48 protein-coding genes and 1 pseudogene (1 of these 49 only partly in view) are annotated in these 57,108 nt (G+C 68.8%); 27 read left to right on the top strand and 22 right to left on the bottom strand.

Annotated features, from left to right (window positions below):
* The 3 genes from BM066_RS17505 to BM066_RS17495 all read left to right on the top strand — a co-directional run.
* On the top strand, window positions 1-1,211 hold the 3' portion of the coding sequence (locus BM066_RS17505) for an alkaline phosphatase D family protein (protein WP_018061795.1). It extends 421 nt beyond the left edge of the window; only the last 1,211 of its 1,632 coding nucleotides appear in the window; the start codon falls outside the window, past its left edge; its stop codon occupies window positions 1,209-1,211.
* 116 nt (window positions 1,212-1,327) lie between these two features.
* On the top strand, window positions 1,328-2,194 hold the full coding sequence (locus tag BM066_RS17500) for a dienelactone hydrolase family protein (protein WP_018061794.1): 867 nt from the start codon (window positions 1,328-1,330) through the stop codon (window positions 2,192-2,194).
* Between the two features lie 102 nt (window positions 2,195-2,296).
* Window positions 2,297-3,538 (top strand): histidine-type phosphatase, encoded by a 1,242-nt coding sequence (locus BM066_RS17495; protein ID WP_018061793.1) that lies wholly within the window; start codon window positions 2,297-2,299, stop codon window positions 3,536-3,538.
* Between the two features lie 7 nt (window positions 3,539-3,545).
* Here BM066_RS17495 and BM066_RS17490 read toward each other — a convergent pair whose 3' ends face one another.
* Entirely contained in the window at window positions 3,546-4,472 is a 927-nt protein-coding gene (locus BM066_RS17490) for a LysR family transcriptional regulator (RefSeq protein WP_018061792.1), read from the bottom strand.
* Between the two features lie 100 nt (window positions 4,473-4,572).
* Here BM066_RS17490 and BM066_RS17485 point away from each other — a divergent pair, with 100 nt between their 5' ends.
* From BM066_RS17485 to BM066_RS17475, 3 genes are all read left to right on the top strand, one after another.
* Window positions 4,573-5,736, top strand: coding sequence for an MFS transporter (locus tag BM066_RS17485; protein ID WP_018061791.1), 1,164 nt, complete (start codon window positions 4,573-4,575; stop codon window positions 5,734-5,736).
* A 36-nt stretch (window positions 5,737-5,772) separates the two neighbouring features.
* On the top strand, window positions 5,773-6,807 hold the full coding sequence (locus BM066_RS17480) for an aldo/keto reductase (protein WP_018061790.1): 1,035 nt from the start codon (window positions 5,773-5,775) through the stop codon (window positions 6,805-6,807).
* Between the two features lie 199 nt (window positions 6,808-7,006).
* Window positions 7,007-8,605 (top strand): flavin monoamine oxidase family protein, encoded by a 1,599-nt coding sequence (locus tag BM066_RS17475; protein WP_018061789.1) that lies wholly within the window; start codon window positions 7,007-7,009, stop codon window positions 8,603-8,605.
* 15 nt (window positions 8,606-8,620) lie between these two features.
* Here the strand turns inward: BM066_RS17475 and BM066_RS17470 are convergent, their stop codons facing one another.
* The gene (locus BM066_RS17470) at window positions 8,621-9,844 is read right to left on the bottom strand and encodes an ROK family transcriptional regulator (RefSeq protein WP_018061788.1); all 1,224 of its coding nucleotides are present in this window, start codon (window positions 9,842-9,844) and stop codon (window positions 8,621-8,623) included.
* Window positions 9,845-10,026: 182 nt separating this feature from the next.
* Between BM066_RS17470 and BM066_RS17465 the strand changes: the two genes are divergently transcribed.
* The 6 genes from BM066_RS17465 (at window position 10,027) to ybaK (ending at window position 20,123) form a co-directional block, all read left to right on the top strand.
* Window positions 10,027-10,950, top strand: a complete 924-nt coding sequence (locus BM066_RS17465) for an ROK family protein (RefSeq protein ID WP_018061787.1) — start codon at window positions 10,027-10,029, stop codon at window positions 10,948-10,950.
* A 140-nt stretch (window positions 10,951-11,090) separates the two neighbouring features.
* Window positions 11,091-11,825, top strand: a complete 735-nt coding sequence (locus BM066_RS17460) for an SGNH/GDSL hydrolase family protein (RefSeq protein ID WP_049801074.1) — start codon at window positions 11,091-11,093, stop codon at window positions 11,823-11,825.
* A gap of 213 nt (window positions 11,826-12,038) precedes the next feature.
* Entirely contained in the window at window positions 12,039-14,984 is a 2,946-nt protein-coding gene (locus tag BM066_RS17455; protein ID WP_026176516.1) for a TonB-dependent receptor, read from the top strand.
* Between the two features lie 152 nt (window positions 14,985-15,136).
* On the top strand, window positions 15,137-16,642 hold the full coding sequence (locus BM066_RS17450) for a tryptophan halogenase family protein (RefSeq protein ID WP_089929715.1): 1,506 nt from the start codon (window positions 15,137-15,139) through the stop codon (window positions 16,640-16,642).
* Between the two features lie 377 nt (window positions 16,643-17,019).
* A complete protein-coding gene (locus tag BM066_RS17445) occupies window positions 17,020-19,521 on the top strand; it encodes a glycoside hydrolase family 3 protein (RefSeq protein ID WP_018061415.1) in 2,502 nt (833 codons plus the stop codon).
* Window positions 19,522-19,649: 128 nt separating this feature from the next.
* Entirely contained in the window at window positions 19,650-20,123 is a 474-nt protein-coding gene (gene ybaK, locus BM066_RS17440) for a Cys-tRNA(Pro) deacylase (protein ID WP_018061414.1), read from the top strand.
* Here ybaK and BM066_RS17435 read toward each other — a convergent pair.
* Complete coding sequence (locus tag BM066_RS17435) at window positions 20,115-21,071, bottom strand: bifunctional helix-turn-helix transcriptional regulator/GNAT family N-acetyltransferase (RefSeq protein WP_018061413.1); 957 nt, start codon at window positions 21,069-21,071, stop codon at window positions 20,115-20,117. The genes ybaK and BM066_RS17435 overlap by 9 nt on opposite strands.
* A gap of 378 nt (window positions 21,072-21,449) precedes the next feature.
* On the opposite strand from BM066_RS17435, the gene BM066_RS17430 reads away from it, so the two are divergent.
* Complete coding sequence (locus BM066_RS17430) at window positions 21,450-22,466, top strand: hypothetical protein (protein WP_018061412.1); 1,017 nt, start codon at window positions 21,450-21,452, stop codon at window positions 22,464-22,466.
* Between the two features lie 22 nt (window positions 22,467-22,488).
* Here BM066_RS17430 and BM066_RS17425 read toward each other — a convergent pair whose 3' ends face one another.
* A complete protein-coding gene (locus tag BM066_RS17425; protein ID WP_018061411.1) occupies window positions 22,489-23,181 on the bottom strand; it encodes a helix-turn-helix domain-containing protein in 693 nt (230 codons plus the stop codon).
* Between the two features lie 135 nt (window positions 23,182-23,316).
* On the opposite strand from BM066_RS17425, the gene BM066_RS17420 reads away from it, so the two are divergent.
* The gene (locus BM066_RS17420; protein WP_089929714.1) at window positions 23,317-25,164 is read left to right on the top strand and encodes an aspartyl protease family protein; all 1,848 of its coding nucleotides are present in this window, start codon (window positions 23,317-23,319) and stop codon (window positions 25,162-25,164) included.
* 190 nt (window positions 25,165-25,354) lie between these two features.
* On the opposite strand, the gene BM066_RS17415 is transcribed toward BM066_RS17420, so the two are convergent.
* The 6 genes from BM066_RS17415 to BM066_RS17390 form a co-directional block, all read right to left on the bottom strand.
* Window positions 25,355-27,625, bottom strand: coding sequence for a glycoside hydrolase family 95 protein (locus tag BM066_RS17415; protein ID WP_026176474.1), 2,271 nt, complete (start codon window positions 27,623-27,625; stop codon window positions 25,355-25,357).
* A 211-nt stretch (window positions 27,626-27,836) separates the two neighbouring features.
* Entirely contained in the window at window positions 27,837-30,347 is a 2,511-nt protein-coding gene (gene galA, locus BM066_RS17410; RefSeq protein ID WP_026176473.1) for a beta-galactosidase GalA, read from the bottom strand.
* 47 nt (window positions 30,348-30,394) lie between these two features.
* Window positions 30,395-30,808: a PDZ domain-containing protein gene (locus BM066_RS17405; protein WP_089929713.1), complete on the bottom strand. Its 414-nt coding sequence runs from the start codon at window positions 30,806-30,808 to the stop codon at window positions 30,395-30,397.
* 126 nt (window positions 30,809-30,934) lie between these two features.
* Complete coding sequence (locus BM066_RS17400; protein WP_049801056.1) at window positions 30,935-31,867, bottom strand: right-handed parallel beta-helix repeat-containing protein; 933 nt, start codon at window positions 31,865-31,867, stop codon at window positions 30,935-30,937.
* A 17-nt stretch (window positions 31,868-31,884) separates the two neighbouring features.
* Window positions 31,885-32,739 (bottom strand): hypothetical protein, encoded by an 855-nt coding sequence (locus BM066_RS17395; protein ID WP_049801055.1) that lies wholly within the window; start codon window positions 32,737-32,739, stop codon window positions 31,885-31,887.
* 417 nt (window positions 32,740-33,156) lie between these two features.
* Window positions 33,157-35,064 (bottom strand): alpha-L-fucosidase, encoded by a 1,908-nt coding sequence (locus BM066_RS17390; RefSeq protein WP_177218490.1) that lies wholly within the window; start codon window positions 35,062-35,064, stop codon window positions 33,157-33,159.
* A gap of 577 nt (window positions 35,065-35,641) precedes the next feature.
* Here BM066_RS17390 and BM066_RS17385 point away from each other — a divergent pair.
* Window positions 35,642-36,255, top strand: a pseudogene (locus BM066_RS17385) (type IV secretory system conjugative DNA transfer family protein); the annotation flags it as partial.
* Window positions 36,256-36,306: 51 nt separating this feature from the next.
* Window positions 36,307-36,537: a hypothetical protein gene (locus BM066_RS26050; RefSeq protein ID WP_143093755.1), complete on the top strand. Its 231-nt coding sequence runs from the start codon at window positions 36,307-36,309 to the stop codon at window positions 36,535-36,537.
* 68 nt (window positions 36,538-36,605) lie between these two features.
* Here the strand turns inward: BM066_RS26050 and gyrB are convergent, their stop codons facing one another.
* From gyrB to BM066_RS17370, 4 genes are all read right to left on the bottom strand, one after another.
* Window positions 36,606-39,026, bottom strand: a complete 2,421-nt coding sequence (gene gyrB, locus BM066_RS17380; protein ID WP_089929717.1) for a DNA topoisomerase (ATP-hydrolyzing) subunit B — start codon at window positions 39,024-39,026, stop codon at window positions 36,606-36,608.
* 56 nt (window positions 39,027-39,082) lie between these two features.
* The gene (gene recF, locus BM066_RS17375; RefSeq protein WP_089929711.1) at window positions 39,083-40,246 is read right to left on the bottom strand and encodes a DNA replication/repair protein RecF; all 1,164 of its coding nucleotides are present in this window, start codon (window positions 40,244-40,246) and stop codon (window positions 39,083-39,085) included.
* A 44-nt stretch (window positions 40,247-40,290) separates the two neighbouring features.
* Window positions 40,291-40,446, bottom strand: a complete 156-nt coding sequence (locus tag BM066_RS26530) for a hypothetical protein (protein ID WP_018060985.1) — start codon at window positions 40,444-40,446, stop codon at window positions 40,291-40,293.
* A gap of 97 nt (window positions 40,447-40,543) precedes the next feature.
* Complete coding sequence (locus BM066_RS17370) at window positions 40,544-40,918, bottom strand: VOC family protein (protein WP_089929710.1); 375 nt, start codon at window positions 40,916-40,918, stop codon at window positions 40,544-40,546.
* A 180-nt stretch (window positions 40,919-41,098) separates the two neighbouring features.
* Here BM066_RS17370 and BM066_RS27075 point away from each other — a divergent pair, with 180 nt between their 5' ends.
* Complete coding sequence (locus BM066_RS27075) at window positions 41,099-41,227, top strand: hypothetical protein (protein WP_255367635.1); 129 nt, start codon at window positions 41,099-41,101, stop codon at window positions 41,225-41,227.
* A 199-nt stretch (window positions 41,228-41,426) separates the two neighbouring features.
* On the opposite strand, the gene dnaN is transcribed toward BM066_RS27075, so the two are convergent.
* Both dnaN and msrA read right to left on the bottom strand, forming a co-directional pair.
* Window positions 41,427-42,545, bottom strand: coding sequence for a DNA polymerase III subunit beta (gene dnaN, locus BM066_RS17365; RefSeq protein ID WP_018061044.1), 1,119 nt, complete (start codon window positions 42,543-42,545; stop codon window positions 41,427-41,429).
* A gap of 161 nt (window positions 42,546-42,706) precedes the next feature.
* Window positions 42,707-43,225 carry a peptide-methionine (S)-S-oxide reductase MsrA gene (gene msrA, locus BM066_RS17360; protein WP_089929709.1) on the bottom strand — a complete coding sequence of 173 codons (519 nt, stop codon included), beginning with the start codon at window positions 43,223-43,225 and terminating at the stop codon, window positions 42,707-42,709.
* 96 nt (window positions 43,226-43,321) lie between these two features.
* Between msrA and BM066_RS17355 the strand changes: the two genes are divergently transcribed.
* Complete coding sequence (locus tag BM066_RS17355) at window positions 43,322-43,792, top strand: low molecular weight protein-tyrosine-phosphatase (RefSeq protein ID WP_255367634.1); 471 nt, start codon at window positions 43,322-43,324, stop codon at window positions 43,790-43,792.
* Between the two features lie 156 nt (window positions 43,793-43,948).
* On the opposite strand, the gene grpE is transcribed toward BM066_RS17355, so the two are convergent.
* Together grpE and hrcA are read right to left on the bottom strand one after the other, a co-directional pair.
* The gene (gene grpE / locus BM066_RS17350) at window positions 43,949-44,584 is read right to left on the bottom strand and encodes a nucleotide exchange factor GrpE (RefSeq protein WP_089929707.1); all 636 of its coding nucleotides are present in this window, start codon (window positions 44,582-44,584) and stop codon (window positions 43,949-43,951) included.
* A gap of 8 nt (window positions 44,585-44,592) precedes the next feature.
* Window positions 44,593-45,669 (bottom strand): heat-inducible transcriptional repressor HrcA, encoded by a 1,077-nt coding sequence (gene hrcA, locus BM066_RS17345; RefSeq protein ID WP_089929716.1) that lies wholly within the window; start codon window positions 45,667-45,669, stop codon window positions 44,593-44,595.
* A gap of 123 nt (window positions 45,670-45,792) precedes the next feature.
* Between hrcA and rph the strand changes: the two genes are divergently transcribed.
* A complete protein-coding gene (gene rph, locus BM066_RS17340) occupies window positions 45,793-46,512 on the top strand; it encodes a ribonuclease PH (protein WP_089929706.1) in 720 nt (239 codons plus the stop codon).
* A gap of 168 nt (window positions 46,513-46,680) precedes the next feature.
* On the opposite strand, the gene BM066_RS17335 is transcribed toward rph, so the two are convergent.
* The 3 genes from BM066_RS17335 to BM066_RS17325 form a co-directional block, all read right to left on the bottom strand.
* The gene (locus BM066_RS17335; protein WP_018061092.1) at window positions 46,681-46,911 is read right to left on the bottom strand and encodes a helix-turn-helix domain-containing protein; all 231 of its coding nucleotides are present in this window, start codon (window positions 46,909-46,911) and stop codon (window positions 46,681-46,683) included.
* A gap of 23 nt (window positions 46,912-46,934) precedes the next feature.
* Entirely contained in the window at window positions 46,935-47,468 is a 534-nt protein-coding gene (locus tag BM066_RS17330; RefSeq protein WP_089929705.1) for a DUF2975 domain-containing protein, read from the bottom strand.
* A 338-nt stretch (window positions 47,469-47,806) separates the two neighbouring features.
* Window positions 47,807-48,397: a glutathione S-transferase N-terminal domain-containing protein gene (locus BM066_RS17325; RefSeq protein WP_089929704.1), complete on the bottom strand. Its 591-nt coding sequence runs from the start codon at window positions 48,395-48,397 to the stop codon at window positions 47,807-47,809.
* Between the two features lie 27 nt (window positions 48,398-48,424).
* Here BM066_RS17325 and rdgB point away from each other — a divergent pair, with 27 nt between their 5' ends.
* From rdgB to BM066_RS17300, 5 genes are all read left to right on the top strand, one after another.
* Complete coding sequence (rdgB, locus tag BM066_RS17320) at window positions 48,425-49,030, top strand: RdgB/HAM1 family non-canonical purine NTP pyrophosphatase (RefSeq protein ID WP_089929703.1); 606 nt, start codon at window positions 48,425-48,427, stop codon at window positions 49,028-49,030.
* 137 nt (window positions 49,031-49,167) lie between these two features.
* Window positions 49,168-50,331, top strand: coding sequence for a radical SAM family heme chaperone HemW (hemW, locus tag BM066_RS17315; protein WP_255367633.1), 1,164 nt, complete (start codon window positions 49,168-49,170; stop codon window positions 50,329-50,331).
* A gap of 57 nt (window positions 50,332-50,388) precedes the next feature.
* On the top strand, window positions 50,389-51,258 hold the full coding sequence (rsmI, locus tag BM066_RS17310; protein WP_089929701.1) for a 16S rRNA (cytidine(1402)-2'-O)-methyltransferase: 870 nt from the start codon (window positions 50,389-50,391) through the stop codon (window positions 51,256-51,258).
* Window positions 51,255-51,698, top strand: a complete 444-nt coding sequence (locus tag BM066_RS17305) for a YraN family protein (protein WP_089929700.1) — start codon at window positions 51,255-51,257, stop codon at window positions 51,696-51,698. The genes rsmI and BM066_RS17305 overlap by 4 nt, the downstream gene beginning before the upstream one ends.
* Complete coding sequence (locus BM066_RS17300; protein ID WP_089929699.1) at window positions 51,695-52,510, top strand: SirB1 family protein; 816 nt, start codon at window positions 51,695-51,697, stop codon at window positions 52,508-52,510. Before BM066_RS17305 ends, BM066_RS17300 begins: the two co-directional genes overlap by 4 nt.
* A gap of 34 nt (window positions 52,511-52,544) precedes the next feature.
* Here BM066_RS17300 and BM066_RS17295 read toward each other — a convergent pair whose 3' ends face one another.
* A complete protein-coding gene (locus BM066_RS17295; RefSeq protein WP_255367632.1) occupies window positions 52,545-53,006 on the bottom strand; it encodes a MarR family winged helix-turn-helix transcriptional regulator in 462 nt (153 codons plus the stop codon).
* A gap of 173 nt (window positions 53,007-53,179) precedes the next feature.
* Here BM066_RS17295 and BM066_RS17290 point away from each other — a divergent pair, with 173 nt between their 5' ends.
* The 3 genes from BM066_RS17290 (at window position 53,180) to BM066_RS17280 (ending at window position 56,472) form a co-directional block, all read left to right on the top strand.
* A complete protein-coding gene (locus BM066_RS17290; RefSeq protein WP_089929697.1) occupies window positions 53,180-53,755 on the top strand; it encodes a hypothetical protein in 576 nt (191 codons plus the stop codon).
* An 89-nt stretch (window positions 53,756-53,844) separates the two neighbouring features.
* Window positions 53,845-54,792 carry a glutathione synthase gene (gene gshB, locus BM066_RS17285; protein ID WP_089929696.1) on the top strand — a complete coding sequence of 316 codons (948 nt, stop codon included), beginning with the start codon at window positions 53,845-53,847 and terminating at the stop codon, window positions 54,790-54,792.
* A gap of 129 nt (window positions 54,793-54,921) precedes the next feature.
* Window positions 54,922-56,472, top strand: a complete 1,551-nt coding sequence (locus tag BM066_RS17280) for a YifB family Mg chelatase-like AAA ATPase (RefSeq protein ID WP_089929695.1) — start codon at window positions 54,922-54,924, stop codon at window positions 56,470-56,472.
* Window positions 56,473-57,108 lie beyond the last annotated feature (636 nt).

Raw genomic sequence — 57,108 nt, 5'->3', positions numbered from 1 at the left:
GACTGGGCGTGTTCTCCTGTTCGAACCTGCCGGTCGGTTGGTTCAACGCCTACGGCCACGCGGCCGCGCGGCCCGACCTGGACCTGTGGCTGCACACCGGCGACTACATCTACGAATACGGCCCCGCCTCGATCCACGAGGGCGACTGGGCGGCCGGACGGTCGCTGGAGCCGGCGAACGAGATCCTGACCATCGCCGACTATCGCCTACGCTACGCCTGCTACCGCGCCGACCCCGACCTGCAGCGGCTGCACCAGATGGCCCCGATGGTCGCCTTTTGGGACGATCACGAGTCCGCCAACGACAGCTGGGAAGGCGGCGCGCAGAACCATCAGCCGGCGGTCGAAGGCGACTGGAACCTGCGCCGCGCCGCCGCCATGCAGGTCTATCGCGAGTGGATGCCGGTCTCGGACGAGCCCTGGAAGGCCTATCCGATCGGCGCGCTGGCCACGCTCTACCGCACCGAATCGCGCCTGCTGGGCCGCACCCGGCCGGCGGACATCGGGGCGGCCTTCCGGGCGGACGATCCCGACGCCGCGCTGAAGGCGTTCCGCGACGGGCCGTGGCGGGACCCGTCGGCGACGATGCTGGGCTCGACCCAGGAAAGCTGGCTGGCCCATCAGTTGAAGACCAACGCCCGCGCCACGGCCTGGCAGATGGTCGGCATGGGCACGATCCTGGGACGGACGGTGATGCCCCAGGACGCCGTCGACTGGCTGCGGCCCTCGGTGACCGAGCGCAAGGCCGACGGCTACAGGAACAACATCCGCGCCGCCAGGCTGGGCCTGCCGATGTGGATGGACCGCTGGGATGGCTATCCGGCGGCGCGCTCGCGGCTGCTGAAGGCGGCGCAGCAGGCGGACGCCGACCTGGTGATGCTGTCGGGCGACAGCCACAACGCCTGGGCCTATGCGCTGAGCGAGGACGGCCAGCCCGCGGGCGTCGAGTTCGCTGGCCACAGCGTCACCTCGGGCGGGGCCGAGGGCGACTTCGGGGTCGACCCGAAGGTTGTGGCCCGGGGCTTCATGGCCGCCAATCCCGAGCTGAAATGGGCCGACACCAGCCAGCGTGGCTACATGATGATCGAGGTGACGCCCCAGCGCCTGACGGGCGAATGGCTGTTCCTGCGGACGGTCAAGGCCCGCGACGGCGGGCTCGCGGGTTCGCATCGCCTGCACGTCGAACGGGGGAGGCGAATCTTCGCCGCCTAGCCGTCGACGAACCTCGGCGGATGTTTCGCCGTTGAAACATTCGCGGGCCTGGGTCATGCGGTAATGCGCCCGCCACGAAGGGCTCACGCCCTGCCGCCTCGAGGGAGACTGCTCGCATGTGTGACGACGATATCCACCCGGGTCTGGTCCACGACCTCCGCCTGTCGCGCCGGACGTTCGGCCTGGCCGCCGCCGCCCTGGGCGGGGTCGCCGCAACCGCCGCCGGGGCGCAGAGCCCGGTCGTCGAGAAGGACGTCGAGATCAAGACGCCCGACGGCGTGGCCGACGCCGTCCTGTACTCTCCGGAAGCCAAAGGGAAGTGGCCGGCGGTGCTGATCTGGCCCGACGTGCTGAGCCTGCGGCCGGCGTTCCGCGACATGGGCAGGCGGTTGGCCGCCGCCGGCTACGTGGTGCTGGTTCCCAACCTCTACTACCGGGCCAGGAAGGCGCCAGTGATCGACGGAACGTTCGATTTCTCCAAGCCGGCCGACCGCGAGAAGCTGACGCCGCTGCGGGCCACGGTGACGCCGGAGGGCACGGATCGCGACGCCGTCGCCTATCTCGCCTTCCTCGACGCCCAGCCCCAGATCAATAAGGCCAAGAAGGCGGGGGTCCAAGGCTACTGCATGGGCGGCCCCCTGTCGTTTCGCACCGCCGCGGCGGTTCCGGACCGCATCGGGGCGGTGGCCACCTTCCACGGCGGCGGCCTGGTCACCGACCAGCCGACCAGTCCGCACCTGCTGATCCCCACGACCCACGCCCAGTTCCTGATCGAGGTCGCCGACAACGACGACAAGCAGGATCCGACCGTGAAGGACAAGCTGAAGGCCGCCTTCGCCGAGGCCAAGCGCCCGGCCCAGGTCGAGGTCTTCGAGGGCGCGGCCCACGGTTGGACCGTCAAGGGGAGCGCCGTCTACAACGAACCCGCCGCCGAAAAGGCCTGGGCCAACCTGCTGGCGCTCTACAAGAAGGCCCTGGCCTGAGGATCGCGAGCGGGGACATGCCCGTGGGCGTGTCCCCGACTTGTCGCACGCCTGTCGCGGCACGAGGCTAGATGGTCCGGCTACGGAAGTCCGGAGGGCCTCATGTCGACCGTTCGTAATCTGCTGCTGGCGCTGGCCCTGGCCGCGCCGGCCCCCGCCTTCGCCGCCGCGCCGCCCTCGGACCTGAAGCTCGAGCGCGTGGTCATGCTGATGCGCCACGGGGTGCGCCCGCCGACCAAGGCCCAGGCGACGCCGGAGGGCACGACCGCCCAGCCGTGGTCCAGCTGGACCACGCCCTATGGCGACCTGACCGAGCATGGCGCCGAGGGCGCGCGGCTGATGGGCGTCTACAACCGCACCTTCCTGGCCTCACGCGGTCTGTTGCCTCGTGAGGGTTGCGCGCCGGCCGGCGAGGTCGTGGTCTGGGCCAGCGGCAAGTCGCGGGCCATCAAGACCGCCCAGGCCTTCACCGAGGGCCTGCAGCCCGGGTGCGGAATCGCGGTGGCCCATCCCGACAGCGAGGACAACGATCCGGTCTTCCACCCGCTGGACAGCGGCGAGACGATCGACGGGGCGGCGGCCTTGAAGGCGGCCCGGCGGATGAAGCCCGGCCTGGCCGCCGAGACGCGCCTTCACGCGGCCGATTTCGCGATCCTGCAGAAGGTGCTGGGCTGCGACCGGGCCAGCAAGGCCGGCTGCGGGATCGCCCGGACGCCGTCCAGCCTGAAGGCCAATCCGCACGAAGGACCGGACATCGACGGCGCCCTGGCCGTCGCGTCGACCGCCGGCCAGACGGTGCTGCTGGAATATGTCGAGGGCAAGCCGATGGACCAGGTCGGCTGGGGGCGGGCCTCCAAGGCCGACATTCAGGCGATGCTGCGCTTCCATACGGTGAAGTTCCGCTACGAGGCGCGGCCGGCCTATGTCGCCGAGCGCTACGCGGCGCCGGTGGCCAAGCGGATCCTGGCGGCGCTGAACGGCGAGGCCGACACCGGCAGGCTGACCCTGCTGGTCGGCCACGACACCAACATCGCCGCCCTGGGCGGCTTTCTCGACGTTCATTTCACCGCCGCCGACTACCCCCGGGACGATCCGCCTCCCGGCGGCGCCATGGGCTTCGAGCTGCTGAGGGACGTCGGCGGCCGGGCCTTCGTGCGGGCCTTCTACGCCGCCCAGACGATGGATCAGCTGCGCGAGCTGCAGCCGCTGACCGTCGCCAACCCGCCCGCCTACGCCTATTTCCCGATCCCCGGCTGCGGCGTGAACGGCGACCCGACGCTTTGCCCGCTGGAGACCTTCCGCAAGATTGTCGGCGCCAAGCTGGCGGCGCCGGCCGCGCGCTGAGGCGCGGCTAAACCGCAGCCCCGGAGGCCGCATGGAGATCGACCTCCGCGACCAGGAAGTCGATCAGCGCCCGCACGCGGCTGGGCAGCTGGCCGCCGTGGCCGACATAGACCGCATGCAGTTCTTCCCGGTCGCCGGGATTGTAGGCCTCCAGCACCGGAACCAGCCGGCCGGCGGCGATGTCGCCGCCGATGTGGAAATGGGCCAGCCGGGCCAGGCCCTGACCGACCAGGGCCAGCTGGCGCGAGGTCTCGCCGTCGCCCGAGGTGGCGGCGCCGTGGATCGGCAGGAACAGTCGCTCGCCGCCGTCGACGAACGGCCACTTGTCGCAGTGGCGGGCGAAGTTGAAGCCGATGCAGTTGTGGGCGGCCAGGTCGCGCGGCGTCCGCGGCGCGCCGTGGCGGGCCAGGTAGGCGGGAGAGGCCACCACCGCCATCGGGCTGTCGCCCAGCTTGCGGGCCATCAGCTGCGAGGCCCGCATCGGCCCGACCCGGATGGCGACGTCGGCGCGGGCCTCCAGCAGGTCGACCACGGTGTCGCAGAGCACTAGGTCGAGGATCACCTTCGGATAGAGCGCCGAGAACTTCGGGACCAGGGGCAACAGGTGGTGCAGGCCGAACGGCACGCTGGAATTGATCCGCACCCGGCCGCGTGGCGTCTGGCTGGCGGCCACGGCGCCTTCGGCCTCGTCCAGGTCGGCCAGAACCCGCAACGTCCGTTCGTGGAACAGCTCGCCCTCGGCGGTCAGGGTCAGCTTGCGGGTCGAGCGGTTGACCAGCCGCGCGCCCAGCCGCGCCTCCATCCGGCCGACCAGCTTGCTGACCGCCGAGGGCGTCATCTTCAGCGCGCGCGCCGCCGGCGAGAAGCCGCCCAGCTCCACGACCCGGGCGAACACCTCCATCTCGCCCGAGCGGTTGACCTCCAGCCTGGCCATCTTTGACTTGAACTCACAGATCCCTGTCGTTCGGACAGTCTAATTCACGGGATGGGCGGAGACTACCTCAGCGGCTCGAAATCCTTCCGGAGCCCAGCCCATGCCGCTCGCCCTCTACGCCCTGACCGTCGGCGCCTTCGGGATCGGCGTCACCGAATTCGTCATCATGGGCCTGCTGCTGCAGGTCTCGGCCGACCTCGGCGTCTCGATCCCGCAGGCCGGCCTGCTGATGACCGGCTACGCCCTGGGCGTGTTCGTCGGCGCCCCGATCCTGACGATCGCCACCCGCCGCCTGCCGCGCAAGACGACCCTGCTGGTGCTGATGGCCATCTTCACGATCGGCAACATCGCCGCCGCCCTGGCCCCGACCTACGGCCTGCTGATGGCCGCGCGGATCGTCACCGCCCTGGCCCACGGGACCTTCTTCGGCGTCGGCTCGCTGGTCGCCGTCAGCCTGGTCCCGCCCCAGCGCAAGGCCTCGGCCATCGCCGTTATGTTCACCGGCCTGACCCTGGCCACCCTGCTGGGCGTGCCGTTCGGCGCGTGGCTGGGCCTGGCCTTCGGCTGGCGCGCGACCTTCTGGGCCGTGGGCGCGATCGGCCTGGTCGCCTTCGCCGTGCTGGCCGCCCTGGTCCCGCGCGAGACCGACGTCGCCGAGCTCGCGCCGCTGCGCGAGGAGTTCGCCGTCCTGGCCCGGCCGCAGGTGCAGATGGGCCTGGCGATGACCGTGCTGGGTTTCGGCGGGGTGTTCGCGGTCTTCACCTACATCCAGCCGATCCTGACCGAGCTGGCCGGCTATTCGAAGGCGGCCGTCTCGCCGATCCTGCTGGTGTTCGGCGCCGGCCTGGTCGGCGGCAACCTGGTCGGCGGCCGCTGGGCCGACAAGGCCCTGGCCCCGGCCCTGCTGGGCAGCCTCGCCGTCCTGACCCTGGTGCTGGTCGCCTCGACCCTGGGCTTCCACGACCGGATCGGGGCGGTGGTGGCCGCCTTCGCCCTGGGAGCGGCCGCCTTCGCCACCGTCGCGCCGCTGCAAATGCGGGTCCTGTCGCAGGCCGGCGGGGCCGGCCAGGGCCTGGCCTCCAGCCTGAACATCGCCGCCTTCAACCTGGGCAACGCGTTCGGGGCCTGGTTGGGCGGGGCGGTGATCGCCCACGGCCCCGGCCTGGCGTCCATACCCCTGGTGGCCGCCGCCGTGCCGCTTTCGGCCCTGGCCCTGGCCGCCTTCAGCCTTTCCCTCGAGCGCCGCGCGCTGAAGCCGGCCTGACGGAAACGGTCCTTGGTCCCATCAAAGGAGAACCTCATGGAATACCGCCAGCTCGGCCGCTCCGGCCTTCGCGTTCCAGCCCTCAGCTTCGGCGCCGGCACCTTCGGCGGCCAGGGACCGCTGTTCAGCGCCTGGGGCGACACCGACGCCGCCCAGGCCCGGCGGCTCATCGAGATCTGCCTGGAGGCCGGGGTCAACCTGTTCGACACCGCCGACGTCTATTCGAACGGCGCCTCGGAGGAGATCCTCGGCGCGGCCCTCGACGGCCTGCGCGACCAGGCCCTGATCTCGACCAAGCTGGGCCTGCCGATAGGCGACGGCCCGCTCGACGCCGGAACCTCGCGCCTGCGCCTGCTCCGCGGCGTCGAGGCCGCCCTCAAGCGCCTGCGCACCGACCGCATCGACCTGCTGCAACTGCACGCCTTCGACGCCTTCACCCCGGTGGAGGAAGTGCTGTCGGCCCTGGACGACCTCGTGCGGGCCGGCAAGGTGCTCTATGTCGGCGCCTCGAACTTCTCGGGTTGGCAGCTGATGAAGTCGCTGGCGGCGGCCGACCGGCATGGCTGGCCGCGCTATGTCGCCCACCAGGCCTACTATTCGCTGGTCGGTCGCGACTACGAGCACGAGCTGATGCCGCTAGGGATCGACCAGGGCGTCGGGGCCATGGTCTGGAGCCCGCTGGGCTGGGGCCGGCTGACCGGCAAGATCCGTCGCGGCCAGCCCCTGCCCCAGGTCAGCCGCCTGCACGAGACCGCCGACATCGGCCCGCCGGTCGACGACGAGCGGCTGTATGCGGTGGTCGACGCCCTGGATGCGGTCGCCGCCGAAACCGGCAAGACCTTGCCGCAGATCGCCCTCAACTGGCTATTGCGCCGGCCCACGGTGTCCAGCGTGATCATCGGGGCCCGCGACGAGGCGCAGCTGCGCCAGAACCTCGGCGCGATCGGCTGGAGCCTGACGGCCGAGCAGGTGGCGCGTCTCGACGCCGCCAGCGCCGTCACCCCGGCCTACCCGCACTATCCCTACTGGCGCGAGGGCGGCTTCAAGGCGGTCAATCCGCCGCCGGTCTAGACCCGAGTCGCTTGTCCGTGCGCGTCCGGTCTCTTGCACGATCGCGCACGGACAAGGGCCCAGCGCCGCGAAATGCGGCGCCGTCCGCAAGCTCCGGCGGCGCCGCGCCCGCAAACGCGCGGCGCCGCTGGAGCTTGGTTGACCCCTGGTAAGCCGCCGCCTCGCATAGCCCCCGTCAACGGGCAAAGAGGGGTCACGCATGCCGGTCAGCCGTCGCAACTTCATTCACGCCATCGGCGCGGCCGGCGGTTACAGCGCCGCCTTCACGGCCATGCAGGCCCTGGGCCTGCTGGCCCCATCCACGGCCTTCGCGGCCGGCGCGCCGCCGGACTTGGCCCAGGGCGGGGGCGGCAAGGGCGCCAAGGTGGTGATCCTGGGCGCCGGCGTCTCGGGCATGGCGGCGGCCTGGGAGCTGGGCAAGGCCGGCTACGACTGCACGATTCTGGAAGCCCGGGCCCGCACCGGCGGCCGGGTGTGGACCGTGCGCCGGGGCGACAAGATCGAGATGACCGACGGCTCGCGCCAGGTCTGCGAGTTCGACGAAGGCCAGTACATGAACGCCGGCGCCGCGCGCCTGCCCAGTCACCACCAGATCGTCCTGGGCTATTGCCGCGAACTGGGAGTGGAGCTGGAGGTCGAGGTCAACAGCAGCCGCAGCGCCCTGCTGCTCAATCCCGAGGTCAACGGCGGCAGGCCGATCCAGATGCGGACGGCGATCAACGACACCCGCGGCCACGTCTCCGAGCTGCTGGCCAAGGCGATCAACACCGGCGCGCTCGACGCGGACCTGACCGCCGAGGACAAGCAGCGGATGGTCGCCTTCCTGAAGACCTACGGCGACCTGTCGCCCGACCTCTTCTACAAGGGCTCGCAGCGGGCCGGGCTGAAGATCGAGCCAGGAGCCGGCGACGAGCGGGCCACGCCCCACGACCCGGTCAGCCTCAAGGCCCTGCTCGACGAGGACCTGTGGAACGGCGTGCTGTTCGAGGAGACCATCGACATGCAGGCCACCATGTTCCAGCCCAAGGGCGGCATGGACGCCATCCCGCACGCCTTCGCCAAGGCGCTGGGCCCCAAGATCATCAAGCGCCAGTGCGAGGTGCGCCAGATCCGCAAGACGGAGAAGGGCGTCAGGATCGCCTATCACGACAAGGTCGCCGGCCGGGACCTGACGATCGAGGCCGACTACTGCATCTCGACCATCCCGCTGCCGGTGCTGGCCAAGATCGACGCCGATTTCAGCCCGGCCTACAAGGCCGCGATCGCCCGCACGCCCTATCGCGACAGCATCAAGATCGCCTGGCAGGCCCCGCGCTTCTGGGAGGGCCCCAAGTACCAGATCTACGGCGGCCTCTCGTTCGTGAAGGGTCCGACCAACATGGTCTGGTATCCCAGCTACGGCCTGCACACCAAGACCGGCGTGATCCTGGGCGCCTATACCGGCGGGCCGGCCGCCACCCAGCTGGCCAAGCTGCCTCGCGCCGAGCAGATCGAGCACACCCGCAGGATCATCGAGGCCATGCACCCCGGCTGCGGCAAGCTGCTGGAGAAGCCCCTGCAGGTGCAGTGGGCCGCGGTGCCCTACACCCTAGGCATCGGGGTGGGCTGGGCCAGCGACGACGAGCCGGACTACCGCCTGCTGGGCCAGCCGGACGGGCCGATCCACTTCGCCGGCGAATATCTCAGCCATGTCGGCGCCTGGCAGGAGGGGGCGATCCGCGCCGCCCACCGCGCCATCGTCATGCTCGACGCCCAGCATCGGAAGGGTCAGCCGGTGACGGCCCAGCGGACAATATAATCCGGAGGCGGATGGTCAGCGGTGGCCGGTCTTCATCAGGGCGGCGCGGGAGGGCAGCAGCTGGGCCGTGAACGGCAGCAGGGCCGCCCCGACCGCCGGGCCGTCGGCCGAGGTGGCGGCCCGCTCGACGCGCGCCAGGGCGGGCACGTTCTCGATCGCGGCCAGGCGGGCGTTGACCGCCGCGACCAGCCGGTCGAGCAGGGCGGTGGGCAGCCGCCCGCCCACATAGATGGCTTCCGGGTTGACCAGGCAGCTGATGCCCACGAACGGCTGGACCAGCAGCTTGGCCGACAGGTCGATCCACGCCTCGACCCGGGCCTCGCCCTCGGCCGGCAGGTCGATCAGCTGGTCGGGACGCTGGACCGCGATCCCGCCCGCCTCGAGATGGGCGTACAGCGCCGACAGCGACACCACCTCCTGCAGCGAACGGGCCGGGGTCTCGGGCGAGCTGACCGGCAGGAAGCCGATCTCGCCGCTGCGCCCCTGGGCCCCGCGAAAATAGTCGCCCTCGATCACCAGGCCGCCGCCCAGGCCCGACGAGACCAGGACGTAGAAGAAGCTGGGACGGCGCAGGCCGTGGCCGAATTGCAGCTCGCCCAAGGCGGCGGCGGCGGCGTCATTCTCCAGGAACACCGGCAGCGGCAGGATGTCGGCCATCAGCTTGCCGATGTCGGCCGTGCTCCAGACGTCGTAGTTCTCGGGCCGGTGCGGCAGGTCGACTCGTCCCAGGTCGTCGGGCAGGGCGACGCCTATGCCCGACAGGCGCGGCGGTTCGCCCTTCCAGCCGGCCAGCATCTTGTGGATCTGGGCCTTGCAGAACTTGGCGACGTCGGCCGGAAGGGGGAATTCGATCTCCTTGCTGGCCCGGGCCCGCACCGCGCCCAGCAGGTCCAGCATGACCACGGTGATGTGGTCGCGGTCGATATTGACGCCGATCGACAGGCAGCCGTCGGGATTGATCGTCAGGTTCATCGCCGGCTGGCCGCGCGCGCCCTGGACCCGGCCGGCCTCCAGGATCAGGCCATCGTCCAGCAGGCGCTTGGTGATGTTGGCCACCGCGGGCGGCGTCAGGCCGGTGATCTGGGCCAGGGTCACGCGGGTGATCGGGCCGTTGACCCGGATGGCCTGCAGGATGACTCGCTGGTTGTGGTCGCCAACCCGCTCGAGATTGGCGCCCGACAGGCTGGCGCCGGCGGTGCGCTTCCGGTTCGATTTCCGCGAGACTTCCAAGGACGGCATTCGGCAACCTTCGACCTAACGTCCTAGTAGCATCGCGACGGGCGGTGGCGATAGCGCCGCCGTGACTGGAGAATTATTTAAATTGCTTTCTTTATTCGACGCTGCTGACTATGAGGCGAACTGGAGAAACGCGCGTGGCGCATGCCTGAGGGGCGGCGAACGGCGGCGGGAGGAAAAGCGGTTTGATTCAGGTCGGCGTTGATTTTGGCGGCACGAAGATCGAGGCCGCCGCCCTGTCGCCGGACGGCCGATTCTTGGCCCGCGTGCGCGCCCCCAACCCCGGGTCCTACGACGCCGCCATCGCCACGGTCCGCGATCTGATCGGAGAGGCCGAGCGGCAGGCCGGCGGGCGCGGCTCGATCGGCGTTGGCGCGCCCGGCTCGGTGTCGCCGCGCACGGGCGTGATGCGCAACGCCAACTCCACCTGGCTGAACGGCCGCCGGTTCCGCGAGGACCTGGAAGCGGGCCTGGGCCGCCCCGTGCGCCTGGCCAACGACGCCAACTGCCTGGCCCTGTCGGAAGCCGTCGATGGCGCGGCGGCGGGCCTGGCCGGGGTCTTCGCGGTGATCATCGGCACCGGCTGCGGCGGCGGCCTGGCGGTCGACGGCAAGCTGGTCGAGGGCGCCAACGGCGTGGCCGGCGAATGGGGCCATGCGCCCTTGCCATGGCCCAAGCCGGAAGAATCGCCGGGTCCGGCCTGCTGGTGCGGCCGGCACGGCTGCCTGGAGACCTGGATCTCGGGCACCGGCTTCCGTCGCGATCACCTCGAGCGCACCGGCCAGGCCCTGACCGGCGAAGAGATCATCGCCGCCGCCCGGGCCGGCGCCGCCGAGGCCGTGATCAGCTTCGACCGCTACCTCGACCGCCTGGGCCGGGGCCTGGCGGTGATCGCCGACATCGTCGATCCCGACGCTTTCGTATTCGGCGGCGGGCTGTCGAACGTCGATGAGCTGTACGAGCGCCTGCCGGCCTTCATCGAGCCCCATGTCTTCTCTGATGGTTGGCGCGCCCGGCTGGCCCCGGCCCGGTGGGGCGACTCCTCGGGCGTGCGCGGCGCCGCGCGCCTGTGGACTCCGGCCGAGGCCGCGGCCCACATCGCCGCCTGACCGCCGAGCCGCTGGTCAGGCGCCTTGGTTCGCTCCGCCGGCCTTCGGGACGATAGAAGCGGCTTTCGCCGACGCCGGCGCCGTGGTTACGGTCGCCGGCGCGGCTGGAACGTGATCGCCGACAGGACGGAGGGATGCTGATGTTGGATCGTCGCACGATGCTCGCAGTCGGGCTTGCGGCCGTTCCTGGCCTGGCCTTGGCCCAGACCCCCGTCCCGTCCCCGCCCAGTCCGGAAGAGCTGCGGCTGCGCAACGACTGGCCGTTCCTGCAGCGCTACGCCACCGAGAACGCCATCGACCGGGACCTGCCGCCCGGGCGGCGGCGAGTGGTGTTCATCGGCGATTCGATCACCCAGGGCTGGCGCGACTCCCATCCGGCCTTCTTCGCCGACAACGGATTCCTGGGACGTGGCATTAGCGGCCAGGTGACGGCCCAGATGCTGGTGCGGTTCTGGCCTGACGTGGTGGCGTTGAAGCCCGCCGCGGTGCACGTCCTGGCCGGGACCAACGACATCGCCCAGAACGCCGGCCCCTACGACTTCGCCGCCACCCAGGCCAACCTCCAGGCCATGACTATCCTGGCCCAGGCGAGCGGGATCGCCGTGATCCTGGCCACGGTCACGCCGGCGGCGGAGTTTCCCTGGCGGCCCGGCCTGGATCCCGCGGCCAAGGTCCGCACGCTGAACGCCTGGCTGAAGGCCTACGCGGCCGAGCGCGGCGCGGTGCTGGCCGACTACACCCAGGTGCTGGACGACGGGGCGGGCGGCATGAAGCCGGGCCTGGCCTATGACGGCGTCCATCCGACCCGCGAAGGCTATGCCGTCATGGAGCCCGTGGCGCTGGCGGCGATCGCCTCGGCCCTCGCGCCGAAGTGACCTGAAGGCCGGGAAGGCCAGGTCGATTTCGGAAATCTTTCGTCTCGTGTTGACAGCGCTGTCTAGCGCCCATAGGTTGATGCTACCGGCACTCTAGAAAAAGCCGGAACTCCACGGGAGGATGCGAACGCATCCCTCAAACTCCGCGCCTTGGCTCGTTCGGCTCCGCTGATCGAGACCGAGAACTGCTGCCGAAAATCAGGGGAATGCACAATGAAGACAAAATCTTATCGATCGCGCACGACTCTGCTCCGCGCCGCCTCGGCCATGGTGCTGCTGAGCGCCGGCCAGGCCATGGCCCAGGCCGCGCCTCCGCAAACCGAAGAACCATCGCAGGTTGATGCGGTGATCGTCACCGGCTTCCGGGCTTCGCTGGCGAACGCCCTCAATCTGAAGAAGAACTCGAACCTGATCATCGAGTCCGTGACCGCCGAGGACATGGGCAAGTTCCCGGACCAGAACATCGCCGAGTCCCTGCAACGCCTGCCCGGCGTGCAGATCGATCGCGAGAACGGCCAGGGCACCAAGGTCCGCATCCGGGGCCTGGACCAGAACGTCACGGTCCTGAACAACGAGATCTTCGTCAGCGGCCTGGAGATCTTCCGCCTCTACGAAGGCAAGATCACCCAGGACAATTCGCTGGAAGGCATCCCGTCGCAGCTGATCGGCGGCGTCGACGTCTACAAGTCGCCGGACGCCTCGCTGCTGGAAGGCGGCCTGGGCGGCATCATCAACCTGAAGACCCGCAACGCTCGCGACCTGGCCGACGACACCACCATCGCCGGCGACCTCCGCGGCCAGAAGGGGTCGGGCACCGACTGGACCCCGACCGGCTCGCTGGTGCTGGGCCACAAGTTCAGCGACCGCTTCGCCGTGCTGGGCACGATCTCGTACGACAAGACCGACAGCCACACCGACGTCCTGGCCGGCGAGAACCGCGGCGGCTGGGCCTATGAGGACCGCCCGCAGGGCGCCGGCACGGTCGACGTCTGGTCGCCGGAATACCGCTACGCCACCTATCGCGACCAGGAGCGCAAGCGCCTGGGAGCCTCGGTGAACCTCGACTTCGCCCTGACCGACTCGCTGCAGCTGACCGGCGACTGGTTCCACTCCGACCTGAAGATCCTGACCTCCGAGGCCTCGATCAAGTTCCCGTTCGCCAACGAGAACGCCAACTATTCGGCGACGGGCTTCACCAAGGACTCCAACGGCGTCCTGCAGACCGGCACGGTCACCGCCAACTCGGCCGAAGGCACCTCGTACGTGCAGAACGCCGAGGCCAAGACCGACAACTTCCAGGTCGCGCTGAACTGGGACAACGGCGGCCGCCTGACTGGCGGCGTCCGGGCGGCCTACTCGACCAGCGACTATGTCAGCGACAGCGGCAACAACGACGTCCGCTACACCCAGTACACCGTGCGTAACGGCACCGCCGCGGGCCTGGTGCCCAACGCCACCGCCCCGGCCACCTTCACCTACACCTACACCAACGGCGACAACCCGAAGTTCACCCCGGCCAATCCGAGCCAGTTCACCACCCCCAGCAGCGTCTTCGCCAAGTCGCACTGGGTGTTCGGCGAGCGGACCGGCATCGACAACAGTTCGGCCCGGGTCGACTTCAAGTACCGGCCGGAATTCGGCGAGAGCGGCGAGCTGGTGATCAGCGCCGGCGCCCGCTACGCCGAGCGCAAGGTCGACTCCGACTTCCTGCTGCTGCTGGCCGACTATTCGGGCAAGGGCGAGCTGAACGGCCAGGCCCTGGGCCAGGATTGGACGCCGCTGGGTTACTTCCAGGACGGCGCGATCGGCTACAAGTCGTGCGGCCTGCCGGCCGGCACGCCGAGCCGCCCCAACTGCGGCCAGACCGCCACCGACGACGGCCGCTTCGGCGCGTCCCCGGCCCTGATCACCCCGTACCAGACGGCGGCGACCAATCCGGAGCGCTTCGAGCTGCTGACCGTCGGCGGAATCTCGGCCCTGTTCCAAAACCGCGACCAGATGAAGAACCCGGTCCAGTGGCTGTCGGCGCTCTATCCGTCGACGCCGTTCAAGTACTACCGGGACCCTATCCAGTCGTTCAACGTCAAGGAAAAGACCACCACCGGCTACATGATGGCCGACGCGGGCGGGGCCGACGACCACTATCACCTGAACGCCGGCGTCCGGGTGGTGAAGACCGAGCTGACGATCGACTCCAGCGCCACGCCGACCGTGCCCAACTATTATGGCACCGACAGCTGGAACGGGGTGATCTCCAATCCGGAGCACGTCACCACCTCGCGGTCCTACACCGACGTGCTGCCCAGCTTCAGCGGGGTGTTCGACGTCACCGACAGCGACAAGGTCCGCGTCTCGGCGGCCCGGGTGATGTCGCGCCAGAACCTGTTCCAGCTGGGCACGGGCTCCAGTTACAACTTCACTCGCAGCTCGACCCCGGGCCCGAACCTCAACCGCTTCCTCTACACCAACGGCAACGGCGGCAACCCGGAGCTGGACCCTTACCGCGCCTCGCAGTTCGACGCGGCCTACGAACGCTATTTCGGCACGCAGGGCCTGCTGTCGGCGGCGGTCTTCTACAAGAACGTCGACTCGTTCATCCAGACCGACACAGTCTCGCGGACGGTGGCCGACGGTTCGGTGGAAGGCTCGACCACCGGGATCTTCACCCAACCGGTCAATGGCGAGGGCGGCGAGATCAAGGGCGTCGAACTGGCCGCGCAATACGCGTTCGCCAACGGCTTCGGCTTCACGGCCAACTACACCTACTCGGACTCCAAGTCGTCCAATTCCAACGACTACCAGGACAACCTGCCGATCCCGGGCGTGGCCAAGCACGCGTTCAACGTCCAGGGCTATTACGAGGCTCACGGTTTCGAGGCGCGCCTGTCCTATGCCTGGCGCGACAAGAGCTACCAGGGCAACTTCGCCTTCGGTTCGGGCGCGGACACCCATTCGCTGGGCGCCTGGGAGCGGGCCTACGGCCAGTTGGACGGCCAGATCGGCTACGCGATCAACGACCAGATCAAGGTGGTTCTGGAAGGCATCAACCTGACCAAGGAAGACACCGGCCGCTATCTGCAGTGGGAGAACCTGCCGTTCCGCTACGCCACCGGCGACCGCCGGGTGGTGCTCGGCGCACGGTTCAAGTTCGGCCTGTAGGTCGGGATCTGAGTTGGCCCCTTCGGCCCTCGGGCTGAAGGGGTCCCGGCGCGGCGACGGCCTACCCCCATCCCCAGCCGCCTCGCCGAGCCTGGAGCCGGCCGACCCCAAGCGGTCGGCGCCGTTTTCTTCTCGCGTTTCGGGAGGACGTCATGACCGACAGGTCCATTCGCTCGATCGCCATCGTCGGCGGCGGCACGGCCGGCTGGATGGCCGCCTGCCTGCTGAGCCAGGCCCTGCGCGGGACGGGCTGCGCCGTCACCCTGGTCGAGTCGCCCGACATCGGCGTGGTCGGGGTCGGCGAGGCGACCATTCCGCCGATCCTCGACTTCCTGAAGCTGATCGAGGTCGATCTCGACGCCTTCATTCCGGCTGTCCAGGCGACGTTCAAGCTGGGCATCAAGTTCGACGACTGGCGCGCGATCGGCGACGGCTACTGGCATCCGTTCGGGACGTTCGGCGTATCGATCGACCGCCGGCCCTTCCACCACCTGTTCCACAAGGCGCGAGCCCGGGGCCTGAACCCGACCGTGCCCCGGTTCAGCCTCGCCGCCGCTTTGGGCGACGCCGGCCGGCTGGCCCATCCCGATCCGCGCGCGCCCGGGCCGGTGGCCGGCCTGCGCCAGGCCCTGCATTTCGACGCGACCCTGGTCGCCGGCTTTCTGCGCGGCCATGCCGAGCGCCGCGGCGTGCGGCGGCTGGAGCGCGAGGTGGCCGGGGCGAGGCTGCGCGACGACGGCTTCATCGACGCCTTGGCGCTGAAGGGCGGCGGCGAGCTGGCGGCCGATCTCTATATCGACTGCAGCGGCTTTCGCGGTCTGCTGATCGAGCAGGCCCTGGGCGCCGGCTACGAGGATTGGACGCGCTGGCTGCCCTGCGACCGCGCCCTGGCCGCGCCGACCGCCCACGTCGGCCCGCCCGCGCCCTACACCCAGGCCGCGGCCCTGGGCGCCGGCTGGCGCTGGCGGATCCCGCTGCAGCACCGGGCGGGCAACGGCTATGTCTATTCCAGCGCCTTCATCGACGACGGCGCGGCCCAGGACGAGCTGCTGGCGGCGATCGGCCAGCCGCTGGCCGAGCCCCGCAGGCTGAGCTTCACCGCCGGCCGCCGCAAGGCGATGTGGAGTCGCAACTGCGTGGCCCTGGGGCTGGCCTCCGGCTTCCTGGAGCCGCTGGAATCCACCAGCCTCCACCTGGTGTGCAGCGGCCTCTACAAGCTGCTGGACCATTTTCCGGACCGCGATTTCGCGCCCGTCAACATCGCCGCCTACAACCGCGCCCTGGCCGACGAGTACGAAACCTATCGCGACTTCATCCTGCTGCACTATTGCCTGACGGCCCGCGACGACACGCCGTTCTGGCGCGAACGGGCCGCGGCGCCGCTGCCGGACCGCCTGGCCGAGCGGCTGGAGCTGTATCGCGCCTGCGGCCGGATCGACGCCAGGCCGGGCGAGCTGTTCACCGACCTGTCCTGGTTCTACATCTTCGAGGGCATGGGGGTGAAACCCCGGGCTTATGATCCCTTGGTCGAGGCGTCGAACTTCGACCAGGTGCGGGCCATCCTGCCCGAGCTGACCGCCCGGATCGACGCGGTCGTCGCCCAGAGCCCCGCCCACGAGGCCGCCCTGGCCGCGATCCTCCGCCGCAGCGCCGCCTGAACCATGGCGTCTCGTCCGTCCTGCTGGCCCGGTACCGCTCACATTTCCGCTAGACAGCGCTGTCAAGTCGTGTTGAGATTTCCGCCAGTCAGAGGGGCGCCAGCCTCCGCTTCAGGGAAGGAAACACCCACCCGCGTCCGCGCGCCCGATGGCGAGCGACGCCCGCCCCGTTCCGATCGTCTCGTCCCGTTCCAGCGCCGACCTGCCGGCGGGGATGACGCGCCTTCGCCAGACCCCTCCGGCGACGGCGCGCCTGGATCCCCTTCATCGGGGGCTCTCCAAACTCCGGCGCGACGATGTTCTCCTCGTCGCGCCGGTTTTTTGCCGCGCAATGTCCGCCCGCGCCTGCGTCGCCGGGTCGTTTCCCGAGGTGTTGAATGACCGTCCGCTTCCGTCGCCCGGCGATTTCGGCCCTGCTCGCCTCGACCATCGTCGCCTCGGCCGGCCTGACCGGCGCCTCGGCCCTCGCCCAATCCGCCGTCACCCCGTCCGCCGTCACCCCGTCCGCCGTCGCCCATCCCGCCCAGTGGCCCGCGGCGGCCAGCCCGGCGGCGATCACCGACGCCAGGACCGAGGCCTTCGTCAGCCAGCTGATGGCCAGGATGAGCGTGGAGGAGAAGGTCGGCCAGACCATCCAGGGCGACATCGCCTCGATGACCCCGGCCGATCTCGAGAACTATCCGCTGGGCTCGATCCTGGCCGGCGGCAACTCGGCGCCGGGCGGCGACGACCGCGCCCCGCCCAAGGCCTGGACCGACCTGATCGACGCCTATCGCAAGCAGGCGCTCGCCACGCGGCCGGGCCACGTTTCGATTCCGATCCTGTTCGGCATCGACGCCGTGCACGGACATAACAACATCGTCGGAGCGACGATCTTCCCGCACAATATCGGCCTGGGCGCCATGCGCGACCCGGCCCTGATCGGCCGCATCGGCCAGGCGACGGCCGAGGAGGTGGCGGTGGTCGGCGGCGACTGGACCTTCGGTCCCACCGTGGCCGTGCCGCGCGACGACCGCTGGGGGCGCAGCTACGAGGGCTATGCCGAGGACCCGGAGGTTGTGAAGTCCTATTCGGGTCCCATGACGCTGGGCCTGCAGGGCGTGCTCAAGCCTGGCCAGACCCTGGGCGCCGGCCATATCGCCGGCTCGGCCAAGCACTTCCTGGCCGACGGCGGCACCGAGGGCGGCAAGGACCAGGGCGACGCCAGGATCCCCGAGGCCGAATTGGTCGCCATCCACGCCCAGGGCTACCCGCCCAGCATCGACGCCGGCATCCTGACGGTGATGGCTTCGTTCTCCAGCTGGAACGGCCAGAAGATCACCGGCAACAAAAGTTTGCTGACCGACGTGCTGAAGGGCCGCATGGGCTTCCAGGGCTTCGTGGTCAGCGACTGGAACGCCCACGGTCAGCTGGCCGGCTGCACCAACACCAGCTGCCCGCAGGCGATGAACGCCGGGCTCGACATGTACATGGCCCCCGACAGCTGGAAGGGCCTCTACGATAACACCCTGGCCCAGGTGAAGGCGGGGCAGATCCCGATGGCGCGGCTGGACGACGCCGTGCGGCGGATCCTGCGGGTCAAGGTCAAGGCCGGGCTGTTCGAGCGTGTCGCCCCGACCGTCCAGGGCCGGTTCGACCGGCTGGGCGCGGCCGAGCACCGGGCGATCGCCCGCGAGGCGGTGGCCAAGTCGCTGGTGTTGCTGAAGAACGACGGCGTGCTGCCGGTCAGGCCGGGCGCTCGGGTGCTGGTCGCCGGCGCCGCCGACGACATCGGCAAGGCCTCGGGCGGTTGGACGCTGACCTGGCAAGGCACGGGCAACAAGAACAGCGACTTCCCGCACGGCCAGTCGATCTGGGGTGGGATCGAGCAGGCGGTGAAGGCCGCCGGCGGCCAGGCCGAGCTGGCGCCGGACGGCCAGTTCACGACCCGGCCCGACGTCGCCATCGTGGTGTTCGGCGAGGACCCCTACGCCGAGTTCCAGGGCGACCTTACCAACCTCGGCTACCAGTTGGGCGACAAGACCGATCTGGCCCTGCTCAAGCGGCTGAAGGCCCAAGGGATCCCGGTGGTGTCGGTGTTCCTGTCGGGCCGTCCTCTGTGGGTGAACCCCGAGATCAACGCCTCCGACGCTTTCGTCGCGGCCTGGCTGCCGGGCAGCGAGGGCGGCGGGATCGCCGACGTGCTGGTGGCCGGCCGGGACGGCAAGCCCCGGCGCGACTTCCAGGGCAAGCTTTCCTTCTCCTGGCCCAGGCGCGCTGACCAGGGCTCGCTGAACCGCGGCCAGCCGGGCTATGACCCGCAGTTCGCCTACGGCTACGGCCTGTCCTACGCCCAGGGCGGCAAGGTCGGGGTCCTGTCGGAAGACGCGGGCGAGGTGATCGCCGCCGGCAGCGTCGACCGCTATTTCGTCGACGGCCGCCTGCCAGCGCCATGGCGGATGGACTTCGTGGGGGCCGGTTCGGTCAAGGCGATCGACGCCGGGGCCCAGGAGAACGCCCGCCAGGCGACCTGGACGGGGCAGGGCATGCTGGCCATCCATGGTCCGCCGGTCGACCTGTCGCGCCAGACCACCGGCGACATGGCGGTGATGGTCCGTTACCGGATCGACACGGCGCCGACCGCCCCGGTGACGATGAGCATCGGCTGCGCCGACGACGCCTCGTGCGCCGGGACCCTCGATGTCACCTCCGCCGTGAAGGCCGCCAAGCTGAACGAATGGCTCGGCGTGAAGATCAAGCTGTCCTGCTTCCAGGCGGCCGGGGCGAAGATGGACCATGTCACCGCGCCGTTCGTGGTCAGCACGAGCGGGCCGTTCTCGCTGTCCCTGACCGAGGTGCGGCTGGCCTCCAACGAAGGCGACGCGGTCTGTCCGAAATAGGGTGTGTGGGAGTAGGGCGTCTAGGGCTTTCGTCTCCCGCCGTTGTCATCCCGGACAGCCCCTGCGAGGCTTCCGGGATGACAACGCGGCTCTGGCCCGGCCCGGACCTGCTTGGCTATAGTGAGGCCATGTCCCGCACCACGCCCGCCACCCTCGCCCTGACCAAGGCCGGGATCGATTTCACGGTCCACGCCTACGACTACGACCCCGACGCCGACAGCATCGGCCTGGCCGCCGCCGCGGCGCTGGGCGAGGACCCCGGCCGGGTGCTCAAGACCCTGATGGCCCTGGTCGACGGCAAGCCGGTGTTGGCCATCGTCCCGTCCGACCGCGAGGTGGCGATGAAGAAGCTGGCGGCCGCGGTCGGCGGCAAGTCGGCCCAGATGATGAAGCCCGCCGACGCCGAGCGGATCAGCGGCTACAAGGTCGGCGGCATCAGCCCCTTCGGCCAGCGCAAGGCCCTGCCGGCGGTGATCGAGGCCGACGCCCTGGCGCAGACCCATGTCTACATCAACGGCGGCCAGCGCGGCCTGCAGGTGCGGCTGGATCCGAATGCGGCGCGGGACGTGCTGAAGGCCGTGGCGGCCCAGGTGTCAGTCTGACCCCCGATACCGCATCGCCACGTCGCACCGCTCGTAGCGGCTGCCGAACAGCGCCATGATCTCGGCGTCGTGCTGGAAGCCCAGCTTCTCGTAGAGGTGGATGGCCGGCCCGCATTTCCTGTTGGTCAGCAGGTACAGCCGGTCGGCCACGCCCATGGTCCTGGCCCGTTCGATCGCCGCCGCCAGCAGGAACTCGCCGACCTTGCGGCCCCGCGCCGCCTCCAGCACGCCCATCTTGGTCAGCTCGAACCAGCCGTCCTTCATCTTCATGATGGCGCAGGTCCCCACCACGCCCAGGTCCGGCGTTTGCGCGAACAGTACCGCCCCGCCCTTGTCGACGATCAGTTCGCGCGGCTTCTCCAGCAGGGTGATGTCGTTCTCTTCGAGCGCGAACATCTGAGAGATCCAGGCGGCGTTGACGTCGTAGAACGCCTGCGCCAGATCGTCGGAGAAGTCGCGGATGGTCATGCCCGGCGCCATGACCCGGTCCAGCAGCGAGCGACGGTCCAGCTCGGCCTCGATCGCGGCGATCGTCTCCAGCAGGGCGGTGTGGCGGCCGCCGCACAGCGACACGGCTGCGGCCTCGACCCGGGGCCACAGCTCGCGTTCCAGCCGGTCCATCAGCGCCTCGCCGGCCGGACTCAGCGACAGCAGTTTCTGGCGCTGGTCGCGGCCCTCGCGGCTGACCGCGATCAGGCCCTGCTCGATCAGGGCCTGGATGGCGCGCGTGGCGGTGGGCTGGCTGATCCGCAGGTGCTGGGCGACGCCGCCCACGGTCTGCGGCCCCTGTCGCCGCAGCACGGCCAGGAACTGCTGCTGGGCCGGCTGGATCGGCAGGTCCATGGCCTGGAGGCTGGCGGCGGCGTCGGTCTGCAGGCGGTCGGCCAGGCGCTTCATCCGGCTGCCCAGGAAGGTCACGCCCAGGTCGGCGAGGGTGTCGGGGATCATGGTCGGGCTCTTGGGAGTCATAAACATGTGTAGCTATATGCATAGCTATGTATCTGGTTTGGCAAGTCTGAATTTGGCGTGATCCAGAGCCGGCCACGACGCGGATCGCGTTCATCGAACCGTGTCCCGGCGGCAACAAGCTAAACCCCAAGTCGTCGCGATCGCCGCGCCCAGCTTGTCCGGAACCGCGGATCGTGGGATCAGCGCCTTCCGAACCACGCTCTCCCCCGGAAGCCGCCCCCGCATGACCTTGAACGCCGCCCAGCCATACAAGCCACCGATCCCGGTGCGATGGCGCGCGTCGTGCGAGCCGCGCCCGCTTCGTCCGCAAATCAACCGCTAGCGACGGCCCGCCCCGGCTGTCGCCGGGAGCTATCGATGACCACCCTCGTTCTGGCCCAGGCGACGCAGCTCGCCTCGCCCCTGCTGCGCCTGATCGCGCCCGCCTATGCGGACGTGCTGGCCGCGCTGTGGCCCGCGCCCCATACCCCGTTTGTCACCGCGCCGACCGCGCGCCGCCACCTGGTCTGCCTGATGCTGGCGACGGAGACCGACCGCCGCGGGTCGGTCGACGTCGGCCTGCTGTTCGAGGCGCCGCTGCGCAAGGCGGTGCGCCTGGTGCTCGATCCGGCCCCGGAAGGCCTGGCCCGGGCGCTGGAGCGGCTGGGCGAGATCGCCTGGACGCCCGAGGACTATCGCGTCCTCGTCGCCCTGCTGGCCGACCCCAAGCCGGCCAAGACCCTGCGCCACGCCGAACGGATCGACCCGCTGCAGGTGCGGACCCTGGGCGCCCTGCCGCGTCCGCTGCGCGACGCCGGCGGGGCGGCCGTGCGGGTCAGCGCGGCCCAGGCCAAGCTGCTGGCCGAGGCTCACGCCCTGCTCGCCCGCCGCCTGCCGGAAGCCGTGCTGGCCGAGCGGATCGCCGTCTGGACGCGGGCCCCGAACGCCAAGGCGCTGTTCAACCTGGTGGCCGACGACTTCCGCCGCGAGCTGCCCAAGCCGCCTCATCCGGGTACGGAACGCTTGCGGCCGCTGGAGACGGTGGCGGCGATCCGCGACGCCGCCCGGCGCTACCGCAACTGCCTGGCCAACTATGTCGACGCGGCCGTCGACCGCCGCTGCGCGATCTACGAATGGCGGCCGGCCCCTGGGGCGGTGATCGAACTAACGCCTGATAGCTATTTCGGCTGGCGACTGGACCAGGCGCGGCTGGAGAACAACAAGTCGGTCGACGACGCCACCCGCGCGGCGATCGTCGAGGAACTGCGCGGCATGGGCGTCCATGTCGGCCGCAGCGCCTGGCAGATCCGCCACGCCCTGGAACGCGCCGGCTCGCCGAACTTCGAGCTGGAGTCGGTGGATGCGGCGATCGCCGACTACTTCACGGACGATTGACGGCAGCGACGCATGAAAGCGCTTACCGGCGCGCCAGCCATGCCGGATCCGGACAAAGTTCCGTCGCCGTCCGGCGCAGTCGGCGGGGAGTCGATCCCGTCAGTCGCAGGATCGCCCGCGTCATGTGGGCCTGGTCGGCGAAGCCGCAATCACCGGCCACCTGCGCCAGGCTGAGCGCCGGATCGTCCAGCGCCGCCAGGGCTCGACGCGCCCGGACCGTGGCCCGGAAAGCCGCCGCCGTCACGCCGAACTGCTGCTGAAAGCCGCGCGAAACGCTGCCGGGGTGGAGATCCTCCGCCCTCGCCCATCGATGGATCGACAGGTCGGGATCGGCCAACAGTTCCTGCGCCAGGGCGTCCGGCCAATCTTCCGGGTTCGTCGGCCACGCCGCGGCCGGCTCGAACCCCTCGGCCAGGGCCTCGGCGGCCATTCGGGCGTCGATCGCCGTCAGCCGCGCGATCAGGTCGGGATCGGCGACCCGTCCCCGCGTCGTCCCGCCCAGGCCGGACGGCAGGGGCAACACCAGCACCTGGGCGCCGCGTCGGTCGAACTGGTCCAGATGGCTTTCGAAGGCCTGGTGCAGGATGACGTCGCCGGCCGCCACCCGATGCCGGCCGGTGTCGCCCGCCTCGACATAGCCGCCCGACAGCACGACGGCCGCAAAGCCATGGTCGTGGCGATGGCGGGCCAGCCGCTCGCCCGGCGCGTGCAGCAATCGCCCGGGCTCGACGGCGCGGATGGAGGCGGAGGGAACGGGCAGCGGGCGAACTCGAGGCGGATGTGAATTCGGTTCAAGACCGGTTTTCGGCGGCGATGATAGGCGGAGGGCCTTGTCGCGCAAAGGCCGTCCATGTTCCTGCCCCTGCTGTTGTCCTCCGCCGCCGTTCCGGCGATCTGCGCCGCCCAGACGCCGCCAGCCGACGTGTTCGCCGCCAACCGGCTCGCGGTGCTGGGCGCCGGCGCGACAGGCGGGACCGCCACGAGCCTGGTCGTGCGACGCGCCTATGTCGGACAGGGCCTGACGGGCGAGGTCGAAACGACCAGCGACGTGGCCACGGGCCGGTTCGTCGAGCGCCGCCAGCTAGGCCCGACCGCCGGCGCCAGCGCCTTCGACGGCAAGACGGCCTGGATGCAGGATCCCTCCGGCGCGGTGACGCCCCAGGCCGGCGGCGACCGCCCCGCCGTGGCCGTCAACCAGGCCTTTCGCAACGCCGACCTTTGGTGGCGCGCCGACGCCGGCGGAGCCCGCGTCGAAGCCCTGGGCGTCGACCCGGAGGGGCGGCGGCTGAAGGTGACGCCCCGTGGGGGCAAGCCCTTCGAGGCCTGGTTCGACTGCGCCACCGCCCATCTTGTCCGCGTGCGCGAGACCCAGGGCTTCATGACCTTCGACTTCCGCTATGCCGACTATGTCCGACAGGCCGGTCGCGCCCTGCCGAAGATCGCCACGATCGACGATGGCGGCGGCGAGGCCAGCCTTCAGACCCTGACCCTGATCTCGGCGGTCCGAGGGGCGGCCCGTCCGGCGGCGGCCTACACCCTGCCCAAGGGCGCGCCGCGGGACTGGACCCTGCCGGCCGAGGGGCGGATCACCGCGCCGTTCCGGCTGGCCAACAACCACATCTTCGTCGACGTCACGGTGGACGGCAAAGGCCCGTTCCCGTTCCTGGTCGACACCGGCGGGCATGGCATCCTCACCTCGCCGACGGTGGCGGCCCTGGACCTGAAGTCTCAAGGCGCCATGCCGTCCGGCGGATCGGGCGAGGCGCGGCCGACCAGCGGCTACGTCCAGGTGGGCCGGCTGGAGCTTGGCGGCATGACCCTGCGTGACCAGACGATGCTGAAGCTCGATTTCAGTCCCAAGCCCGTGGAGGGTTTCCAGGTCGGCGGCATGCTGGGTTTCGAGATGTTCCGCCGCTTCGTCACGGTCATCGACTACGAGCGCAACGAACTGACCCTGATCGATCCGGCGCGGTTCACCGCGGCCGACCGCGCCAGGGCCGGCGTCGCCGTGCCGTTCGTGTTCTACGACCACATGCCGCAGGTGAGCGGGCGACTGGACGACCTGCCCGCGCGCCACAACATCGACACCGGCTCGCGCAGCGAGGTGACCGTGGCGCGGCCGTTCGTCGAGCGCACGAAGTTGCGGGCGGCCCATCCTGAAGGCGTGACGGCGGTGGACGGCTGGGGCGTCGGCGGCCCCTCGCGATCCTACGTGATCCGCGCAAGGTCGCTGAGCCTAGGCGAGGTCACGATCGAAAGGCCGGTGGCGGGTCTGGCCACCCAGGGCAAGGGCGTGTTCACCGACGAGAATTTCGACGGCAATATCGGCAGCGGCCTTCTGAAGCGCTTCGTGGTCACCTTCGACTACGATCGCCAGATCATGTACCTGCGCCGTATCGCGACGCCGCCGGCCGACGCGGGCGCCTTCGACCGCTGCGGATGCTGGCTGAACCTCGGGGACGACGGCTTTGAGATCAAGGACATCGCCTCGGGCGGTCCGGCCGAGGCCGCCGGCCTGAAGGTCGGCGACGTGGTGACGGCGATCGACGGCGCGACGGTCCGGGGCATGCCGCTCACCGACGCCCGTGCGGCGATGCGTGTCGCGCCGACGGACCGGCCAATCCGCATCGGCTATCGCCGGGCCGGCGCGGCGGCCGAGGTTTCGCTGACGCCGCGAGATCAGATTCCGAGGCGGTAGCCGGTGAACAGTCTCGCAAGATTTGAGACTGTTGCCGGTGGTCCGCGTCAAAAAGGACACCCGCCCTGTGATCAGATCGCGGGCGCTAATGACGCCAGTCAGACCGGACCGCCTGAGGGCGCTGGCTCGAAGAACTGGACGCCATGACGGGCGCGATGGCGATATTTGAGGTTGTGTTCACCATCAGGCGCTATCGGCTGAATATCTCGGGAGTCAGTTCGACGGACTTGCCGCGAGGAATCGTCACCGGAATCTGCCGCCCTGAATAGCGGACCTGGGCGCCGCTTCCGTTCACGTTCCGCACCGTGGCGGAGATCAGCTTCCCGCCCTGCCAGCTTATGTCGACTTCGTATCCGCCACGCGCGCGAAGGCCGCTGACGCTGCCGTCCGGCCAGGCTGAAGGGAGCGCCGGCAGTAGGTGAATATACCCCTCGTGGGATTGAACCAGCATCTCGGCTACACCCGCGGTCGAACCAAGATTTCCGTCGATCTGGAAGGGAGGGTGAGCGTCGAACAGGTTCGGATAGACCCCGCCTCCGTCGCTTAGCTCCGTGCCGACGGTGTTCACGGCCGTCAGCAGGTTGCGGAGCATCAGATAGGCATGGTCGCCGTCGTGCAACCTCGCCCAGAAGTTGATCTTCCAGGCGCGGCTCCAGCCGGTGCCTCCGTCTCCGCGCGCGCGAAGCGAGACCTTCGCCGCCTCGAACAGGGCGGGGGTTTGCGTCGCCGTGATCTGCCGTCCCGGGTGCAGCCCGAACAGGTGAGACACGTGGCGGTGCTCGTCCTTCGGGTCGTCGCGGTCGGTCTCCCATTCCTGCAACTGGCCCCATTGGCCGATCTTCGGCTTGAGCAATCGCGATCGCATCTCGGCGACCCGGGCGCGATAGTCCGCGTCCACGCCCAGGGCCTCGGACGCCTCGATATAATTGGTGAAGAGGTCGTAGATGATCATCTGGTCGTAGGCGACCCCTGGCTCCGTCGGCCCATGCTCCGGCGACCAGCCGAGCGGCGAGACCAGGGTTCCGTCCGGCCGGCGCACCAGCATGTCATCCCAGAACTCGACGACCTCTTTGATGAAGGGATAGGCGACCTGGCGCAGATAGGTCTTGTCCTGCGAGAAGGCGTAATGCTCCCAGACATGCTGGGCGTACCAGGCGCTCCCGGGAGGGTTCCATTTGAAGCTCCCGCCGCCGAACACGCCGTTTTCGGTTCGCACCGTCCAGCCGCGAACGTTCGGGCCGTAGTCCTTGTCCTCGCGCGTCCGCAGCCGGGCGATGGGGACTTGGCTGACGAAGTAGTCGATCAAGGGCCGGTGCAGGTCGCCCAGGTTAGTCGGCTCGGCAGGCCAATAGTTCATCTGGATGTTGATGTTGGAATGATAGTCGCCGCGCCACGGCGGGTCGTTCGACTCGTTCCACACCCCCTGCAGGTTGGCCGGGAGATCGCTCGGTCGCGAGCTGCTGATCAACAGGTAGCGGCCGTACTGCGTAAACAGCTCCTCGAGATCAGGGTCCCGTGTCTTCTGCCGGGTATAGGCGACAAGCCGCTGGTTGGTGGGCCGCTCCGCCAACGCCGGGGCGGTTGCGCCAAGGTCAAGCTGGAAACGGCGAAACAGCAACTGGTAGTCGGCGACGTGGTCCGCCAGAAGGCGGGCGACCGGTCGTTCGGAAGCGCGATCCACGCGCAGCGTGACCTCCCGGTGGGGATCCTGACCGCGCCACTTTCTGCCGTGGTCGGGTACATAATCGGTGTCGGCGGCCAGGATGAGGGTCAGCGACGTGCAGTTCTCGAACTCGATATAGGTTTGGGGAAGGACGTGCTTTTCGGTTCCCGGAACGCCTGCCAGCGGATTGCGACTTCCGACGGGCGATGTTCCCACCCGCACGGCGCCGCCCGAATTTAAGACCTGCAGCTGGGACTCGTATTTCATTCCGTTGTCAGGCAACCGGCCGGCGGCGATCAGGCGGGAGCCGCGGGCGATCACCTTCGCACCGTGCATGTCGGTCAGCCAGATCCGCCCGCTATGCGCGCTGGGCGTGTCGGCGGTCAGGCGGATGACGATCACATGGGCCGGGTGGCTGGCGAAGGCCTCGCGCGTGTAGCGCACGCCACGATGCTCGTACGTGACGCGCTGGACCGACCGCGCGATATCCAGCTCACGCCGATATTCCGTCGGCTTGTCATGATCGAGCTCGATGAAGACGTCGCCGAACGCCTGATAGCGTCCGGTCTCGCTTTCGGTCCCGGTCCACAGCGTGTCGTGATTGAACTGGATCCGTTCCGTGGTCGTCAGGCCGAAGAGCATGGCGCCAAGGGCCCCTTCGCCGATCGGGAGGGCCTCGGTCATCCAGGACCGCGCCGGCTGATCGTACCAGAGAAGGCTGTTCGCCGACGAGGTCGCGGGTTGGGCTGGCGCCAACCCGGCGGAGCCGAGCACCGCGACGAGCGCGAGAATTCTCAAGCAAAACTTCATCGGGATGCGGCCAATCTGCAGTTCTCCTCAAGCGGAGCGATCTAAACCAAGTTTCAAGAGCATGCTCATGAGCTTTGCCAACGGCGACGGTGGATCCATCACAATTCGGCTTCTAGCGCGCGATAGTCGTCGTTCGATGAGGATGGGAGGCGCGCCAGTCGCCGCCGACCTCGATGATTAGCCTGCGGCGCCGGCCCACTCACGCGACACTGGGCCTTAAAGGCGCCGGGGCGGAGATCAACACGATCCGAGCCGCCGTGATGGGCTCGCCGGCGCCGTCGACAAAGGCTTCCACCGTTATCGCGCCTGATCGCTTTTCCGTCTGCACGATCAGTTGGGCCAGGCCATTGTACAACGACCGTTCCGAGCCCTTGTCGCTTTCCAGACAATTGGGATCGCCATTGCCGACGCCGATCAATGCGCCGGGGCCGCTGATCTTGAATTTGAGCCTATGGTTGGCGGTCGGAATGTGGCGGCCGCGCGCGTCCAGCATTTCGGCCTTCAAGACGGCGATATCCTCGCCGTCGGCGCGAAGCATCGTCCGGTCCGCGGTGAGGCGGACCGTCTTGGCCCTGCCGGTTGTTTCGCGCCGAGCGTTGAGGACGAGCTTGCCTTTCTTGCGGCCTCGGGCCTCGATGGCTCCCGGCGCGTATCTGACCGTCCATTCCAGGTGGCCCAAGGGCGGGACCTGTTTTGAGCCCAGGCTCTGGCCGTTGAGGAAGAGCTCGACCTCGTCAAGGTTCGAATAGACCCAGACCGAAACCTCCTGGCCTTCCTTGCCCGGCCAGTCCCAGTGCGGAAACACATGCAGGGCGGGCTCTTTTCCCCACCAGGCCTTGTAGTAGTAGTAATAATCCTTGGGGAAGCCGCAGGTGTCGACGATACCGAAGTGCGAGTTAATTGACGGCCAGCCGAACGGCGAGGGCTCCCCGCGATAGTCGAAGCCCGTCCAGGCGAAACCTCCCGCCGCCCAGGGGCGGGCGGCGTAGAACTTCCACCAGTTCTCCGGCGATTTTTTCCATGGCGCGTCGCCATCAAAGCTGCTGACCGTGTTACGGCCCCAGTCGGTGGCGTACTCGCCACGGGTAGAAACATCGCTGGCGTCTTCCGAAGCCACGACAGGGCGTTGCGGGTGACGCTTGTGGAAATCATCGGGAAATTCGCGATGATAGTTAAACCCTATGACATCGACGGCCTCTGAAACGCCCTTCTCGTTGTCCGCATTGACGGCCGCCGTGACGGGCCGCGTCGGATCCAGTTCGTGGCACAGCGCCACCATTGTGCGGGCGATCTTGGCGCCCTGTTCTGCCAGCTCGCCTTGCAGCGCGTTTTCTTCATTGCCGATCAACCACAGGATCACCGACGGCGAATTGCGGTAGCGCTTGATCATGGTTTCGAGCTGAGCCAACCCCTCTGGACTGGAACTCATCTGACGTGTCTCGCACAGCATCATCATGCCCATGCGATCGCACGCGGCGACCAACTCTGGCGTTGGCATGTTGTGCGAGGTGCGTATGGCGTTGCAGCCCATTTGCTGCATGACGCCGACACGGAATTCCTGCAGCCGATCAGGCAGTGCGGCGCCGACGCCGGCGTGATCCTGATGATTGCAAACGCCTTGAATTTTCAAGTGTTTCCCGTTCAGGAAGAATCCTTTATCGGCGTCGAAGACCGCGCTGCGCACGCCGAAATCGACGCGCTCGCGATCGCACACCTGGCCGTCACATTCGACTGTCACCGTTGCGGCGTAAAGATTGGGGGCTTGGACTGACCAGAGCTTCGGCCCGGTCAGCCGCGCAGTCGCGCCGAACGCCATCGAGCCGTCGGCTGGAAGGTCTTTTTGCGGCGCTTCCGCCGTCGCGACAACCAAGCCCGCGGCATCGGTAATGGTCCACCTTACCCGCGCCGTCCGCGCGTCCGCGCCGACATTGTGCACGACGGTGGACAGGTCGAGCGACGCCGTATCGCCATCGAGCCTAGACCGCACCACGCTGTCCCAGCGGCCGAGATGGACCGCATCCGTCTTCAACAGCCAGACATGGCGGTAAATGCCGGCGCCTTCATAAAACCAGCCGTCGCCGAAGCTGGCGTCGACACGCACGGCGATGACATTGCTGGCGCCGTAGGCGAGAAAATCCGTCAGATCGAAGCGGAACGGCGTGTAGCCGTTGTTGTTGCGTCCGATGAAACAGCCGTTGACGAACACCATCACGTCGCGGAACGCGCCGTCGAATTCGATCCAGATGCGCCGCCCCAGATCGCCCGCCGGAATGTCGAATTCCCGGCGATACCAGCCGATGCTCGTTTCCGGGTACCGACGGCCCAGCGGCTTGAAGCCATGCCGTTGCAGTCGGTCGTCACCTTCACCGGTGGCGTCGTTCACGAACGGCAACTCGACGGCCCAGTCGTGCGGAAGGTTAACCGGGCGCCATGACGAATCGTCGAAGCCTTTCTTGGCGATCTTGATGTCGCCGGTCTTGGCGAACGTGGCCTGTCCGTAGCCGAAACCGAAATCCTTTTCCGGGTTCGCGCCGTGACCGAGGGCGAAGCGCCAGTCAAAATCAAAGAGGAGCCGTTCGCGCGGGAGCATTTTTGTCGCCGCACCGGCTTTTTCCGCCTGAGCGAAGGCCTGAGACGTATAGCCCAGCGCCGACGCGCTGGTCAGGAGCAGGCCGGTTTTGACAAGGTTTCGTCTGGAAATCTGTGTCATGCTGTTTCCGTATAGGTTCTGCCCAGGTATTCGGTGATTTGGCAGCGCTATTGTGGCAGGGTGAGGCGCAGATCCATCTCGGCCTGATTGCGCATCACGCGCACCGAAATTTCATAACGCCAGCGGCGACTCTTAAATTCCGCGAGCAGTTCTTCTAAAGTATTTATAGCTTGTGTTGTATCGCCCGCGTCACCGGGCAAGTCGATAACGACGTCGCCGGGTTTAAAGGCGGCCCTGGCTGCAGGTCCGTCCTTATCAACTGACAGAACCATTACGCCGGCGATTTCGGGCAAACCGGCTGCGGACTGTTCTCCAGGGGTCGTCACGGATTTCAACCTCATCCCGGCAAAGGATCGTTCTTCCGCCGCGGCGCCCTGAGCCCTATCGCCCAGGGGCGGGGGAAAGGCCGGTTGTTCGGCGCGGCGGCGCAGGCGCTTGGGACGAACGCCGAAGTCGTCCATTGAGACGTTTTTGAAACCGATGCCGATTGCCGGACTGCCGGGGCGAACAGAATAGTCGCCGGTATGGGGGGAGACAAAGTCAGGCTGTCCAAAAACCGAATGCGCATCCGTGCCATTTTTGCGGGCCTAGTCGAGCGCCGCCTGACTTGGCAACAGATTATTATCCATGCGCTTGCCCCACTTCGGAATACGTATGGGTTGGTACGCGGTCATGACGATATTATGCTCGAACACATCCTCACTGTTGACGAACCAGACGTGCGGATGAAGGGTATTATTGAGCAGAATATTGTTGCGAACCGTGCGATCGAAGCCTTCGCGAAGCTTTAGTCCGCCCGACAACATGAGGTTATCCTCGATGATGTAGTTGCTGGCGCCGTCATCCAGATCCACGTCCCAGCCGTGGTCGCTGCGCCAGCGGTTGTGGCGGAGGATGATGGGCTCCACAACGTCCAGCGCGGTAAGGCTGCGATCCGCTGACGTGCGCCGGTCCATCTCTTCGCGATTGGGATGCCAGTAGCGGTCGCGGCCCCAGCTGTTGAAGGCGCCGTGGTCTCCGGTTTCGCGCACCGTGTCGAACACGTCATTGTCCGCGATGAGGTGACCACCCCAGGCGCCGTCGCCGATATTGATGCCAGCGCGTGGCATGCGATAAATACTGTTATGGCTTGCCGTTATGCGCGCGGCCATCGAGATTTGTATGCCCGCCGACTGCTTTTCGAGAAAGCCAATGTCGTGGATCAGATTGTCTTCAGCTATGCTGTCGGCGGGATAGTTTTCGCTTTTTGGGCCGACCTTCCGGTCGATAGCCTCTAGCGGCATTGACTGGTGATATTCGAACAAGGGGGAGCGGACGGCGTCGGGGCGGCCGACGAACGAGATCGCGCTGGCGCCGATCTCGTAGATCTCGTTGCGACGTATCCCGACAAAACGCGCCTCGCCATTAACGACAACGCCATTGCCGCCGACTTCGGTGATCTCGCCGTCGGTGACTTCGACATGCTCGGCGTTTTCGATCACGATCGCGCCGATCCGCGAAAATCTCCAATCGGAGCGCAACAGGGGCTCCTGAGTCTTCAGGAAGGTAGGCTCCGCGTGCCGGTAGAGATGTTTTGCAGAATGACATCGTGAACAGGTCGGTTCGCCCCGACAATCTTAACTATAGTGTCCAGTCGGCTGGCGACGAAACCATCCGAAGGTGGCGGCGCATCATCATGCGGCATGAAGTATAGCCAGTGGCCTTCTGTATCCAGATACCACTCGCCGGGCGCATCCAGCTCTTCTCTTATATTCTCGACGTAACGCTCAGATTCGCTCGGTCCCATCTCTCGGTTGTTGCCGACCGCTGGCGCCAATTGGAGCGCGCCGTCGGGCCGCTTGCCGAGGATGGCGATGTGCATATCGCCCCAGCGACTAGCGTGAAGGGCGTGGATTATGCCGCCAGCCGGGTCGGCCCAGCGGGCGCTTCTCGCGGGCGATGTCGCATCCGCGGAGACGCCCCCCATGGGCAAGGCCCTGGGATCATAATTGGGGTACCGCGCCCTGATCAGGCGCTCGCCGTTCAACCACAGCCAACTGAAGGCCGGGCCGTCGACCTGGGCCCGCCAAGTCCGCTGATCCACCTTGCGCCATTTCAGGGCGGTCAGGGGGCGGCCTCCGCTCAGAACGGCGCTGCCGCGTTTCGGGCCTCGAATAATCCTGGGCCTGGAGGGGGCGCCCGAAAAGGTCTCATCGAGAACCAGGGGCTGATCAAGGAAATAGACGCCCGGCGCCAACTGGATGACGGAGGTGTCGGGGTCTGGGCGACGGACAGCGGCTTGCAGCTCGGCGGCGGTGTGAACCTGCAGGGCCGGGGAGGCGCAGCCAGACACAACGAGGGTCGCCGCCAACCCGGCCACGCCCGCCAGATCGGCGCGTCTGAAAGACTGCATGGCCGCTCCACCCCGTTTAGAGTCCTTTTCATCCACTAATAAACGAGATTTTGCCCATGAGAATAGGAAGCGGCGAACTTCAGGGCTGGTCGCGAGGGCTGGGCGATCAGCCAGTCTGATCCGAAGACGTCAGGCACGCTGCCTGTTGCGAGCGTCGTGTACCGCCTACGTGGCGAGACAGTTGGCCTAGTGGCCTACAGTCGTCAGCTCGGCGAGTTCCCGCAGCGCAGCATGGGCAACTTCCGCTTCGCGGCGCCAGTTGGCGACCTTCTCTTCAGTATCCGGAGATACCGAGCCGCATCTTTTTACGTCGTCGAGGGTCGCCCCATGAAGTGCGAGCGGCGATGCGGCCGAACCCCTGCGGGCCTGGCATGGCGGCGGCGCTCGAACCGTGATTTCGTGCGCCGCCCGGGGTCTTCATCGGGCCTGCAGGATCGCGAGCTCGGTGAAGGCAAGCCGAGAGGCGCCAGTGGCGATGCGCGGGAAGGAGAAGCGTAGGAAGCGCGTGCTCACCGCAGCCGGGAGCGGCACATTCTGCGCCTGCCGAGAATTGGCGATATTGGAAAACTCCCCGCTCTGGACGGGCCGCCAAGCGGACCCGTCGATGCTTTGCTCGAGCACATAGGCCGCGGGCGGTCCGGATGGATGCGCCAGGTCGCCGAGCGGCGTCAGCACGAAGCCGTCGACCTTCTCGGTTCCGCCCAGGTCCATCACGAGGCTTGCCGGCGCCCCGGCGATCCACGGCGTTTTCTCGCTGCCGTCGAACAGAATTTCCGCTCCGGGCGCGCTCGCCGAAACCACCTTCAAACGGCTGCGATCCAGCACCGCCGCGCCGCCCGACCGCGCCAGTGACAAGGGTTTGGGCGAAACGCTGCGGAACAGGGAAATTTCGGTGATCGCCGGGCAGGCCGGCGCCTCGACGATACGCAGCCGCAACCGCCGCGGCGCGATCGGCTGCGCCAGGCGGATGATCCGCTGGGCGCCGATCGCCTCCTTATTGGCGATTTCCTGCCATCCGGAGCCGAGATCGGCGTCGAGCGCGAAACGGGTGACGCGCACGCCGAGCGCCAGATTCTCACGCAGCCGGATAAGGTCGAACCGCGTGCCGGGCCGCAGATCCAGGATCAACGACGGGGTGAGGTCCGTGTCGGGCGTGCTCCAATAGGTCTCGCGATTGCCGTCGAGCACCTTGTCGGGCGTGAAGCCTGGGCCGCGATTGGCCGAGGCCGTGGCGACCGCACCCTTCGCCAGATCGCGCGCGAAGCTCGCGCGAAGCGCGTCTCCGAAAGCGGTGAGTGAGGCCACGTCCACCTCGGGGACGCGTCCCCGCCGATCGGGCGTCAGGTTGAGGATGAGATTGGTGCCTCGGGCGACGGACTCGTCGAACAGCTTCGTCAACCGCTGCGGGTCTTTGACCTGGCTGTCCTCGCTTGCATGATAGAACCAGCCGGGCCGGATCGAGGTGTTGGTCTCGGCCGGCCACCACAGTTCCGCGCCACGCACGCCCGAATGTCCGTTCGGATGGTTCCACGGGGCCTTGGGCATGGTCGGCCAGCAGGGGTCGCCAGCGACGCCGCCTTCGTTTCCGACCCAGCGTATGTCGGACTCGAACGGCTCCATCGTGCAGGCCATGGGCTGGAGCGAATGGACCAGCGCCACGACGGACTTCCAGTCGTAATATTTCGGCGCATCGATGGTGCGCGTCTCGCGCGCGCCGCCGTAATAGCCGTCGCCGCCATTGGCGCCGTCGAACCAGACTTCGTAGAGCGACCCGTAGTTGGTGCACAGGTCGGTGAGTTGCGCGCGAAAATAGTCGATATAAGCGGGCCGGCCATATTCGGGATGATTGCGATCCCAGGGCGACAGATAGACGCCGAAGGCGATCCCGCCGCGGGCGCAAGCGTCCGCGAACTCACGCACGATGTCGCCCTTGCCGTTCTTGTAGGGGCTGTTGCGAATGCAATGCTCGGTGAGCGGCGTCGGCCAAAGACAGAAGCCGTCATGATGCTTGGCGGTAAGCACCAGGCCGTGAAGATTGCCGGCCTTGCAGGCCGCCACGATCTGATCGGCGTCGAAATCGGTGGGATCGAAGATCTTCGGATCCTCGTCGCCATAACCCCATTCCTTGTCCGTGAACGTGTTCACGGTGAAGTGGATGAAGGCGTACATTTCACGGCGGTGCCAAGCCAGTTGCCGCGCGCTCGGCAATGCGCCCCAGGGCTTCGGTGCATGGGCCCGTACGCTCGCGCGCGCCAAACCGGTTCCCGTCAACGAAAGCGCCATGCTCCCGCCCAGCATCATCCGACGATCCAGTCCCTGGGCCATGATCATTTCCATCACACTGTTTGAACGGGGACGGCGCGCCGGCCGTCCTGGCTGTAGCGCCCCAAGGACGGCTATCCGGCTGCGTCAGGCGGCGCGCAAGCTCGTGAACTTCCCATGTCCGTGCGCTCCCCAAGACGCCAACCTGACGCAATCAAGTCGACGCCGCCCTAGCAAGGGAGTTGCATATTTAAAATAAAATTTACCCATGGATCAACAGCGATCAGATTTTCACCTGGGAGGTGGTGCGGTCGGCTAATTTGTTAAGCCGCCAATTGAACGGCGCTGGCGATGTAGCCCCTGTCGGAAAAGCGGACTTGGCCTGGTAAGTCCAGGACCTTTCGGTACGAAAGCTCTGACCTTCGGCTTCGCGCCCGGGATCCCGCGACGAACCCTGGACGCTCTTGCGAGCGCCGGCCGCGCGGTCTCCCGCTCAAGGAACGCTCCGATCGAACCTCATCGACCAAGGCGCGCCAATGCCTGGCGCCAGCAGATCATCGATCAGGTCCAAGCGGTCATCGCGCTTCGCGCGATGGCTCTTTTGCTTGCCTTCCCCCAGAAAGCGGGGTGGGCGGCGCGCCGATCGCACTGGGAAAAAACCAGCCACAGCCTGCTGGTCGGCGCGATCCTCCACGTCCTCTACGCCGAGGAGGAAAAGACCCTGGCGCGGGTGGTCGCCACCTTCCTCTCCGGTCCCCAGCGCTCGTTCGCCCACACGCTGCGGCGGATGATGGCCACCAACCATCTGGGCACGCCCGACGCGCCCAGGGTTCACCCCGTGGTGGCGAGCGCGGCCCGGGAGGTTCTGAACAAGTCGGAGAACGAACGCGGCGGCGTGCTCTCCACCGCCATGTCGTTCCTGGGGCTCTACCGCGACCCGACCGTGGCCCTGACCACCAGCGCCTGCGACTGGCGCATCGCCGACCTCGTCGACGCCCTGTCGCCCGTCACCCTTTACCTGGTCATCCCCCGTCCGACATCTCCCGCACCAAGCCTCTGGTGCGGCTTGTGCTCAACCAAATCGGCCGCCGCCTGACCGAGCGCCTGGAGGGAGATCCGGCCAAGAGCCGCAAGCATCAGCTGCTGATGATGCTCGACGAGTTTCCAGCGCTTGGACGGTTGGATTTCTTCGAGACGGCCCTGGCCTTCATGGCCGGGTACGGCATCCGCGCCTACCTGATCGCCCAGTCCCTTGTGTAACCCCCTCATCGCGGGATGTACCGTTTGCTGAATGGATCGCGCGAGATGGCGGTGACCGGCGGCGTCAAAGCCGGCGAAAACCGAGACGCCCGGCCGTGGATAGGGATTTTCTGCGAACAACAGATAGAGAAGCTCGCGGGCCCGGTCGCGAGAGATGCGGTTATTAAAAAGGGTGTTGTCGGTTTCCTGAAACTCAGCGCACCGCCAGTTACAGACCATGTGGCTGCGCTCAAAGCGCCGCGGACCCAGCCTGCGGTCCAGTTCTCAAATGCGTGACGCGCAGTCTCATCTATCGTGCATCAATTCTCGTCTATCGTGACGCGGACCATCTGGATCGCGACGCCCTAGACGTCCACCTCGGCGTCCAGCGCGTTCTCCTGGATGAACTCGCGCCGCGGTTCGACCAGGTCGCCCATCAGGCGGCTGAACATGTCGTCGGCGTCGTCGGCGTGGTTGACGCGGACCTGCAGCAGGGTGCGGGCCTCGACGTCCAGGGTGGTTTCCCACAGCTGGTCGGGGTTCATCTCGCCCAGGCCCTTGTAGCGCTGGATCGACAGGCCCTTGCGGCCGGCGTCCAGGACCGCGCCCACCAGGTCGAGCGGGCCGCGCACGGTGGTCGACTTGTCCTTGCGACGGAAGATCGCCGAGCCCGAGAACACCTCGGCCAGGGCGCCGGCCCGTTCGGCCAGGCGGCGGGCGTCGGCGGCGTGCAGCAGGCCGTCGTCCAGCACCACGCTCTCGGTGACGCCGCGGCGGATGCGCTTGAACACATAGGCGGTGTCGCCGCGCTCGCCCGACCATGGGCCGTCGCCTTCTTCCGCATACAGATCGAGGCGCCTGGCGGCGGCGGCGATGTCGGGCGTGTCGCCGAACAGGCCGGCCAGGGCCGCCTGCTCGATGGCGAAGGCCGGGGCGCGCTGCGACAGGCGGTCGATATTGCCCTTGGCCTGGCGACACAGCTGGACCAGGGCCAGCAGGTCCGCTCCGGTGCGGCGCTCGCCCGACGGCAGGTCCAGCTCGGCGCCGTCGACGCCCTCGTCGACCAGGAAGGCGTCCATCTCGCTGTCGTCCTTCAGGTAGCGCGACGACTTGCCCTTGGCGGCCTTATAGAGCGGCGGCTGGGCGATGTAGATGTAGCCGCGCTCGATCAGCTCCGGCATCTGGCGATAGAAGAAGGTCAGCAACAGGGTGCGGATGTGGGCGCCGTCGACGTCGGCGTCGGTCATCAGCACGATCTTGTGGTAGCGCACCTTGTCGGGGTTGAAGTCGTCGCGGCCGATGCCGGCCCCGAGGGCGGTGATCAGGGTGCCGATCTGGTCGGACGACAGCATCTTGTCGAACCGCGCCCGCTCGACGTTGAGGATCTTGCCGCGCAGTGGCAGCACCGCCTGGTTGTCGCGGTTGCGGGCCTGCTTGGCCGAGCCGCCGGCCGAGTCGCCCTCGACGATGAAGATCTCGGACTTGGCCGGGTCGCGCTCGGAGCAGTCGGCCAGCTTGCCGGGCAGCGAGGTGATGTCGAGCGCGCTCTTGCGGCGGGTCAGTTCGCGGGCCTTGCGGGCCGCTTCACGGGCGGCGGCGGCTTCGGCGATCTTGCTGACGATGGCCTTGGCCTCGTTCGGATGCTCCTCGAACCAGGTGGCCAGGCCCTCCTGCACCAGACTCTCGACGGCCGGGCGCACTTCGGACGAGACCAGCTTGTCCTTGGTCTGAGAGCTGAACTTGGGATCGGGCACCTTGACCGACAGCACGCAGGTCAGGCCTTCGCGGGCGTCCTCGCCCCCGACATTGACCTTTTCCTTCTTGGTGATGCCCGAGCTCTCGGCGTAGTTGGTGATGATCCGCGTCAGCGCGCCGCGGAACGCCGACAGGTGCGTGCCGCCATCCCGCTGCGGGATGTTGTTGGTGAAGCACAGCATGTGCTCGTGGTAGCTGTCGTTCCACCAGACGGCCAGGTCGACCTCGACCTTGTCCTTGCGGCCGCGGATGACGATCGGGGTCTTCAGCAGCGGGGTCTTGGCCTTGTCGAGGTGGCGCACGAAGGCCTCGATGCCGCCCTCGTAGTGCAGTTTCTCGACCCACGGCTCGGCGTCGCGGTCGTCCTTGAACCAGATGGTGACGCCCGAGTTCAGGAAGGCCAGCTCGCGCAGGCGGTGCTCCAGGGTCTTCCGGTCGAACTCGATGAAGGCGAAGGTGTCCTTGGACGGGAAGAAGGTCACCTCGGTGCCGGTCAGCACCTCGCCGGCCTTGGGACCGTCGGCGCGGACGGGCGAGTCGCCGGTTTCCTTCAACGAGGTCACCGCGTCGCCGCGCTCGAAGCGCATCTGGTGGCTGCGGCCGTTGCGGTGGATCTTCAGCTCCAGCCAGTCGCTGAGCGCGTTGACCACCGAGACGCCCACGCCGTGCAGGCCGCCCGAGACCTTGTAGCTGTTCTGGTCGAACTTACCGCCGGCGTGCAGCTGGGTCATGATGACCTCGGCCGCGCTGACGCCCTCGCCCTCGTGGATGTCGACCGGGATGCCGCGGCCGTCGTCGGTGACCGTCACCGAGCCGTCGGCGTTGAGGATCACCTCCACCTTGGTGGCATGACCGGCCAGGGCCTCGTCGATGGCGTTGTCGACCACCTCGTAGACCATGTGGTGCAGGCCCGAGCCGTCGTCGGTGTCGCCGATGTACATGCCGGGGCGCTTGCGCACCGCGTCCAGGCCCTTGAGCACCTTGATGGAGTCGGCGCTGTACTCGCCGGTCATCACCTCGGGGGCCGACATTTCCGAACCGTCGGCGGTGGTGAGGTGGTCTTCGGGCTGGCCCTTGGTCTCTTCGGTCATACGTCTTCCAATGCGGTCAGGCCGAGTTCGCTGACGCGAACGCCGAGAGCCCGACCTTTCAGATGGTCGAACAGCGACTCGTCGGTGCCTGTCAGAAAAGCCTGCAGGCCGAGCGCCGTGATTTCGTCGGCCAGGGCGGCCCGCCTTTTCAGGTCGAGATGCGCGGCGACTTCGTCGAGCAACAATATAGGATTCGGCGCGTCGTTCGCACGCGAAAGTCGCGCCGCCTGGGCCAAAACCAGGTTCAGAATCAGCGCTTTCTGCTCGCCCGTCGAACATTCCGCGGCGGGACGGTCCTTGTCGACGTGGTGGATGGCCAGATCGCCCCGGTGCGGGCCGGTCAGGGCCCGTCCGGCGGCCCCGTCGCGGAGGCGGGCGGCGGCCAGGGCGGCGGCCAGCCTAGCCTCGATTTCGGGCGTCTCGACCCCGTCCAGCGCCATCTTCTCCCACTCGCCGGCCAGGGCCAGGCGGGCGCGGGGGAAGGGGCGGTCGCCGCGACCGTCGATCTCGGCCTGCAGGGCCAGCAGGGTGCGGGCCCGGGCCGCGGCCATCAGGGCCCCGGCCTGGCCCAGCCGGGCCTCCAGGGCGGTCAGCCAGATGGCGTCGGCCTGCTGGCCGCTCTCAACGGCGTCGGTCAGCAGGCGCATGCGCTCGCGCTGGGCCTTGTCGTAGGCGTTGGCGTGGCGGGCGTGGTCGGGCTCGCCGGCGAACACCAGGCGGTCGAAGAACTTGCGGCGCTCGCCGGCCGCCTCGAGGAACAGCCGGTCCTGGGCCGGGGTCAGCCAGATCGGCCGGACATGGTCGGCCAGCCGGCCGGGCGGCACGGTCTCGCCCTCAATGCGGACAACGCGGCGGGCCGCGCCGGCCAGCTCGACCCCCGTGCCCAGGCGCACCGGCTCGTCTTCGCCGCTTTCCGCCTCGGCGGCGACGGCCCAGGCGCGGCCCGTGGCCTCGCCGGGCAAGCGCCGGCCGACCTCGGTCAGGCCGGCGCCGCGCAGGCCCTTGCCCGGCGACAGCAGGCTGATGGCCTCCAGCAGGTTGGTCTTGCCCGCCCCATTGGCCCCGAACAGGTAGACGCTGGCCCCGTCGGGACGCAGCTGCGCGCGCTCGTACGAGCGGAAGTCGGTCAGGGTCAGCGAAAGAAGGGCGGCGCGGCTCACCTGCGCCTTCTAGCCTATTCGGGCCGCAGGTCTAAATCCGCCGGTCAGCCCAGTTCGCGGCGTCGGCCCGTCGCGGCGTGGGCCACCAGGCGGGCGGGGTGGCGCAGGGCGTGGGCCAGGTGCGGCCCGGCCACCAGGGCCATGGCCCAGGCCGCGCCGCTGAAGAGGATCGCGACGATACGTTCACTGGCCACGCGCATGGCGGACTCCCTGCAAGACTGCGGGCAGTTCGCGCCTGGATCGTGGCGCGCGCGGGTGAGAATGACGGCCGAATCTTGGCTTTCGACCGGTTCGGCCTCAGCCGAATTTGTAGCCGCACAGCTTGTTGCCATCCAGGTCGCGGAAATAGGCGAAATAGGCCCCGGGCATCCGCTCGCCGGGCGGGCCCTCGCAGGTTCCGCCCAGCTCGATCGCCTTGGCGTGGAAGGCGTCGACCGCCTCGCGGCTCTCGAAGTCGAAGCCGCCCATCGTGCCGTTGCCAACGCAGGCCGGTTCGCCGTCATACGGGCCCAGAACCCCGAACAGTCCTGTGCCCTTGCCGCGATAGAGCCGGCCGCCCGAGGGGTGCTCGTAGACGCCGCTCATGCCGATCGAGCCGAGCAAGGCGTCGTAGAACGCCTTGGCCGTCTCCAACCTGTTGGACCCCACCGTCATGTAGCTGACCCTGGCCATGCGCGCCTCTTCCCGTTTTCTTATGCAACGGAGGCTAGCACGGGCGGCGAGGCGGGCAAGGGCGTGGCCTTCGAACTTTGGGTCCGGTTTCACGCCCAGGTCGTCTCCCGATACTGGAAGTTGCTTGCGCGATCCCGAGTCATTGCCCTGAATAGCGGTAACACGTTCCGGGGAGGGAACATGAAACTCAAGGCTCTGGGCGCTTCGCGCCAATGGTGGCAGACCAATCCCGAACTCGGCATCGCGACCGGGTGGGCGGTGATCTGCGGCGGGCTGTGGCTGGTGGTGCGGGTTTTGGGTGTCGGCTAGAGGCCGGTTTTTTACCCGCCAGCAACTTGCCCCCACCTGACCGCTTCGCGGTCTGTCCGCCCCCTAGGGGGCGGAGCGCTCTTCCTTCTTTGGGGGAAGACGGTCGCGGAGCGACCCCTAGGGGGCGAGTGACGAGACCGCACGGCAAAACGGGCGCCCGCGGCGCCCGTTTCCTGAACGATCGGAGCCTGTACGGCCCCTACACCCGCAGCGGCATCAGCACGTATTTGACGCCCGGATCGGTCGGGTCGACCACGAGGGTCGGGCTGGCCGGGTCGGCGAAGCGGAACTCGGCGATCGGGCCGCCGATCTGGCCGCAGACGTCCAGCAGGTAGCGGGCGTTGAAGCCGATTTCGAAGGCCTCGCCGTCATAGTCGACCTCGACCTCCTCGACGGCCTGGCCGGCTTCCATGTTGCGCACCGTCAGGGTGATGCGGCCCGGTTCGACGGCCAGCTTCACCGAGCGGCTCTTCTCGGCCGAGATGGTGGCCACCCGGTCGACGGCCTTGGCGAACAGGTCGTTGTCCAGGGTCAGGATCTTGGCGTTGTCGCGCGGGATGACGCGCAGATAGTCCGGGAAGGCGCCGTCGATGACCTTGGAGGTCAGGGCCGCGCGGCCGAACTCGAAGCGGATCTTCTGGGCGCTGATCTGCAGGTCGACCTGCTCGCCGGCCGATTCCATCAGGCGGCGGGCTTCCTGGATAGTCTTGCGCGGCACGATGACGCCCGGCAGGCCGACCGAGCCTTCCGGGGCGTCCATCTCGGCCAGGGCCAGGCGGTGGCCGTCGGTGGCCACGGCGCGCAGCTTGGTCACGCCGCCGTCGTTGACGGTGTGGAGATAGAGGCCGTTCAGATAGTAGCGGGTCTCTTCGGTCGAGATCGCGAAGCGGGTCTTGTCGATCAGCCGGATCAGCTCGTTGGTATCGACCGAGATGCGGCCCGACAGGCCGTCGCTGCTCATCACCGGGAAGTCGCCGGCCGGCAGGACCGGCAGGTTGAAGCGCGAACGGCCGGCCTGAATCACCAGGCGCGGGTCGTCGCCGCTGAAGCTGAGCGAGACGTCCGAGCCGTCGGGCAGCTTGCGGACGATTTCATACAGGGTGTGGGCCGGGGCGGTGATCTGGCCGGGCTGGTCGATCTGGGCCAGGCCCTCGTCGATGATCTCCATGTCCAGGTCGGTGGCCGAGAACGACAGGGTGTCACGATCGGCCGACAGCAGGATGTTCGACAGGATCGGGATGGTGTTGCGGCGTTCCACGACGCTCTGCACGTGACCCAGCGCCTTCAGCAGCGCCGCCCGCTCGATGGTAAGCTTCATATCTCGGTCCAGGTCCCAGGGCCGCTGCCGACAGAGAGAATCCCCCGCGGCCCCGCAATGAATGGACTTGCGACATTAGCGTAATCGCGCCGCTGGGGAAGAGGGGGCGCGCGACGGGGTGCGGCGAAATGCGCACCCCGCGATGCGGGACCGATCAGGACCTAGACGGCCGCCGCGCGCTCGGCCTTGGTCGGCAGCGTCCAGCCTGGTCGGATGAAGTGGCAGGTGTAGCCGTTGGGGATTCGCTCCAGATAGTCCTGGTGCTCCGGTTCGGCCTCCCAGAACGGGCCGGCGGGGGCGATCTCGGTCACCACCTTGCCGGGCCACAGGCCGGAGGCGTCGACGTCCTCGATGGTCTCCTCGGCGACCTGTTTCTGGGCGTCGCTGGTGTAGAAGATCGCCGAGCGATAGCTCGCGCCGATGTCGTTGCCCTGGCGGTTCAGGGTGGTCGGGTCGTGGATCTGGAAGAAGAACTCCAGGATCCGGCGATAGCTGATCACGGCGGGATCGAAGATGATCTCGATCGCCTCGGCGTGGGTCCCGTGGTTGCGATAGGTGGCGTTGGGCACGTCGCCGCCGGAATAGCCGACGCGGGTCTTCAGCACGCCGGGATAGCGGCGCAGCAGGTCCTGGACGCCCCAGAAGCAGCCGCCGGCGAGGATCGCGGTTTCGGTGGTCATGGGAAGACGGCCTTTCGTCAGGGGAGGGGGCGAGGCTACATGTTGGGCCTGCCGGGGCCGCGCGCAAGCGGCCCGTTCCGTTCCGAAAGGTCGTCCGTGAAGCGCGCCGCCGTCCTGTTCGTCTGCCTGGGCAACATCTGTCGCTCGCCCCTGGCCGAGGCCGCCTTCCGCCAGGAGGCCGAGCGGCGCGGGCTGGACGTCGAGATCGATTCGGCCGGCACCGGGACCTGGCACGTGGGCCATCCGCCCGACCGCCGAGCCCAGGCCGTGGCCCTGCGGCAGGGGATCGACATTTCCGGCTACCGCGGGCGGCGGGTGACGCCCGAGGACTTCCGGCGCTTCACCCACGTGGTGGCGCTGGATCGCGACAACCTGGCGGACCTTAAGCGGATCCGGCCGTCCGACGGCACGGCCGAGCTGCTGTTGCTGCTGGACGTGGTCGAGGGGCGCCAGGGCAAGTCGGTGGCCGATCCCTACCTCGGCGACGAGGCCGGATTCGACGTGACCTGGGCGGATGCGGTGGCGGGGGCCAAGGGGCTGGCGGATCGGATCGCGCGGGAGGACTGAAGACTCTCTCCACGCAACAAAGGTTGTCATCCCGGAAAGCGCCCGGCGCTTGTCCGGGATCCAGGCGAACCGCACCGCTGCAGTCCAGTCCCCTGGATCCCGGACAGCCTCTGCGAGGCTTCCGGGATGACAACCCAATGGCAGCCGAGGCTGGGTTTACGCCTTCGTATCGAACGCCCCGCCCGTGTCGGCCTCGGTGCTGGCGTACGGGTTGGCCGCGCCCGCCGTCGGCTCGGCCGGGGCGTCCGGGCCCTTCGAGCCCTTGGCGGCCACGGCGACCATGGCCGGGCGGACCAGGCGGCCCATCAGCTCGTAGCCGGCCTGCAGCACCTGGATGACGCCGCCGGCGGCGACCTCGTCCGAAGGCTGCTCCATCACCGCCTGGTGCAGGTGGGGGTCGAACTTCTCGCCCTTGCCGGGGTCGATCTTCTTCAGGCCATTGCGCTCGAAGGCGCCCAGCAGCTCCTTCTCGGTCATCTCGACGCCGATGATGAAGTTGCTGACCGCCGCGTCCTGCGACTCGCGGGGGCTGTGGGCCGTGGCGCGCGACAGGTTGTCGGCCACGCCCAGCAGGTCGCGGGCGAATTTCTGGATCGCGTAGGCGCGGGCGTCGTTCATCTCGCGCTCGGCCCGGCGCTTGGTGTTCTCCGCGTCGGCCGCGTAGCGCAGGGCCTGGTCCTTCAGGGCGGCCACTTCCAGCTTCAGCGCCTCGATTTCCTGCGACGCGTCTTCCCAAGAACCCTTGGCGGCCTCGAAGGCCACGTCTTCGGCCGGCGGTTGTTCGTCGGTCATCTCGTCCTCTATCCGTCCATCATCCGGCCGAGCACGCGGGCGGTGTAGTCCACCAGCGGGATCACCCGGGCATAGTTTAACCGGGTGGGGCCGATCACGCCGATCGCCCCCAGCACCTTCTGTCGGCCCGTCATATAGGGCGCCGCGATCAGGGAGGAACCCGAAAGCGAAAAGAGTCGCGTTTCGGCCCCGATGAAAATGCGCACGCCCTCGGCGGCCCGCACGTCGTCCAGCAGGCCGATCAGCTGGCCCTTCTGCTCCAGGTCGTCGAACAGCCGCCGCACGCGCTCCAGGTCCTCGCGGGCGCTGGCGTCGGCCAGCAGGTTCGCACGGCCCCGGACGATCAGGGCGCGATCGGCGTCGTCGCCGCCGCTCCAGGCGGCCAAGCCGTCCTCGACCAAACGCGCCGCGGTGGCGTCCAGTTCACGTCGGGCCGCGTCCAGTTCGGCGGCCATCTCGACCTTGGCCTCGTTCAGGGTGCGGCCGCGCAGGCGGGCGTTGAGGAAGTTGGAGGCCTCCTGCAGCGAGGCGGGCGTGACGCCGGCCGCGCGCCGCATCAGCCGGTTCTCGACCGTGCCGTCGTCGAACACCATGATCGCCAGGGCCTGGTCGGCGCCCAGGGCCACGAACTCCACGTGCTTGACCCCGCCTTCGCGGACCGGCGCGACCACCACCCCGGCCCCGCCGGCCAGGCCCGACAGGATGGCGCTGGCCTCGCCCATCGCCTCCTCGAACGAGCGACCGTGGGCGAACAGGCGCGATTCGATGATCCGCCGCTCGTCTTCGCCGATGTCGCCCACCTCCAGCAGGCCGTCGACGAACATCCGCAGGCCCGCATGGGTGGGGATGCGGCCGGCGCTGGTGTGGGGGGCGTCCAGCAGGCCCAGCTGGGCCAGGTCCTGCATGGTGTTGCGGATCGAGGCCGGCGACAGGGCCACCCCGCCGCGCGAAATGGTCCGCGATCCGACGGGTTCGCCGGTTTCGAGATAGGATTCGACCACCCGCCGGAAGATGTCGCGGGCGCGGGCGTCCAGGTCCGTAAGGCTGGGAGTCTGAGCGGAAAACCCCGAAAACAGCTGTGTCATGTCGCCTTCGAACGCGCCCGCCAAGGGCTCTCGGATTGCTTCCTCGGGTTTCGACGGGATTGGACGACCGTCTTAACTAGGATAAGCGGCCCCATCCTATCACGCAAAGCCCCGGAGTTTCCCATGCGTCCGTCCGAACGCGCCCCAGACCAGACGCGCGAAGTCACGCTGGAGACCGGCGTCAACCGCTATGCCGAGGGCTCGTGCCTGGTCAGCTTCGGCCACACCAAGGTGCTGGTCACCGCCACGGTCGAGGAGAGCGTCCCGGGCTGGATGCGCAACAAGGGCGCCGGCTGGGTCACGGCCGAGTACGGCATGCTTCCCCGGGCTACGCATACGCGCGGTCGCCGTGAAGCCGCGCAGGGCAAGCAGAGCGGCCGCACCCAGGAGATCCAGCGCCTGATCGGCCGCTCCCTGCGCGCCGTCGTCGACATGAAGGCCCTGGGCGAGCGCCAGATCAGCCTGGACTGCGACGTCATCCAGGCCGACGGCGGCACCCGCACCGCCGCCATCACCGGCGCCTGGGTCGCCCTGCGCATCGCGGTCAACTACCTGATCGAGGAGGGCGTGCTGAAGACCGACCCGATCCTGGGCCAGGTGGCGGCGGTCTCGTGCGGCGTGTTCAAGGACACCCCGGTGCTGGACCTCGACTACGAGGAAGACAGCCAGGCCGAGGCCGACAGCAACTTCGTGCTGACCGACGCCGGCGACATCGTCGAGGTCCAGGCCACCGGCGAGAAGCGCGGCTTCACCCGCGGCGAGTTCGACGCCCTGTTCGCCCTGGCGGAAAAGGGCATCGGCGAGCTGTTCGTGAAGCAGCGGCAAGCGGTTTCGGGGAAGTAAGCCCCATCCCCTCTTCCTTTGCGGGAGAGGGTGGCCTCCGAAGGAGGTCGGGGGTCGAAAGACAGAACCGCCGCGATCAGCCTCAGGGTCGGTCGCGGCGATTTTCGTTTGAGAAACCCCTCATTCGCCAGCTTCGCCGACACCTTCTCCCGCAGGGGGAGAAGGGTTCTAATCCTCCTCGTGCGCCTCGCCCGGGCCCGGCTCGTAGGTCATCAAATCCCCCGGCTGGCACTCCAGTTCGCGGCACAGGGCGTCCAGGGTGGTGAAGCGCACGGCGCGGGCCTTGCCGGTCTTGAGGATCGACAGGTTGGCGATGGTCACGCCGACCCGGTCCGACAGTTCGGTCAGCGACATCCGCCTTTCCAGCAGGATGCGGTCCAGTTGCACGCGGATGGCCATGGGGTTCTCTCGTCTCCGCGTCGTCAGATTGTCAGTTCGGCCTCCCGGCGAAGGCGCGCGCCCTCGCGGAAGACCTCGGCCAGAACGAACACCACCAGGACCGGGAACCAGGCGCTCAGGCTGAATGAGCCGTCGACGACCTTGGTGTCCGGCGCCAGCCACTTGGCCAGGGCGGCGAAGATGTAGTGGCCGATCTCCAGGGCCGCCAGGACCAGCCCCACCACCCGCAGGCGGCGGACGTTGTCGGGATGGAACGGATCGCCGGCGGTCAGGGTGGAGAACACCCGCCGCAGGCGCTCGACGATCACCATCCAGCCGCCGGACAGCAGCGCCCAGGCGCCCAGGGCCCCGGCGAACAGCGGTCCCTTGCTGATCAGCTCGTCGATCGAGCTGCCGATGTGCAGTTTCGAGGTGATCAGTTCGGGGTTGAAGCTGAGCAGCAGCACGGCGACCGTGAAGATCGCCAGCAGGCTGACCCAGACCCACAGGCCCACATAGATCACGTCGAGAATAATCTTCAGGAAACTCGATACCGAGCCAGGCCCCAAGGCGCGCATCCGCTCTTCCCCTCACGCAGAAACGCCGACCATGCCCCGGCGGATCGGGACCGGTCAAAGGCGAGCTGGACCCCGGGTCAGAACGTCTTGATCGCGAAGGTCACGGCGGCGAGCGGCAGACCGGCGATCAACGTCAGCGTGGCCATGCGGGTGGCGACGGCGTCGACGATGCGGAACAGTCTGGCGGCGGACATGGCGGGCCTTCGGGTCGGGTGCGGGACCGCGCCAGCATGGCGTGTCTCCCAGGGCCCGAAGATAGGGAGCGATTCCGCCGTCGCCAATGTTGCTTATCGATAAACGATATTAAACTTTAGCAATGATCGCGCTCACCGAACGGATTATGCGAGGTGTGGCGCCGTGGCCACCATCGCGGCGCGGCGGCTGGCGATTTCGTGCCAGGCGGCGAGGTTCGGGCGACCTTCGCGCCAGTCCATCACCCGGCGAGCGTCCAGGTAGTCCAGCTGGGCGGCGACCGCGATCTCGCCGATCTCGAAACGGTCGGACGGCGGCGTCCGGCGCTCCAGCAGGTCGAGGGCGGCGACCAGCGCGGCGGCCTGGCGGTCGAACAGGTCCTGGCGATGCGGCCCGTCGCGCAGGCGTTCGCGGACGATGGCCAGGGCCGCGTCGCCCATGCCGTCGGCCATGGCCTGGGCGGTCAGGGCGGCCCAGCGGTCCGGACCGGCGGCGGGGGTCAGGGTCTTGCCGGCCAGATGTTCCAGATACTCGCAGATCACCGGGGAGTCGAAGATCGGCTGGCCGTCCTCGAGGACCAGCACGGGGACCTTCGACAGCGGGTTGATCGCCCGCACGCTCTCGTCGGTGTAGGGACTGGCGAGCGTCAACGCCAGTCGGTCGGCCAGGCCCAGTTCGAAAGCGACCACGCGAACCTTGCGGGCGAAGGGCGACATGGGGGAGTAGAGAAGCTGCATGATCTTGTCCCGGAAAGGAGCCGCGCGATGACGCTGAAGCTGGAAGCTGGACTTAGGCTCGTCGCGGCCACGCACAACCCCGGCAAGGCCAAGGAGCTGGCCGCCCTGCTGGACGGCCGGTTCGAGGTGCTGGCGGCCGGGACCCTGGGCCTGCCCGAGCCGGACGAGACCGAGACGACCTTCGTCGGCAACGCCCTGCTCAAGGCCCGCCACGCCGCCGACCTGTCGGGCCAGATCGCCCTGGCCGACGATTCGGGCCTGTCGGTCGCGGCGCTGGACGGCGCGCCGGGGATCTATTCGGCCCGCTGGGCCGGGCCGAACAAGGACTTCGCCCTGGCCATGGACAAGGTCGCCGAGCGGATCGAGGAGACGGGCTCGGAGGACCGCGCCGCCTGGTTCACCTGCGCCCTGGCCGTGGCCTGGCCGAACGGCGGGCCGGCGGTGGTCGTGCAGGGCGAGGTCCACGGGACCCTGACCTTCCCGCCGCGCGGCGACCGCGGCTTCGGCTATGACCCGATCTTCATCCCGACGGGCTTCGACCAGACCTTCGGCGAGATGGAGCCCGCCGCCAAGGACGCCATGAGCCACCGGGCCGTGGCGTTCGAGAAACTGAAGGCGGCGCTGTTTGAATAGGACCCTCTCGTTGTCATCCCGGAAGCCTCGCAGAGGCTGTCCGGGATCCAGGGGACTGGGCATATGCGGTGCGGTTCACCTGGGTCCCGGACAAGCGCTGCGCGCTTTCCGGGATGACAACCTTTTGGGGTGCGAAGGTGACTAGCGCTTCCCCCCTCGGCGTCCCCCCGCTCGGCGTCTACGTCCACTGGCCCTACTGCTCGCGCATCTGCCCCTATTGCGACTTCAACGTCGTGCGCGACCGGGGGCGGACCGACGAGCAGGCGGCGCTGGCCGACGCGATCGTCGCCGATCTGACGGCCCAGCGGGCCCTGACCGGCCCGCGCCGCCTGCTGTCGATCTTCTTCGGCGGCGGCACGCCCTCGCTGATGGACCCCGCCCAGGTGGCCCGGGTGATCGAGGCCGCCAGGGCGCTGTGGACCCCGGCCGACGACCTGGAGATCAGCCTCGAGGCCAATCCGACCGACGCCGAGGCCGACCGCTTCGAGGCCCTGGCGGCGGCGGGCGTGGCGCGGCTGTCGCTGGGGGTCCAGGCGCTGGACGACGCGGCCCTGGCCCTGCTGGGCCGCAACCACGACGCCGGCTCGGCCCGGCGGGCGATCGCCGTGGCGGCCCGGGCCTTTCCGCGCCTGTCGGCCGACCTGATCTACGCCCGCCCCGGCCAGACGGTCGAGGCCTGGACGCGCGAGCTGGGCGAGCTGCTGGCCCTGGGCCCCGAGCACGTCTCGCCCTACCAGCTGACCATCGAGCCCGGCACCGCCTTCGACCGCGCGGTGGGACGGGGCAAGCTGGTCGTGCCCGACGAGGACCTGGCCGCCGCCCTGTTCGAGACCACCCAGGCCGTGCTGGAGGCCGCCGGCTTCGACGCCTACGAGGTTTCCAACCACGCCCGGGGCGAGGCGGCCCGCTCGCGCCACAACCTGGTCTACTGGCGCGGCCGCGACTATGTCGGCGTCGGGCCGGGCGCCCACGGCCGCCTGACCCTGCCCGACGGCAAGCTGGCCACCACGGCCCGGCGCGGGATCGCCGACTATGTCCGCGCGGTCGCCGAAACCGGCGTCGGCTTCGAGCGCGAAATCCTCACCGCCCTGGAGGCCGCCGAGGAGCGCCTGCTGCTGGGCCTGCGGATCGACGACGGCGTGAGTTTCGCCGAGATCGCCGCCCTGGAGCTGTCGCCGGACACGCCGAAGGTGAAATCTCTGGTGGAGTCCGGCCTCCTGGCCGATGATCCGCTGCGCTTGCGCGCCACCCGATCCGGACGTCTGGTGCTGGACCGGCTGACAGGAACGCTCGCGACCTGATAACCCTTGTATGCGCGCCGCTTCGTGGGCGCTCAGTCCGCGTCGGAAAGTCCGCCCTTGAGCCGTCAGCCTGCCCCGCCCGCCCTGTCCGACGCGCCGCTGGCGCCCGGGCTGTACCTGGTGGCCACGCCGATCGGGAACCTGCGCGACATCACCCTGCGGGCCCTGGACGTGCTGAACGGCTGCGACGTCCTGCTGGCCGAGGACACCCGCGTGTCGGGCAAGCTGCTGGCCGCCTACGCCATCTCCAAGCGGCTGCAGCGCTATGACGAGCACGTCGCCGACCGCGAGACGCCGCGTCTCCTGGAGCGGCTGGCGGCCGGCGAGCGGATCGCCCTGGTCTCGGACGCCGGCACGCCGATGGTCTCCGATCCCGGCCTGCGCCTGGCCCAGGCGGCGATCGCGGCCGGCCTGCCGGTGTTCCCGATCCCCGGCGCCTCGGCGGCCCTGGCCGCCCTGACCCTGGCCGGCCTGCCAACCGACCGCTTCCTGTTCGCCGGCTTCCCGCCGACCAAGACCGCCGCCCGCAAGGCGTTCTTCGAGGAGCTGGCCCATGTCCGCGCCACCCTGATCTTCTACGAAGGCGCCTCGCGGGTGGCCGACAGCCTGGCCGACATGGCCGCCGTGTTCGGTCCGCGGCCCGGCGCGGTGGCCCGCGAGCTGACCAAGCTCTATGAGACCTGCGTCCGCGGCTCGTTGGACGTCCTGGCCGCCGATCCCCGGTTCGAGACGCCCAAGGGCGAGATCGTCATCCTGGTCGGGCCGGGCGAGGACGAGGTCGCCAGCGCCGACGACGCCGAGGCCGCCCTGCGCGAGGCCATGGCCCGCCTGCCGCTGGGCGAGGCCGCCTCGGAGGTGGCCAAGGCCCTGGGGCTGTCGCGCAAGGACCTCTACCGCCAGGCCCTGGCGATGAAGGAGGCCGGATGAGCGTCGTCCGCCCCGCCCGCCCCGAACGCCAGGCCCAGCGGCGGGCTCAAAGGCAGGCCCGGGGAACGGCCGCGCGGCTGTCGGGGCGTCGGGCCGAGGTGATCGCGGCCCTGTGGCTGATGGCCAAGGGCTATCGCATCCTCGGCTTCCGCCTGGCCACCCCGCTGGGCGAGATCGACCTGCTGGCGCAACGCGGCGGCGTGCTGGCCGTTGTGGAGGTCAAGAGCAGGACCAGTCTGGAGGCGGCGCTGGAAGCGGTGACCTACGAGCAGCGGGCCCGTCTGCGTCGCGCCGGCGCGCACGTCGCCGCGCACCGCGCCGGCCTGCGCGGCGCGGTCGTCCGCCTGGACCTGATCGCCCTGGCCCCCGGCCGTCGTCCGCGTCATGTTCCCGATGCTTGGCCTAATAGCTGGCCCAAGGGCTGGAACGGCGATCAATGACGCGGGAAGAGGCCGAAACCCTGCTGACCGAGGCCGGCGAGCGTTCGGACAAGGCCTTCCCGCTGTTCGAGGCCGCCCTGGCCTGCGCCGTGCACGACGACCCCGACCGCGACCTGGCCCCCGTGCTCGACATGGCCAAGGCCTCGATCGACCGGCTGACCGAGCGGCTGAAGGGCGAGTCGCCGGAAGAGGCCCTGGCCGAGACCATGGCCGGCGACCTGCGGCTGTCGGGCGACCTGATCACCTACGACCATCCCGACAACGCCGACGTGGTCGCCGTGGCCGAACGGCGCAAGGGCCTGCCCGTCACCCTGGGGGTGTTCTACCTGCACGCTGGCCGGGCCTGCGGCCTGGACCTGCACGGCGTCGACTTCCCGGGCCACTTCCTGCTGCGCATCGAGACCGAGGAGGGGCCGCTGGCCCTGGACCCGTTCAGCGAGGGCCGGGTGGTGCTGCCGTCCGAGCTGTCGCGCCGGGCCTTGCGCACCGGCCTGATGCCCGACGTCGCCGCCAAGCTGGACGTGCTGATGAGCCCGATTTCGGACCGGGCCGTGCTGATCCGCCTGCAGAACAACATCTTCGCCCGCGCCCAGCAGGCCCGCGACTGGGCCCGGGCCGAGCGCTCGGCCCTGCGCCGCGCCCTGCTCGACCCCACCGACCACCACCCCTGGCTGGACGTCGCCGCCGCCCGCGAGGGCCAGGGGGCGCTGGCCGGCGCCCTGCAGGCCCTGTCGCGCGCCCAGGTCCTGGACGGCGGCGCGGCCATCGCGGCGCGGGCGGCGCGCGAGCGGATGCGGCTGAGGCTGAACTAGCGACGGCTGGGCGCGCCGCAGGGGCATGTCCCGGTCACTGCTCCGGCCGTTCCGTCACGAACCGCGCGACCGAATCCCGGAAGGCCTGCACGTCCTTGTTCAGCTGGATCAGCCTCTCGACGCTCATCCCCGCCGACTGGAACAGCGTCTGGCCGAGGCACGCGCTGCGGGCCTGCATGTCGCGGCCGTGGTCGGTCAGGCTGACGACCACCTGGCGCTCGTCGGCCGGATTGCGCTCGCGCGACAGCAGGCCCGCGGCCTCCATGCGCTTGACCAGCGGCGTGACGTTGCTCGAATCCAGGCCCAGCCGTTCGGCGATCGCGCCGACGCTCTGGCCGTCGACTTCCCACAGCGCGCTCAGCACCAGGTACTGGGGATAGGTGATCTCCAGCGCGTCGAGCAGCGGCTTGTAGGCGCGGTTGATCGCCAGGCTGGCTCCGTACAGCGAGAAGCACAGCTGGTCGTCGAGCGTGAGCGAGCGGGCGGTCTTCGGCACGGGAGGCTCCTGGGAACGCATCCGCCTTAGCTAAAAATACCTGTCGTGACAAATAATGACTCGACAGGGGTCCGGTTCGCCGGATAGATCAAATTGTATGTCACGACATAAAATGTCGCGACATCATAAGGGCCGCGATCTGTTGCGGCGCACCCCCTTCAATGGAGCCTCCCATGACCAAGGACATCACCACCTCGCGCGCCGGCGCCGGCGCGCTCGTGCGCTACTATCTTCTGCGCGCCGTCGTGGCCGCCGCCTGGGTGGCCGCCGCCTTCACGCTCGGAACGTCCAGCGCCGTCGTCGCGGGCCTGTTGCTGGTGCTCTATCCGGCCTGGGACGCCTTCGCCAACGCGCGGGACGCCAGCGCCAACGGCGGCTTCCGCGCCAACGTCCCCCAGGCCCTCAACGCCGTCGTCAGCGCCGCGGTCGCCCTGGGCGTGCTGGCCGCCCTGCGCCTCGACCCGCGCCTGGTGCTGGTGCTGTTCGGCGTCTGGGCGGTCCTCTCGGGACTGCTGCAACTGGCTGTCGGCCTGCGCCGGTGGCGGACCTACGGCGCCCAGTGGGCGATGGTGCTGAGCGGCGCCCAGTCAGCCTTGGCGGGCGGGTTCTTCGTCAGCCGCGCCGCCGCGCCCGCCGTCGCGCCGGTCCTCGCCGTCGTCGCGCCCTATGCGGCGTTCGGGGCGTTCTACTTCCTGCTCTCGGCGATCCTGCTGGCCCTGAAGACCCGCCGGCGCGCTGAAACCGCCTGACCTGCGTGTCCTGGATCGTGGTCGACCCTCGCATTCGCGGCCGGGCCGCCTTAACTAGGCAGTCGCGCCCAAGCCAGTCCGGAGCCCCCATGTCGCTGAGAGTCGCCGTCCAGATGGACCCCGTGCTGGGGATCAATATCGAAACCGACACCACCTTCCTGATGATGTGGGAGGCCCAGCAGCGCGGCCATCGGCTGTGGTTCTACACCCCCGACAAGCTGTCGATGGAGGACGGCAGGGTGTTCGCCCGCGCCCAGCCGCTGAAGCTGACCAAGACCCAAGGCGCCCACGCCGAGCTGGGCGAGGCGGTGCTGCTCGACATGAAGGACGACGTCGACGTGGTGCTGATGCGCCAGGATCCGCCGTTCGACATGGCCTATATCACCGCCACGCACTTCCTGGAGAAGGTCCACCCCCACACGCTGGTGGTCAACAATCCGGCGGAAGTGCGTAACGCGCCGGAGAAGCTGTTCGTCACCGACTTCCCGGGCGTCCAGCCGCCGACCCTGATCACCAGCGACCACGAGGCGATCTACGACTTCCGCGCCCGGCACGGCGACATCGTGCTCAAGCCGCTCTACGGCGGCGGCGGTTCGGGCGTGGCGCGGCTGCTGGCCGACGACCCCAACCTGGACGCCCTGCTGGAGCTGCACGCCATGATCGGCCGCGAGCAGGTGATCGCCCAGAAATTCGTCCCGGCCGTGAGCAAGGGCGACAAGCGCATCCTGCTGGTGCACGGCGAACCGGTGGGCGCGGTCAACCGCGTGCCGGCCGCCGGCCAGGTGCGCTCGAACCTCCGCGTCGGCGGCCGGGCCGAGGCCGTCGAGCTGACGACGCGCGACCTGGAGCTCTGCGCGATCATCGGCCCGGAACTGAAGAAGCGCGGCCTGCTGTTCGTCGGCATCGACGTGATCGGAGAGTACCTGACCGAGATCAACGTCACCTCGCCGACCGGGGCCCAGCAGCTCAAGCGGTTCGGCGGCGCCGACGCCGCCGCGATCCTCTGGGATCGGATCGCCGAGCTCAGCTCCACCTGAGGGTGAGGAGCGTCGGCTAGATATCTGAATCGTCACACTTTCCTGAAACGTTCGTTTTTCGTTCTTGCTCCGCTCCAACGGCCATGCTTGGCTTGTGGATAAAACCGTGGGCAAGGGAGCGGAAAACCAATGGCGGCAAAGGTCGTCACGGTGGCGTTCGAAGGCGTCGAGGCGCGCCGAGTCGACGTCGAGGTGCAACTGACGGGCGGCGCCCAGGTGATGGTCGTCGTCGGCCTGGGCGACAAGGCGGTGGCCGAGAGCAAGGAGCGGGTGCGCGGAGCATTCGCCGGCCTGGGCCTGGCCCTGCCGCCCAAGCGCATCGTCGCCAACCTGGCCCCGGCCGACATGCCCAAGGAGGGCTCGCACTACGACCTGCCGATCGCCCTGGCGGTGATGGCGGCCATGGGCGTGATCCCGATCGACGCGCTCGACGGCTGGGCGGCGATGGGCGAACTGTCCTTGGACGGACGGATCGCGGCCTGCGCCGGGGCCCTGCCGGCCGCCATGGCGGCGGGGGCGATGGACCTGGGCCTGATCTGTCCCGAGGCCTGCGGGCCGGAAGCCGCCTGGGCGGGCGGCACGCGGATCCTGGCCCCGCGCTCGCTGGTGGCGCTGATCAACCACTTCCGCGGCGGCCAGATCCTGTCGGCCCCATCGCCCGGCCCGGTGGTCGAGGGCGAGGCGGTCAAGGACTTGCGCGACGTCAAGGGCCAGGAGCACGCCAAGCGGGCGCTGGAGATCGCCGCGGCCGGTTCGCACAACCTGCTGTTCTGCGGCCCGCCGGGCTCGGGCAAGTCGATGCTGGCCCAGCGCCTGCCGGGGCTGCTGCCGCCCCTCAGCTCGCATGAACTGCTGGAGACCTCGATGGTCCATTCGGTGGCGGGGCTGATCGCCAAGGGAACCCTGACCCGGGCCCGGCCCTATCGCGCCCCGCACCACAGCGCCTCGATGGCCGCCCTGACCGGCGGCGGGCTGAAGGCCAAGCCCGGCGAGGTGTCGCTGGCCCACAACGGCGTGCTGTTCCTGGACGAACTGCCCGAATTCGGGGTCCAGGCCCTCGATAGCCTGCGCGGGCCGCTGGAAACCGGCGAGGTGATGGTGGCGCGGGCCAACGCCCATGTGCGCTATCCGGCCCGGGTGCAGCTGGTGGCGGCGATGAACCCTTGCCGCTGCGGCCATGGCGGGACTGGGCGCGGGGCGTGCGGCAAGGCCCCGCGCTGCCTTCGCGACTACCAGGGCCGGGTCAGCGGGCCGCTGATGGACCGCATCGACCTGGCGGTCGACATGCCCGCCGTCACCGCCGCCGACCTGGCCCTGCCGCCGCCGTCCGAAGGCACGGCCGAGGTCGCCGCCCGGGTCGCTCGGGCCCGGCGGCTGCAGCTGGAGCGGGCCGAGGCGATCGACAATGCGCCGGCCGGCGCCGAGGCGCTGAACGGCCGGGCCGAGGGGCGCTACCTGGAAAGGATCGCCGATCTCGACGAAGCCGGGCGCGGCCTGCTGGCCCGCGCCGCCGAGGCCGGCCAGATCAGCGCCCGGGGCTGGACCCGCGTCCTGCGCCTAGCTCGCACCATCGCCGACCTGGAAGGCGCGGCCGGCGTCCGCCGCGTGCACGTGGCCGAGGCCCTGGCCCACCGCCGGACCAGCGCCCTGGGCGCGGCGGCCGGCGAGGGCGTGTTCTAAGAAGAGGACGCGCGCTCACGCCTGCGCGTCGGCCGGCTTGCAGGGCGCTGCGGGTGAGTGCGTGTCCCCCAAGTCGGCCGCTGCGCCTGGAATCTGGGCTCCCGGAATGATCGTTCGGCGCCGTGGACGACGGTGGGGACGCGCACTCCCCCGATGGTCCGGGATCGATTTTCCGAGGCCTTGCCGTGAGTGCGCGTCCCCGGTGGGGCGTCTGTCCCCGGCGGATAGCGAGCAGAGTTCAGCAATTTCAGGCGCTTGAACTTTCTCGACCCCAATCTGTCCCCACCCCTTCAAACCACCCCCATACTGACCTCACCTGAAGGCACGGGGAGGGCGCGAGGCCAGCGACCGATGCGGTCTTCAGGGGTGGACGAGCGGGGCTTGTCGGCGGCGCGTGAGTTTGCGGTCGGCGAGCTTAATCAGAGGGCGAGGGACGTAAGCTCGCCCATCGGGGTCTTCGCTGGAAGATCCCGCCCGTCGTGGGGTTCGCTCCGGTCCTGGTCGGCTCACTCCCGCCTCTGAAATCAAGCGGTGCACAGATCCAGCGGGAACCACCGGGTGGGGTGAAGGGCGGAAAAGGCCCGCGCGCCCCGGCCTTGCGGATAACGGCTCCACGCGAAGCGCCTGACTTCGTCG

Source organism: Caulobacter sp. UNC279MFTsu5.1 (assembly GCF_900114015.1).
GTDB lineage: Bacteria > Pseudomonadota > Alphaproteobacteria > Caulobacterales > Caulobacteraceae > Caulobacter.
This window is presented reverse-complemented; position numbering and strand designations above follow the sequence as displayed.

What these genes read in the sequence shown, in the direction of transcription:
- BM066_RS27075 (WP_255367635.1), top strand. Translation starts at nt 41,099, where the DNA reads ATGAAACTCAAGGCTCTGGGCGCTTCGCGCCAATGGTGGCAGACCAAT.
- rdgB (WP_089929703.1), top strand. Translation starts at nt 48,425, where the DNA reads ATGACGCTGAAGCTGGAAGCTGGACTTAGGCTCGTCGCGGCCACGCAC.
- BM066_RS17455 (WP_026176516.1), top strand. Translation starts at nt 12,039, where the DNA reads ATGAAGACAAAATCTTATCGATCGCGCACGACTCTGCTCCGCGCCGCC.
- msrA (WP_089929709.1), bottom strand. Translation starts at nt 43,225, where the DNA reads ATGACCACCGAAACCGCGATCCTCGCCGGCGGCTGCTTCTGGGGCGTC.
- BM066_RS26530 (WP_018060985.1), bottom strand. Translation starts at nt 40,446, where the DNA reads ATGCGCGTGGCCAGTGAACGTATCGTCGCGATCCTCTTCAGCGGCGCG.
- BM066_RS17280 (WP_089929695.1), top strand. Translation starts at nt 54,922, where the DNA reads ATGGCGGCAAAGGTCGTCACGGTGGCGTTCGAAGGCGTCGAGGCGCGC.
- BM066_RS17475 (WP_018061789.1), top strand. Translation starts at nt 7,007, where the DNA reads ATGCCGGTCAGCCGTCGCAACTTCATTCACGCCATCGGCGCGGCCGGC.
- BM066_RS17330 (WP_089929705.1), bottom strand. Translation starts at nt 47,468, where the DNA reads ATGCGCGCCTTGGGGCCTGGCTCGGTATCGAGTTTCCTGAAGATTATT.
- BM066_RS17430 (WP_018061412.1), top strand. Translation starts at nt 21,450, where the DNA reads ATGACCACCCTCGTTCTGGCCCAGGCGACGCAGCTCGCCTCGCCCCTG.
- hrcA (WP_089929716.1), bottom strand. Translation starts at nt 45,669, where the DNA reads ATGACACAGCTGTTTTCGGGGTTTTCCGCTCAGACTCCCAGCCTTACG.
- BM066_RS17470 (WP_018061788.1), bottom strand. Translation starts at nt 9,844, where the DNA reads ATGCCGTCCTTGGAAGTCTCGCGGAAATCGAACCGGAAGCGCACCGCC.
- BM066_RS17460 (WP_049801074.1), top strand. Translation starts at nt 11,091, where the DNA reads ATGTTGGATCGTCGCACGATGCTCGCAGTCGGGCTTGCGGCCGTTCCT.
- BM066_RS17420 (WP_089929714.1), top strand. Translation starts at nt 23,317, where the DNA reads ATGTTCCTGCCCCTGCTGTTGTCCTCCGCCGCCGTTCCGGCGATCTGC.
- ybaK (WP_018061414.1), top strand. Translation starts at nt 19,650, where the DNA reads ATGTCCCGCACCACGCCCGCCACCCTCGCCCTGACCAAGGCCGGGATC.
- BM066_RS17290 (WP_089929697.1), top strand. Translation starts at nt 53,180, where the DNA reads ATGACCAAGGACATCACCACCTCGCGCGCCGGCGCCGGCGCGCTCGTG.
- grpE (WP_089929707.1), bottom strand. Translation starts at nt 44,584, where the DNA reads ATGACCGACGAACAACCGCCGGCCGAAGACGTGGCCTTCGAGGCCGCC.
- BM066_RS17485 (WP_018061791.1), top strand. Translation starts at nt 4,573, where the DNA reads ATGCCGCTCGCCCTCTACGCCCTGACCGTCGGCGCCTTCGGGATCGGC.
- BM066_RS26050 (WP_143093755.1), top strand. Translation starts at nt 36,307, where the DNA reads ATGGCGGTGACCGGCGGCGTCAAAGCCGGCGAAAACCGAGACGCCCGG.
- dnaN (WP_018061044.1), bottom strand. Translation starts at nt 42,545, where the DNA reads ATGAAGCTTACCATCGAGCGGGCGGCGCTGCTGAAGGCGCTGGGTCAC.
- gshB (WP_089929696.1), top strand. Translation starts at nt 53,845, where the DNA reads ATGTCGCTGAGAGTCGCCGTCCAGATGGACCCCGTGCTGGGGATCAAT.
- BM066_RS17450 (WP_089929715.1), top strand. Translation starts at nt 15,137, where the DNA reads ATGACCGACAGGTCCATTCGCTCGATCGCCATCGTCGGCGGCGGCACG.
- BM066_RS17390 (WP_177218490.1), bottom strand. Translation starts at nt 35,064, where the DNA reads ATGGCCCAGGGACTGGATCGTCGGATGATGCTGGGCGGGAGCATGGCG.
- BM066_RS17490 (WP_018061792.1), bottom strand. Translation starts at nt 4,472, where the DNA reads ATGGCCAGGCTGGAGGTCAACCGCTCGGGCGAGATGGAGGTGTTCGCC.
- BM066_RS17445 (WP_018061415.1), top strand. Translation starts at nt 17,020, where the DNA reads ATGACCGTCCGCTTCCGTCGCCCGGCGATTTCGGCCCTGCTCGCCTCG.
- BM066_RS17395 (WP_049801055.1), bottom strand. Translation starts at nt 32,739, where the DNA reads ATGCAGTCTTTCAGACGCGCCGATCTGGCGGGCGTGGCCGGGTTGGCG.
- rph (WP_089929706.1), top strand. Translation starts at nt 45,793, where the DNA reads ATGCGTCCGTCCGAACGCGCCCCAGACCAGACGCGCGAAGTCACGCTG.
- gyrB (WP_089929717.1), bottom strand. Translation starts at nt 39,026, where the DNA reads ATGTCGGCCCCCGAGGTGATGACCGGCGAGTACAGCGCCGACTCCATC.
- BM066_RS17495 (WP_018061793.1), top strand. Translation starts at nt 2,297, where the DNA reads ATGTCGACCGTTCGTAATCTGCTGCTGGCGCTGGCCCTGGCCGCGCCG.
- BM066_RS17480 (WP_018061790.1), top strand. Translation starts at nt 5,773, where the DNA reads ATGGAATACCGCCAGCTCGGCCGCTCCGGCCTTCGCGTTCCAGCCCTC.
- BM066_RS17405 (WP_089929713.1), bottom strand. Translation starts at nt 30,808, where the DNA reads ATGGACGACTTCGGCGTTCGTCCCAAGCGCCTGCGCCGCCGCGCCGAA.
- BM066_RS17325 (WP_089929704.1), bottom strand. Translation starts at nt 48,397, where the DNA reads ATGCAGCTTCTCTACTCCCCCATGTCGCCCTTCGCCCGCAAGGTTCGC.
- BM066_RS17370 (WP_089929710.1), bottom strand. Translation starts at nt 40,918, where the DNA reads ATGGCCAGGGTCAGCTACATGACGGTGGGGTCCAACAGGTTGGAGACG.
- BM066_RS17305 (WP_089929700.1), top strand. Translation starts at nt 51,255, where the DNA reads ATGAGCGTCGTCCGCCCCGCCCGCCCCGAACGCCAGGCCCAGCGGCGG.
- BM066_RS17500 (WP_018061794.1), top strand. Translation starts at nt 1,328, where the DNA reads ATGTGTGACGACGATATCCACCCGGGTCTGGTCCACGACCTCCGCCTG.
- BM066_RS17335 (WP_018061092.1), bottom strand. Translation starts at nt 46,911, where the DNA reads ATGGCCATCCGCGTGCAACTGGACCGCATCCTGCTGGAAAGGCGGATG.
- BM066_RS17300 (WP_089929699.1), top strand. Translation starts at nt 51,695, where the DNA reads ATGACGCGGGAAGAGGCCGAAACCCTGCTGACCGAGGCCGGCGAGCGT.
- galA (WP_026176473.1), bottom strand. Translation starts at nt 30,347, where the DNA reads ATGACACAGATTTCCAGACGAAACCTTGTCAAAACCGGCCTGCTCCTG.
- BM066_RS17435 (WP_018061413.1), bottom strand. Translation starts at nt 21,071, where the DNA reads ATGATCCCCGACACCCTCGCCGACCTGGGCGTGACCTTCCTGGGCAGC.